This window comes from Acetanaerobacterium elongatum (assembly GCF_900103835.1).
Lineage (GTDB): Bacteria > Bacillota > Clostridia > Oscillospirales > Ruminococcaceae > Acetanaerobacterium > Acetanaerobacterium elongatum.
On sequence record NZ_FNID01000003.1, the window covers coordinates 57,408 to 112,398 of the forward strand.

Below are 54,991 nucleotides of genomic sequence, written 5' to 3' on the forward strand. Positions count from 1 at the left end.
ACCGCCGCGCACATGTAATCACCATCGAAGACCCGATTGAATACCTGCACCGCCACCAGAACTCGATGGTAAACCAGCGCGAAATCGGCGAGGATACCCAGTCGTTCGCCGCCGCCCTGCGCGCCGCCCTGCGTGAGGACCCCGACGTGATACTCGTGGGCGAGATGCGCGATATGGAAACGGTAGCGGCAGCGGTTACGGCAGCCGAAACGGGGCACTTAGTACTCTCCACCCTGCACACCAACGGCGCCGCCAACACGGTAGACCGTATTATCGACGTGTTCCCCCCGCACCAGCAGCAGCAGATCCGTGTTCAAACCGCAAGTATTCTGGAGGGGGTTATCACCCAGCAGCTTGTCCCCTTAGCCGACGGCAAGGGGCGCGTGGCGGCCTTGGAGATTATGCTCACCACCGATGCCATCGCCAACCTCATCCGCGAGGGCAAAACCCACCAGATCAACTCCTGCATTCAAACCGGCATCCAGCTTGGCATGCAGTCGATGGATTACCATCTGGCGAAGCTGGTAAAAACAGGCGTCATCTCCAAGGAGATGGCGTTCCTGCGCACCATGGATACGGATAACCTCAAGCGGTATCTGGCCGGGGAATTCTAGGCATACAGTTATCAATTTATAAATATAAAACAGCCTCCGTTTGTTTGCTCAAGCGGAGGCTGTATATTACCACGCCGGTTTGCGTGTTTGGTATGAGACAATTAGCTTTACAATTATTTCGGCTGCACGCGGAGCCAAACCTCCATATACGTCTTGCCGGTTTTACTCCAGTAATAAATCTCAAGCTCATAACCTGAAATCAACGTATAGCTGGCGGTGGGGAACCATTCGCCGTAGATACGCTTGTAAAGGTTCTGGCAGGCCGCGGTAACGCTGCCGTCACCGTCGGTGTATTCCTCCGACCGAAACACCGCCCAGGTAGAGGCGGGAACCACCACCTCGGTGTAGCCGTCGCTGTTACTTTTCTCGGTCTTTTCCACAAACAACATATAAGGGAAGTACGGTGCCTTGAGTTTATCGCTTTCGTAGCTGCAGAGGCCCCCTACCGGGCAACGGCCGGAATCCCCCACGCCGCATACCATGCCGGAAGTCTCGCCCAGTTTATCTACCTCGCCGTTGTCATAGCATTCCTTCCAGAACCTCGGAATCTCAATAAGGTTTCTGTCGCCGGTCATATCAAATATCCGCTCAATGCCGTAAACCGTGAATGCTTCCCGCTCAACAATTCTGTAATCCATCTTCGTTACTCCTTGTATCGTTATTTGAAAGGAGATCTGCGGGTAGGCCTTCAGGTGTACCCCCTCGGTGCGCGCCGCCGAGGGAGGCATGCCGTGTACCGATACAAATGCGCGCGTGAATGCCTCGGGTGATTCGTAGCCGTATTTCAGCGCCAGATCGATCACCTTCACCTCGCTGTTCTGCAGCTCAAACGCGGCAAGCGTCATGCGTCGGCGCCGGATGTACTCCGAAAGTGGCACCCCCGCCAAAAACGAGAACATCCGCGCAAACTGAAACTGCGAGCTGCACACAAGCCTTGCCAGCTGATCGTAATCAATCCTACCTTCAAGGTTTTGTTCGATGTAGTCCATCGCGCCGTTAAACAGTCTTAGCATATCCATAGCAGCACCTCCTTACAATAGGAGTATATCAATTTAAAAGGGAGCTTTCCTGATAATCGGTGTTCAAAGCTGCAAGGTTTCAGGGTTAGGGTGCAAAAATACCGGAAGCTGCCCGGCATCTCGGCTAAACGGTTAGCTTTTATCCGATTTTATTGTACACAAATTTACCTGTTTCATCAAGTAATAGCAGAATATATAACGGCATACTACGCCGAAAGCGAAGGAATTGCTCCCTTCGCTTTCGGCATTTCTATTTGAGGGAAAAGAAGTAGGCGGAAAGTAATTATGCTTCCTGATTGGTATACAGCCTGCCGTCAACAATCCTCACCACCCGCTTGGCATAGGCAGCAACATTCAGGTCGTGGGTAATCATAATAATGGTGTTGCCCATCTCGTTTAGCTTGGTAAAAAGCTGCAGCACCTCCTTGCCGGTGCTGCTGTCCAGCGCACCGGTAGGCTCGTCGGCCAGCAGAATGGCGGGGTCGCCAACCAATGCGCGGGCAATCGCCACCCTTTGCTGCTGCCCGCCCGAAAGCTCGCTCGGCTTGTGGGCAAGACGCTCCGCAAGGCCGAGCAGTTCAATCTGTTCCATGCTCTGCCTCACTGCCTCCCTTCGGGATACCCCGCGCAGCAGCAGCGGCATGATAACATTCTGCAGTACAGAATACTTGGGTATGAGCTGATACCGCTGGAAGATAAACCCGATCTCCCGGTTGCGGAAGGCGGCGAGCTTTTTATCGGGGTAGCTGTGCACCGCGTGGCCGTCAAGGTAGTATTCCCCGCTGTCAGGCTTATCCATGCAGCCGATGATATTCATCAGGGTAGACTTTCCCGAGCCGGACGGGCCCAGGATAGCGACAAAATCGCCCTTCTCCACCGAAAAGCAGATGTCGCTTAGCACCTGAAGCTTCTCCGTACCAACCTGATAGGATTTTGAGATGTTTTTCATGTCTATCATAAACTTCGGGTTCCTCTCTTGCTGTAACGCGTACTATTTTATCCTAATACCCATCGGCTAGGTTATCAGCTCATCAGCCTTACGGAAACCACCTTTTCGGTGCCGTCGCTGCTCTTTTCAAGCACTACCGCAATCACATTATCCTTGGCAAGAGCGGTGAAATCCGATTCCTTGGCGTTTGCTCCCATGCCTGTTGTAATCTTCAGCCCTACCGGTATCTGCAATGTCTTGGTTTCGCCCGTATAGGTAAGCTCTACCGAGAATCCGCCCCCAGTGCCGCCCGGCATACCGCCGCCTTTGCTGCCCCGGCCGGTTTTACCGCCGGAGCTGCCGCTTGCGGTATTATTTTGACCGCCCTGATTATCTAAACCCGGCATCCCGCCGCTCGGGCGCGTCTTCCCGTCGGGCGTCGTCATATCCCCCTGCGGGGCCTGTCCGTCCGGAGGCGTTGGTGCGTCTGCCCCGCCGTTACCGAAGTCGGGCCGATTCTTCCCGTTCCCGCTTTCGCCCGGTTTCATATTGCCGCTCCCCCCGGGCTGCATGTTTCCGCTGGCTCCCACCGGCATTTTCATGGTGCCTACCGCAAGCACAATCTCGTTGCCGTTAATCTCCTGAATCTTGCCATAAACGCGCGTCTGGTTCTCGGCAAGCTGCGAGGCGGTTGCCCCCTTGGTATTCTTTTGATTTTCCGCAGGCTGCGAGCTCTGAGCAGCCCCCTGTTGGGCACAACCGGAGAATAGCAGCAATGCCGTTAAAATAAGCCCTAATAATTTCTTCATGTCAGTGATGTCCTCCTAAAATATTCTTAAAACCTTATTACTCCTGATTCAGCGCCTCAATCGGAATCAGCGAGGCCGCCTTGAACGCGGGGTAAAAGCCGAATACGGTGCCCGTTACCACCGCAAATAACAATGCCAGCAGTGCACCGGTGAGGTTGGGTTCTACCCGCATGCCCGTGTAACGTACGAGCGGCACAAGGGCGAAGCTTGCGGCCACGCCGACAATGCCGCCGAAGGTGCTGATGGCATTTGCCTCAAGCAAAAACTCCATCAGGATATCGCGCTTTGAGGCACCGAGCGCCTTAAGCACACCGATTTCGCGCGTGCGCTCCTTTACCGATACAAACAGTACGTTCATAATTCCAATGCCGCCTACGATAAACACAATGCTTGCCACCGCAATCAGCAGCAGCGAAAGGGTGTTGGCCGACTGGGTAGCCGCCTCCATCTTGCTGCCGGCATCGGTTACCGTAAACGTTGCGCCGTTGTGGCGGTCGCTGAGCACCGACTGGATGTTCTCCATCACCGTGCTCACCTTGCTGATATCGTCGGCCACAACAGTAATCTGTGGCGAGATTGTTCTGCCGATCACATACTTTTCGGCGGTGGAATAAGGCACAAATACCGCCTCGTCAGGGCTGATGCCGGAGGATACCGAGCCCATCTCCTGCAATACGCCCACTACGGTGTAGCTTCTGCCGTCAATCTCAATGGTGCTCTCATACGCCTCCATCAGGCTGTCGAACATATCCAGTGCAACCGAATAACCAATTACGCAGATTTTCTCCGACTTTGTATCGCTTTCTTCGGTAATAAAGTCGCCGATAGCCATCTGCAGGTTGCTGATATCGGCATATTCCGGTTTCACGCCCGCTACGGTATAATCGGTTTCCTCCTCAAGGTTGCCGCCCAGCACCGACTTTTTGGTGTTGGCCGAAATGGTGGCTACCGACACGTCCGGCACGAAAAGCTTAATCTCTTCCAGATCATCCTCCGAAAGTGTAATGCTCATCATGTTACCCATACCGCCGCTGCGAAAGCTGTTTGAGCCGGACTTACCGGTATTCCCGCCGCCAAAGCCGCCGCTGGGCATACCTCCTCCGCCGGGCATTCCGCCGCCGCTGCGTGAACCTCCTCCGTCACTGGGTGGTCCTCCCCCCTCCGGCATACCTCCGCCCATCATAGCACCCATATCAAAGCCGGTGGTAATGCGGTTGGTCACCTCAATGGCGCCCGCACTCAGGTTTTTAAACTGGTCGGCAACGTCCATCTGCCCGCCGCGCCCGATGGCGATTACCAGCACGATGGTTGCTGCGCCTACAATAATGCCAAGCGAGGTAAGCAGCACCTTAAACTTGTTTTCGATGATATTAATCCATACAAGGTGTATCAGCTCGCTCAGCCTCATTTTGCTGTCACCTTGCCTTCGATGAGCACAACATCTCCTTCACTCAAGCCCGAGGTAATCTCCGCATTGGTGCCGTCCGAAAAGCCGGTGGTTACCTCAATCGCCTGAATGTTGCCGCTTGAATCCTTGGTTTTCACATACTGCTTGTCGTTCTCTATATAAATTGCACGGTTTGGAATATACAGCACGTTCTTTTTTTGCTTGGAGATAAAGGTCACATCGCCTGTCATGCCCTCATAAATCTTAGCGGTATCACCCGAAAGTTTTACCGTAACGGTGTAGCTTACCGTAGAGGAGGCCGTGCGCGCGGGGCTGGTGGCCACGCTGTCTACCGTTCCCTCAAAGGTGGTACCCTCAAATGCGTCAAGGCTCACCTGCGCGGAATCACCGATTGCGATGGAGTTGATATCCTCCTGCGCAACGCTAACGGTGGCATAGACGTTCTCGCTGTTCGAGATGGTAAAAAGCGCGTTGTTCTTGGTAATGGTGTCGCCCGGCGCATAGCCCACCGACATCACAAGGCCGGAACAGGGGGAGGTTACCGTGGTGTTCTCAAGCTTTTTCTTAATCTCCTCAATCTGCAGCTCCAGCGTTTTGATTGTAAGCTTTTGGGTGGCAATTTCGTTGTTGGTTTTCGCGGTATCTATCTCATACAGCAGCTTGGCGTTCTCACTTGTGGTAAGGCTCTGCTCTTTTTTGGATTCCGCGGTTAAGGTGTCCAGTGTAATGGAGGCTATCAGCTTTTCATACTTCAGCTTTGCCGTGTCATACTGGTTCTGCGCTTCCTCCAGCTTGGTGGCTATATCGTTATAGCTTGCGGTATACAGGTTATAGGCATTGGTATACGCCTTCACCGCCTCGTCATGCGCCGCCTTTGCCGCCTCGTACGCGGCCTTTTTATCCTCGTTGCTGGTATCAAGGTCATAGGCCGCTTTGGCGTCGGTTTCGGCCTTCTGCGTGGTAACCACCTTGTCATGCAGTGCGGTAAGGTCATAGGTGGTTGAAAGATCGTCAAAATAGTCGTTATACTCGCTGATCTTGCTTTGGGCGTTGCTCATTGTTTCCTTTACCGTGGCCAGCTCGCTGTTTAACGAGTCAACCGTTGCGGTATACTGCTGCGGGGCGGCGGTTTCCAGCGCCTGATTGCTTTTGTAGGTATATTCAGACGCAACCTTCTGCACCTTCTGGTCTACCTGTGCCTGACTGAGCGCAAGCTTGTTCTTTTGAAGCTCAAGCTCGGCCTTAACCAGCTCGGTCTGCAGGCTGTCGGTGGTAAGCGTGGCAAGCACATCGCCCTTATTCACCCGCTGGCCCGCCTTGACGTTGATTGTTTCCACATCCGCAGTAAAATCATATGTAATAGAGGTGGTTTCAAGGGCCGCCGTACCGGTTTCGGTAATGCCCACCGTAATATCGCCCCTGGTAACCGTGGTTTCTTTATACTGGGTTTGATTCTGCTGCTGCGCGCTTTTGCCGCTAAAAACCACAATTGCGGTAACCGCCGCCGCACCCGCGACAACAATCACCGCCGCAGAGATAATCAGCAGCTTCTTGTGTTTGGAGAAAAACGTTGATTTCGTACCGTCCATTATTTGGCCTCCTGCTCCGTTGTAAAGTGCTCTGGTGTATGTTAGCAAAATCATATGATAGTTTTGTGATGGAAAGGTGATAGCTTTTGCTATAAATTATGAATGGTGTTTGTATTTAGCGTAAAAAAATAACTGCTTCCGTGGCAGATTCGCCCGAAAGCAGTTATTTTGTTTTACTTTTTTATTCCGCGTTTTCCTCAGAGGTTGTCTCACCAAACTCCGCGATATCAAGCTCCACCCAGAACACCACACCGTCGGAAACATTCCTTACCCCGTAGCGGTTATGGTGCAGCTCCATGATGGTTTTCACAATCGCAAGCCCAAGGCCGTAGCTCTGGGTATCACGCGTTCTTGCCTTGTTGGCGCGGTAGAAGCTTAAAAAGATGTTCTCGATATCCTCGGGCGGAATACTGGAGCCGGAGTTATACACCGAAACCAGACATTTGCCCTCACTGAGCTTGGTGCTTACCTCAATCCTTCCCCCCTGAGGGGTGTACTTTACGGCATTATCAAACAGGTTAATCAGCACCTGCAATAGCTTTTGATAATCGGCGCGCACAATAAACGGCTCCTCAAAGGCCCGCTCAACCGTAAGATTCTTCTTCTGCGCAATCAGCTTGTGGCTGTTTACCACCTCGTCGAGCACGTCGCTTACGCAGAAGTTATCGGGGTGCAGCTGCTCCATACCGCTTTCAAGCTGTGACAGACGCAACAGCCTGCCTACCAGCGACGACATATGGTTGCCTTCGTCGATAATGATGTCGGCATATTCGCGGCTTAGGTCATCGGCGGCCTCGTCGCGCAACGCCTCGGCATAGCTGATAATCAATGTAAGGGGGGTTTTAAAGTCGTGCGAAACGTTGGCGATAAACTCCTTGCGCATCTTATCAATCTGCTGCTGACGCTCAAGGTCGTTTTGCAGCACCGTGTTTGCCTCGCGCAGGGTTAAGATGTTCGACTCCAGCTGCAGTGACATGTTATTCACGCTTGCAGCCAGCAGTGCGATCTCGTCACCGCCGCGCACCTCGCAGCGCTGAGAGAAATCAAGGTTTGCAAGCCTATCGGCAACCTGCTGCACGCTTTGAATCGGCTTGGTAATGCGCCCAACCATAAAATAGATGAGCACCGTTCCCGCCAGCAGAATAACGATGGAAAGCAGTGCGGTATACTGCACCGCCAGATCGGCTATTGACTTGATGTAGGACTTGGGCGATTCGATATACAGGTACAGGTTATCGTCAAGCTTGGTAAGCACGTAGAGCATCTGCATGCGGTCGTTGCCGTGAATACCGGTTTTCAGTTCGGCGAGTGTCAGGGCCTTCATATCGTCAAGAATCGATTGGCTGAGGATGAACCGCTGCACATTCCATATATCTTCTCCGCCGTGCGCCCATTTTCCGTCGCCCTTGCCGGGCAACTGCGGGATATCAGTCTTATCCCCGGGCTCTTCCTGCGGGCGGCTGCTGTATTCGATGTTGATGCTGCTTTTGTCCTCGCTGAGCGAAAGCAGGTAGGTCATGCTGTTCTTACCCTCAAGGGAGTAGATTTCGTTGTAGATATCCGAAGGACTTTGCTGATAGGTGCTTTTTATCGCACCCGCGGCCTGCCTCAGTTCCGCGAACTTGCTGAACTGGTAGAGCGACTCAAACAACGCCGAGCCCGCGAACAACAGCACTACCACATTTAAGCAGAGGATAACCAGTATAATCAGGAACAGTTTTTTCTTGATTCCCCAAAACACCTTGTTTCGGGGAATTTTGCTCCAAGGCACAGTACCCTTACGGGGTTTAGCCTTGGGTGCTGTGCTCTGTTTCGTTGTTCCACTCAAATTTATACCCCACCTTTCTCAGTGTGATAATCCTTGCCCCAAAGCTACCCAGCTTGGTTCGCAGGCACTTGATGTGGGTATCTACGGTGCGGTCGTCACCCACATAATCGATATCCCACACCCCGGAAAGAATCTGGTCGCGTGAAAGCACAATATTCTTGTTCTTCGCCAGATAGTATAAAAGGTCAAACTCCCGGGGCGTAAGGGTAAGCTGTGTGGTGCCGATGAATGCCGCGCGCTCCCTGTAATGGATGCACAGCTGCCCGAGGGTGATGTCGCTTAAATCTCCCGAGGCGGTGCGCCGCAGCAGGTTTTTTACGCGCGTTACAAGAATCTTGGGGCTGAACGGCTTTGCGATATACTCGTCGGCCCCGCAGTTAAAACCGGTAACCTCGTCATTTTCGGTATCTCTGGCCGTGAGCATCAGCACCGGAATATCCGAATGCTGCCTAACCTCGCGGCACACCTCAAAGCCGTTCTTTCTTGGCATCATCACATCCAGAATAATCAGCGAGGCGTCCTCATGCTGAGAAAATTTATCAATCAGTTCCTGCCCATCGCCCGCCTCGATTACCCGATAGCCCTCGCGCACCAGGTAGCTTGCTACAATATGGCGTATCTTTTCTTCGTCCTCCGCAATCAGTATCTTAGTTTCCATTGTATTTCACTGCCCTTCCGGTTACACGGCCCTGGTTAATCAATTTAAAACTCATCAGAGTAGCCGGGCGCGGTAATATTTGATTATAAAATACCATACAAATGTGTTGGAAAGGTGTTAAGTCTTTAAAAAATCCTCTGTCCTTCTCAGCCATAAAAACCACATACTTCGCTTTTCTAAAATGTACATGCTGTTAAAACGGTGTTTCTCTTGCCGAAAGTTTTTAAATATGATAAAATGTTACATAATCTATCGTTCATTTTGGTTTTTTATAAAGTTATGAGGAGGAAATGTAAATGCCAGAACTCAACTGCCCTAGCTGCGGCTCACCGATTGACCCGAATGGCCAGTTCTGTCCTTCATGCGGCCGGCAGGTATCCCCGCCTGCTGCAGCCGCCCCCCAGTATCAGGTACCGCCCCCACCGCCGCCCCAATACCAGCCGCCGAGGCCGGTATATCAGGCACCGCCCGTTTACCCTGCTGCGCCCCAGAACACCAACATGGCACCTGTTCTTGGCATGGGCAGCTACATAGGCATGATGCTTCTTTCGGGCATTCCGTTTGTTGGGTTCATTATGCTGCTGATATGGGCCTTCAGCTCCAGCGAAAACCCCAACAAAAAGAACTATGCCCGTGCGGTGCTGCTCTTAAGCGTGATTATTTCAGTGCTGGTAACCATCATCTATGTGATTGTCATCGCTCTGGGCTTGTCGATGTATGACGGAGGGAGCTTTAACACCTATCCGTGATAAGGTAACCAGTCCTTTTAGTGCGCCCATATTCACAGTTCAAGTGTAGCATAGCGTTTTTCATTGTCAATAATAAGGTTTTCTGCATAAAGCACAAGGCGGGGGCATATACTGCACCCGCCTTGTGCTTGTATTCGGTTTACTGAACAGATTTAATTTAAAAAAGCATTATGATCAGAATACCAACGAGATTGGCTATAAAGTGTGAAATCGTGCATACATAAACGTTGTTGGTTTTATAGAACAGTGCGCCATAAAATAAGCTGTCGATGAAAACAAACAAAACATCGTAGGCAACTACCAACGGTGCCCCCGGTGAAAGGTGTGCAAGCGCAAATACAAGCGACGTTACCCCAATTGCCCAAACCGGCTTGATGCAGTGCGCAAGCTTACCCTGCATAAACGCCCGGAAGGCTATTTCCTCCCCCAGTGCCAGTATCAGCAGCTGCGGGATAAGCAGCGCGAGCTTATCCATTACCAAAATCGGCTTGGTACGTTCAAGCACATGTGCAAAGAACTCCGGTACCAGGAATTTTGATAAAATAACCGCAGTAATACCCGAAACCACCGGCAGCAGCATCAGCCACCAATACTTTTGGATATGCTTTAACAGCCCTTTGATATTCAACCCGAGCTCTGAAAAAGGGGTTTTGGTTACGAATTTTTCAATGAGCATATAAAGAATTGCAAACGGTACTGCAAGCCCGCTGGGCTTTACGAAGCAAAGTATGGTCATTAAGGCCAATGGTATAATGTTCTTTAACAACTGTCGCGTTTTCAACGATAAAACCCCTGCTGTCATAATATTTTTCTTAACCAAAGAAGTATGACAGGGCTATTATACCAGATATTTCTGCACCGTTCAATCTCTGATAACTGTGTATACTTGCTTGTCAGTGCTTATTGTGCTATTGTAATACTAATCTTAGATAAACCCATTGATGAAGAACTGCATCATATGCTGGTTAATCGAATCTTAGTATAAAGCCAAATCATGTGTGATATTGCATATTTGATTGAAGGAACCGTATAGTAATGATGAGCCGCAACTATCAAAAGGAACTGGATACCGTTATCGCTCGGGAACAGTCGGCTGGTCGCACGCCGACACTGCTGCTGCACGCCTGCTGTGCGCCCTGCTCGAGCTATGTGTTGGAATATCTGGCTCAAGCCTTTGCCATTACGGTGCTGTACTACAACCCCAACATCGCACCCGAGGCGGAATACCAAAAGCGGCTGGACGAGCTTAAACGCTTTATCTCAGCCTTCCCGCTTAAAAACCCCGTAAAGCTGATAGAGGGGCGTTATACCCCCGAGCAGTTTTATGCACTTGCGAAGGGGCTGGAGGACGAAAACGAGGGCGGCGAGCGCTGTGCGCGCTGCTACGAGCTGCGGCTGCGCGAGGCCGCTGAAGCGGCGGCAAAGGGCGGGTTTGATTACTTTACCACCACGCTTTCGATAAGCCCCTACAAAAATGCACAGAAGCTCAACGAAATCGGGGAGCGGCTTGCACAGGAGTATGGGGTACGCCATCTGAGTGCCGACTTTAAGAAAAAGGACGGCTACAAGCGCTCTATCGCCCTTTCTCAGGAATACGGCCTCTACCGGCAGGATTACTGCGGGTGCGTTTACTCCAAAGCCCAAAGCGAGCGGCGGCACAAAGAGAATATATAAAAACCGGCTTACGGAAAGCGGCATTCAATCCGCTTCCAAAGCCGGTCTCATTTTTAGGCTCTATAATAAAAAGCTATTCATCCACTGCCATGCTGGCGCGTGCATTTAGCGTAAGGTCTGCCGTGTTGCCCGCAAGGTATTCGTAATAGCCCTGCGCGCCGATCATCGCGGCATTGTCGCCGCAGAGCGAGAGCGGCGGCATATACAGGGTAAGCCGATGCTTGTCGCATGCCTCGGTAAGTGCCGTGCGCAGCCCCGAATTGGCCGCCACGCCGCCCGCAACCACCACCGCGGTGCTTTGGTTCTGCGCGGCCGCAGTCATCAGGCGCGAGGTTAGGGTTTCCACCACCGCGCTCTGGAACGAGGCCGCCATATCGTTTGTGTTAATCTCCTCGCCCTTCTGCTGGGCGTTGTGCAGCTGGTTGATTACTGCGGTTTTCAGGCCCGAAAAGCTTAGATCAAACTCACTGTCCGCCACCTTGGGGCGGGGCAGCGGGTAGGCTTTCGGGTTGCCCTGCGCCGCCGCTTTGTCGATAAATACACCGCCGGGGTATGGGAAACCCATCGCGCGCGCGGCCTTATCAAACGCCTCGCCCGCGGCGTCGTCCCGCGTGCGCCCGATTACGCGAAAGCGTGTGTAATCCTCCACCATAATGATATGGCTGTGCCCGCCCGAGGCCACCAGGCACAGAAAGGGCGGCTTGAGCTCGGGGTGGGCGATATAGTTTGCCGCGATGTGCCCCTTAATGTGATGCACGGGGACAAGCGGCTTGTTTTCGGCAATGCACAGCCCCTTGGCAAAGTTTACCCCCACCAGCAGCGCCCCGATTAGGCCCGGCGCGTAGGTTACCGCCACCGCGTCAACCTCCTTAAGCGTTATGCCCGCCTGTTCCAAGGCCTGGGCGGTAACGGGTACGATGGCCTCGGTGTGCATGCGCGAGGCTATTTCGGGCACTACGCCGCCGAAGCGGCGGTGTTCTTCTATCTGTGAGGCCACCACCGAGGAACGTACCGTACGGCCGTTTTCCACCACAGCAGCGGCGGTTTCGTCACAGGAGGATTCGATTGCGAGTATAATCATTTAAATAATCCCAGTCTTTCTTTTCTTGGCGGAACAAACCTTCCGCCGGATAGTTACGCCTTTCTGGCACGCTTGAATTCTGAAATTAACAGGCAAAGGCAATAGATGCCGCAAATCAGCAGGATAACGTCCTCTAATGCGTTGAAGAAAAACGACTTTACCCCCGTTAAGCCCCATATCGTCAGCAGGGCAAGCAGCAGCTTGTTTCGGTGCCGGTAAGCGGCATACACCACAATACTCAAACTGACAATCGGGCAGGGCATGATATACACGACCATCTGAGGAAAGGAATGGCCCAAACATAGGGATACCATCGGGTAGATAGCTACCAGGCCCAGCAGCACCCACTGCAGCTTATTAAACGGGGTGAATTTACTGCCCCGGTGCCTGATGCCTTCCCATAAAAACAGCATGCCTACGCCGATATACAGCGGAAAAGCAAAGTAGGTTTGTATCGGCTCGGTTCCAAAGATGAGGAAGAATACAACGGCAATATACAGATTCGTTATGCCCAAAGCGATCTTGGGAAGCCACACCGTTTTATGCAGAAAGGCCGCTGTCAGGCTTATCACTATCAATAACAGTAAGCCTATTTGTATTGGCCATGTTGTCTGATTATACCGGCCTATCACATCCCAGAATGCCTGCGCGTCCATACTCTTATTGTGCCACCCTTTGTCAAAAAGTCATATATTCTTAGAACGCGCTAGTTCTTTTGGCTTCTTTTTATTACTTTCTGCAATAGCGATATTGGAACACAGAATCGCTATCGTAGAACACAATATGGTGATGGCAGAATTCATGGGTTCCCCGTTTATCGCACAATAGATGATATTAACCACCGAAATCAGCACGGCAAGCAGCGAGATGATGATGCCTATCAAAGATGCCTTTGAATATCTTTTCATGTCATTCTCCACTCTGGTTCTAATAATCCACTTACAAGCGGCCAAAAGGTCGTCGGCGATATAGCTCACTCTGCCGCTATCCCATTTGTCGCGGTCAACGCCCAGTGCATCCCTGCCCGCGCCCGTGAGCACCAGTACCGTTTTTGTACCGGCGCGCATACCCGCAAGCATATCGCTCCATCGGTCGCCGATCACAAAGCACTCTGACAGGTTGAGCTTGTACTTTTTTGCCATCTCGGTAATCATCAAGGTACCCGGCTTGCGGCACCGGCAGTTCTCTTCTTGCTGATGCGGGCAGATACAGGTATCATCAAAACCAAACGTGGCAAGCTCTTGTTCAAAATCCTCCATCCTGCATTTTCCCCGTGAAATATCGGGCTGGTTGGTAAAGGCAATCAGCATAAACCCATGGTTTTTTAATAACTCAAGCGCCTGCTGGGTAAACGGGAATCGCTGAAAATCCTTTGGCAGCGTTACATCATTCCCGCCGCCGATGGTTCCGTCTCTATCTATAAATACTGCTTTCATCATTACTTCTTTTCGCTGTTACTAACAGACTAATATGTATAGGTCATAATCAGCGCATCCTCGGTGGGGCCGGTGTAAAAGCCCTTGCGCATGCCTGCAACCTCAAAGTCCTCGGCACGGTACAGCTCAATGGCGGCAAGGTTGGAGCAGCGAACCTCCAGCGTAATAAACGCCATGTCGTTCTCCTTGCCGTAATCCTTCAGCTCCTGCAGCAGCAGGCGGCCGATCCCCTTGCGGCGAAACTCTTCAAAAACGGCGATGTTGGTGATATAGCCCTCATCCACCACATGGTGCATCCCGATATAGCCCACGACCTTCCCGTCTACCAGGGCTACGCGGAACACCGCCATGGGGTTGGAGAGCTCCTCCAGCAGGCCTTCGTAGCTCCACGGCGACGAAAAGCACTGCCGCTCCAGCTCTGCAAGCGTCTCTAGGTGCGCTGCCTCAAACGGTACGATTTCAATAGGTTGTCGATCAATAGTATCTTCCATAAATCCCTCCGAACAGCTCTGCCTTGTGCTGTTCCTCCTCTTCAAGTGCTTTCTGTCTGGCCAGGTCTTCTCTGAACTCATCCATTGCAGTATATACCTTATCCTTTAAGCTGTCGCGTGAAAAACGGTAGAATTCAAGGTTCTGCCCGTACGGGTCAAAGATCGGGTGCCCCAAAACACGAATCTTGTTTGCGTCTTTTGGGAATAAAGCCTCCAGCATGTTCTTGTGGGTGCTGGACATGGTAAAAACGCAGTCGGCCTCCTGCATCATCTCGGCCGTAACCATCTTTGCGCGGTGAGAAGACATGTCTACGCCGATCTCGTTCATCACGATCAAGGCGTTTTCGCTGATACGTGCACCCTTCTTTACATCCAGCCCCGCGCTTGCGCAGCCAAACTGCCCCACCAGCGCGTTTTCAGAGATGTACTTCTGGCACAGGCCCTGTGCCATCGGGCTGCGGCAGGTATTGCCGGTACATACAAACAATATCTTCTTCATATCCATTGGCTGTCCCCTCTTCTTTTCTTCTGTTGTTTGTTATGTTGTCTGGTGCATTGTGTTGTATCTAAGCTGCATTGCGGCCTTATCTGTCTCTACCCTTTTGCAGCATACCAGTTTGCTCCGGTGTGGGCATCTACCAGCAGCGGAACCCGCAGCTTCACCGCATTCTCCATCTCTTCCTGCAATATCCTCGCGGCGGCTTGAGCTTCATTAAGCGGTGCTTCCACAATCAGCTCATCGTGAATCTGCAAAATCAGCCGCGACTGCAGGCCCTCCCGCTTCAGGCGCTCAAATACCTTTACCATGGCGATTTTAATAATATCGGCGGCGGTTCCCTGAATGGGGGTATTCATCGCCACCCGCTCACCGAATGCCTTGATGTTGCGGTTGGCGGCGGTAATCTCGGGCAGGCTGCGGCGGCGGTTAAACATGGTTTTGGCATAGCCGTGCTCGCGCCCGAACTCGATTGCGTCCTCCATATAGGCGCGCACACCGCTGTAGGTGGAAAGATAGCTCTTAATATATTTATCGGCCTCACTTACGCTTACGTTAATATCCTGCGAAAGCGAAAACGCCCCGATGCCGTACACGATGCCGAAGTTTACCGCCTTGGCTCGGCTGCGCATGAGGGGGGTAACCATATCCTCCGGCATACCGAACACCTGCGCGGCGGTTTGGGTGTGGATATCGATGCCCGCCACAAAGGCATTAATCATATTCTCATCGTTTGACATATGCGCCAGCACCCGAAGCTCAATCTGCGAATAGTCGGCATCAATAAGCGTGCAGCCCTCGCCCGCCACAAAAAACTTGCGCATCTCGCTGCCAAGCTTGGTGCGTACCGGGATGTTCTGCAGGTTCGGCTCGGTGGAGCTGATACGCCCGGTGCGGGTTTCGGTCTGGTTAAAGCTGGTGTGCACGGTGCCATCCGCGCGCGCCTGCCGCAAAAGCCCCTCCACATAGGTGGATTTGAGCTTGGTGAGCTTGCGGTATTCCAGAATGTTATCCACAATCTCGTGCTTGCCGCGCAGCTCCTCCAGCACCTCGGCACTGGTGGAAAAGCCGCTCTTGGTTTTTTTGCCCGATGGCAGCGCTAGCCTTACAAACAGCACCTCGCCCAGCTGCTTGGGGGAGTTAATATTAAACGCGCCCCCCGCAAGGGAGTAAATATCCTCCGCCAGCCGCGCGATATCCACGTCCAGCGCCCTGCCAAAGTCGGTAATGCCCTTGATATCTACATGAAAGCCGATGCTCTCCATCGAGGCAAGCACCTTGGCAAGCGGTATCTCGATATTGCATAACAGATTAACCTGTGCGTATTCGTCAATCTTCGCCCACAGCTTTTTGTACAGCCCGTATACCGAGGCAATCCCCACAAGGTCGGGCAGAAAGGGGGTATCAAACGGCGTAACGGCATACTCGGCACACAGGCGGTCAAGCTCATAGCTGGAGGCCAGCGGGTTAATCAAATAAGCGGCAAGTGCAAGGTCACACACCACGTTTTTCAGTTCTATCGTATGCTCAAAAGCCCAGTGATAGACGGGTTTTACATCATGTGTTACCTTTTGCACATCCGATTCAAACACCGTGCGAACAAATGCTTCAAAGTATTGGCCGGCACGGTCGGTCGCCGCAATGGTGCCGTCGGCATACAGGTAGAGGGCGGTAAGCTCGTCACCCTCAAACCGGCACAAAAAGCACAGCGGGTTTGCAGCTTGTATAAGCGTTCCGATATCCTCGGCGGTAGGGTCCAGCAGGATCTTCACGCCCGCGGGCTTCTCCTCCGCTTTGGGTAAAACGGTTGGTACAGCCGTAAGGTTTAACCGCTTAAGCAGCGAGAACAGCTCCAGCCGGTTCATCAGCGCCGCCGCGTGGCTTGGGTCGCCGCCGGCCTTTGTATAAGCGGCGGGCGAGGTTTCAATCGGCACCTCGCAGCAGATGGTGGCCAGAGTATAGCTCATGCGCGCCGACTCCTCGCCGGCCTTGAGCTTTGCTTTTACACCGTCCTTGATATCGGCGGCGGTGTCTAGGCTTTTATAGAGGCTATCAATATCATGGTAGGCCTGTATCAGCGTAAGAGCGGTCTTCTCTCCAATGCCCGCAACGCCGGGGATATTGTCGCTTGCGTCGCCCATCAGCGCCTTGATGTCAATCATCTGCCCCGGGGTAACGCCATACACCTCTTTAATCTTGTCCACATCGTAGATGACGGTTTCCGGCCTGCCCATCTTGGTGGCGGCCAGGCGTACCGTTGTTTTATCCGAAATCAGCTGCAGGCTGTCGCGGTCTCCGGTAACAATTGCGCACTCGTCCCCGCTCTTCTCGCATGCCTTCGCGAGGGTGCCCAGGATGTCGTCGGCCTCATAGCCTTCCTTTTCCACAATACTGTAACCAAGAGAAGTGAGCAGCTCCTTAATGAGCGGCACCTGCGCGCGCAGCTCGTCCGGCATGCCCTTGCGCCCCGCCTTGTAGCCGTCGAACATCTTATGGCGGAAGGTGGGCGCGTGCAGGTCAAACGCCACGGCGGCACCGTCTGGCTTAATGTCGTCGCACACCTTGAGCAGGATATTCATAAAGCCGTAGACGGCATTGGTGTAGGTGCCGTCCTTGGTGGTGAGGAGCTTGATGCCGTAGAATGCGCGGTTGAGGATGCTGTTTCCATCCACTGCCAGCAGCTTCATGAGTTGCCTCCCTAGATTGGTATGCATTTTGAATCTTCCGAAATTTTCGGCTAAATGGGCATAGTTTTCCTAACTATATATTATAGCATAAATATCTGCAGAAAACAGCATTATTTATTTCTTGATATTAATTGTTCTTACATAATTAAGTATAATTTTGAATTATTACTGCTATCGGCAGAAGCTCGGTGTATAATTATGTAATAATAGGCAATACAAGGTTTTACTGATTATGAATAAGTCGTTATTATGTTACCGCCGGACTGCATAGATGAAAACGGCAACCTCACACCTTCAGGAACAGGAAAAACTGCTCGGCATCCTGCAAAGGCTTGCCTGACGGTTGAGAAAGCTAAAGCACATATGGTATAATGCTTGCAGGCACTGAAAAACGGTGCCTGCAAAATTTTTATACATATTATAAAAGATAGCCCGTATACCTGTAGGGAACGGTCTTGACCGTTCCGCCATATAACACAACATGTTATTAGGAAGTAAAGAGATGAAAATCGGTAACGTAACAATAGGCGGCTTTGCGGCGCTTGCCCCCATGGCAGGCGTGGCCGACCGCGCCTTTCGGCAGGTTTGTAAAGAGCACGGCGCAGCCTATGTGGTGGGCGAGATGGCGAGCGCCAAGGGCCTTACCATGAACGACGCCAAAACCGCCGAGCTGCTTACGGTAACCGAGTGCGAACGCCCGATGGCGGTGCAGCTGTTCGGCGACGAGCCGCTTACCATGGCCAAGGCCGCGCAGCTTGCGCTTAGGTATAACCCCGATATCATCGACCTGAACATGGGCTGCCCCGCCCCCAAGATTGCGGGCAACGGCGGCGGGGCAGCACTCATGAAGAACCCCGCGCTTGCGGGCGAGATTATCAAGGCTGTGTGCGAAGCGGTGAACATCCCCGTTACGGTGAAGCTTCGCAAGGGGTGGGATGATAGCCTCATTAACGCCGTAGAGGTTGCGAAGATTGCCCAACAGAACGGCGCGGCGGCACTTACCGTTCATGGGCGCACCCGCGCGCAGATGTACGCCCCGCCGGTGGATGCAGAGATTATCCGCGCGGTAAAAGAGGCGGTATGTATCCCCGTGATTGCCAACGGCGATATTGAAGACGGTGCTTCGGCAAAACTGATGCTTGAACAAACGGGCGCGGATTTTATCATGGTCGGGCGCGGCGCGCTGGGAGCCCCATGGGTGTTTGAGCAGATTAACGCCTACCTTACCGACGGCACCCTGCTGCCCCCGCCGCCGATTGAAACGCGCATGGAGGTTATGGTCAAGCAGTTTGAGCTGATGGTTCGGTATAAGGGTGAATACACCGCCATGCGGGAGGCGCGCAAGCACGCCGCGTGGTATATGAAGGGGCTGCATGGTGCGGCCAGGCTGCGCCAGCTTTCCAGCTCGCTTTGCGTGTTGGATGATGCCAAAAGGCTCGCGGAGCAGGTGATTCTTACACAGCGGGAGGCAGCGTTGTGGGCTGCGGAGACCCCTGCACAGAATATGCAGGATTTTTCGTTATAATCTTTCATATTCTATCTATAAGCAGCGCTTAAAATGCATGTTTTTGTATGCAACTTAACATTTTATGAATTTGCATTCAATAATTCCTTCAAAAACCGCCCAAATCTTATTGACACCTAACCGTTTTAATGCTACACTATACAAAAGTGATTGTATACAATGATACAATCTGTGCATGACTAGGGGGATGAGTAGCATGATCGAGTTGAATCCGAAATCCAATGTTTTGGAGGAAGAGACCTACCGGTACAGCCTGCAGGACGTGGAAGCGCCCAATCTGTACCGTGACGTATACCCTTACTCCGAGGTACCCAAGGTGCCGTTTAACCACCGCCGCGTACCGATGAATATGCCCGAGCATATCTGGATTACTGATACCACCTTCCGCGACGGGCAGCAGTCCCGCGCGCCCTACACCACCAAGCAGATGGTGGATATCTACAAGATGCTGCACCGGCTCGGCGGGCCCAACGGCATCATCCGCCAGACCGAGTTCTTCGTATACAGTGAAAAAGACCGTGAGGCACTCTACCAGTGCATGGAGCTCGGCTACAAGTTCCCCGAGATTACCACCTGGATACGCGCCAGCAAAAGTGACTTTCAGCTGGTAAAAAATATCGGCATCAAGGAGACGGGCATCCTCGTAAGCTGCTCGGATTATCATATCTTCAACAAGCTGGGCATGACGCGCAGGCAGGCGCTTACCCACTACCTTTCGGTGGTGTCTGATGCCATTGAGGCGGGCTTAAAGCCGCGCTGCCACTTCGAGGATATCACCCGTGCCGACTTCTACGGCTTTGTGGTGCCCTTTGTCAACGAGCTGATGGATATGTCGCGCGAGTCGGGCATCCCCATTAAAATCCGCGCGTGCGATACCATGGGCTACGGCGTGCCCTATACGGGCGCCGCACCGCCCAGAAGCGTGCCGGGTGTCATCTACGGCCTGCAGCACTATTCGGGTGTTCCATCACGCCTGCTGGAGTGGCACGGCCACAACGACTTCTACAAGGGCGTGGTGAATGCCTCCACCGCATGGCTGTTCGGCGCCAGCGCCATCAACTGCTCGCTGTTTGGCATTGGTGAACGCACCGGCAACGTGCCGCTTGAGGCGATGGTGATAGAATATGCCTCCCTCAAGGGCTCCATGGACGGGATGGACCCGACCGTGATCACCGAGCTTGCGGAGTATTACGAGAACGAGATCGGCTACCGCATCCCGCCCATGACCCCGTTTGTGGGCGAAAACTTCAACGTCACCCGTGCGGGCATTCACGCCGACGGCCTGCTCAAGGATGAGGAGATCTACAACATCTTCGATACCAAGAAGATTTTAAACCGCGGCGCAACCGTTAGCGTAAGCAACGTTTCCGGCCTTGCGGGCATCGCCTTCTGGATTAACAACTATTACCGCCTGAGCGACGACGAGTGCGTGGATAAGAAAGACCCGCTTGCCGCCAAGATTAAGGAATGGGTGGATAAGGAATACGAGGGCGGCCGCCAAACCGTCATCAGCGATGAAGAGCTTTGCGCGCTGGTGGCGCAATATGCCCCCGATATTGCCAAACACAGAGCTTAAGATTATAATCATTAACGGCAGCAAGCATTAGCCCGCTGCCGTTATATTTCACCTTACCGTAAGAACAAGCTGCCCCCTGTATGTTTTAGGCAGCGGTCTTGGCTGTTTTGCCTTTATGTATTCTTCATAGCTATAACATTTCCGGTATCACACCGGAAAGACTGAAAGGTTTGAACTGGTATGAACCGCATTGAAGCAAGCCTTACCGATAGCTCCTGCCTGCGGGTGCTGGTGTTTAAAGAGATCGAGCGCGGCATTTTAAGCGGCGAGTTCGCCGAGGGGGAGGCGTTGGTGGAACAGCGGCTTTCAGACGAGCTTGGTGTCAGCCGCACGCCGGTACGCGAGGCGCTGCGCCAGCTGGAGCTGGAGGGGCTGATTAAAACGGTACCCAACAAGGGCGCCATCGTCATCGGGGTATCGGAGAAGGATATCGAGGATATCTACACCATTCGCATACGGGTGGAGGGCCTGGCCTCGCGCTGGGCCGCCGAGCACATCACCAGGGCGGAGCTCAAGGCGCTGCACGATGTGGTGGACTTACAGGAGTTCTACGCCGAAAAGGGCGATTACGATCAGGTGTGGCAGCTTGATACCCGCTTTCACGCCATTTTGTATGATGCCTGCCAGAGCCGCCCGATGAAGCATATGCTCTCGGTATTTCACAACTATATCACGCGGGCACGCGAGCTTTCGGTGAAGGCCGAGGGGCGGGCACGGCTTTCGGTCGCCGAGCACCGCGAGCTCTTAGCCGCCATCAACGCGCACGACAGCGACAAGGCCGAGGAGCTTACCGCGCTGCATATCATCAATGCAAAAGAGAATCTGATTAAAAGCCTTCAGATAAAGGAAGCTGAAACCAACAGCTGACTTTACATCCATCAACGCTCAAGAGCCCACAGCACGATGCGTGCAGTTAATCATCTATATCGTTTACCAAATCATTCAGCAACTGGTCTATCCTTTTTGCATTTCGCTCCGCAAGCTTGAATAAACGTACCAGCAATACTTCCTTTTCTTCCAGATCGTTTTCCGTAATCTGAAATAACACGTCCTTATATTCCCATATGATAATTTCATATTCAACGTTCTCGCTGTTTTCCGGGTCCGGATTCGGTTTCTTTAAAATTGCAACCTCTTTAGACTTTCGTTTCGTTATGTAAATATCGCAATCCGTTTGGATTTTATTTCTTAGCTTAAAATACCTGTCTGCAACTTCCCATTGTATTGTATTACTTTTTGTCCCTGCAATAAGCTTATTAACAAAATGATCATTATCCATAATAATGCCTCCGAATATATTGGGTTGATGGCCTTGTGACCATCATCTTAATTATTTTCCAATAACATTCACACTTTATTGTCGAATAAATACTCCTCCACATGGAATAATAACTTCCACAAATTCTGAATTATTATGTCGATTCTTAATTGTATTATATGAAAGACAGCTACAAAAAACAATAGTCTGTTGGAATACATAGAACAAAACGCTCCTGAAATCATAAAATCAGGAGCGTTTTTGGTTGGGCTGGATGGATTCGGACCATCGGGATGCAGGAGTCAAAGTCCTGTGCCTTACCGCTTGGCTACAGCCCAATATACTCCACCTCTGCGCAGAATGCGCGAGGTGTCTATAGAAAAAATCATGCATAAGCCACTGTTTAAACGGCGTCACGCATGAGTTTTTTTAATATGGGGTGGATAATGAGATTCGAACCCATGGCCTCCAGAGCCACAATCTGGCGCTCTAACCAGCTGAGCTATACCCACCACGTATGGCGCGCCTGAAGGGACTTGAACCCCCGACCCTCCGCTTAGAAGGCGGATGCTCTATCCAGCTGAGCTACAGGCACTTATTTAAGCGCGCACTGCCTAGGCTTTCGCCGTGCAAATGAACGTTAATGGAGCGGGTGATGGGAATCGAACCCACGTGTCCAGCTTGGAAGGCTGGCATTCTACCATTGAACAACACCCGCACATTTCAGCGGCGAATTGTATTATACCACACAATCCGCCGCTCAGTCAATACTTTTATGGTTTTCTCGCGGCTGTAAAAATGTTACTGCTATAATGCAAGAATCTCCAGTGCGCCGTCTTGCTTGGTCAGCTTCATGCGTGTGGGGTAGGAGCTCGGGGCGTCGGCAATCATGCCGGCGATCTTATCCTCTACCGACTTGCGTATCACGCGGCGTATCTCTCTGGCACCCGTCTTGCTGCCGAACGAGAGCTCGGCAATGCATGCGCAGGCCTCATCATCAAAGGTAAAGACTATGCCCTTTTCCTTCAGCGGCTCCACCAGCTCGGTGAGCATAAGGGCGGCAATCTTGGCGTAATTCTCCTTGGTAAGGGGCGAGAATACCACAATCTCATCCACGCGGCTGATGAACTCAGGCCGCAGAAATTCGTTCAACGACTTCATCGCCTTATCCTTGGCAAGGTCAAACGCGCTCTTGTTAAAGCCGAGGGTGTTATCCTTAAACTGCGAGCCCGCGTTGGAGGTCATCACAATTACGGTGTTCTCAAAGCTCACCTTACGGCCGTGCGCGTCGGTGATCTTGCCCTCGTCGAGAATCTGCAGCAGGATGTTGAGCACGTCGGGGTGCGCCTTCTCAATCTCGTCAAACAATATTACCGAGTAGGGCTTGCGGCGTACCTTTTCGGTAAGCTGCCCGGCCTCATCATACCCGATATATCCGGGAGGAGCGCCGATAATGCGCGACACCGAGTATTTCTCCATATACTCCGACATATCCAATCGAATCAGCGGGTCGGGTGTATCAAACAGCTCGCTTGCCAGCACCTTCACCAGCTCGGTTTTACCCACCGCCGTGGGGCCTACAAAGATAAACGACGCGGGCCGTCTGCGGGCCGAAACCTGCACCTTGGCGCGTTTTACCGCCGCGGCCACCAGCTCTACCGCCTCGTCCTGCCCGATTACCTTGGCCTTTAGGCGCGCTTCAAGGTTCTTCACCTTTTCAAACTCGTTTTCCTTTATCTTGGAGGAGGGTATCCCCGTCCACAGTTCTATTACCTTGGCAATATCATCGTCGGTTACCGTTACCGAGGTTGCAGCCGGCTCCAGCTGCAGCAGCTGGTCCTTCAGCTGCAGTGTATGCGCCTTCACGGTGGCCAAACGCTCATAATCCACCGCATCCGGCTCCTGCTCAAGCGCGCTTTCCTCCATCTGGCTGTGGTGGTAGTCCTTGCTCAAACGGTCGTACTCCGCCAGCTCCTTGCTGCGCAGGGCCGCACAAGAGCAGGCCTCATCCAACAGGTCGATGGCCTTATCGGGCAGAAAACGGTCGTTGATATACCGCTCGGAAAGCAGCACCACGCTGCGGATCAGCTCATCGGTGATATGCACGCGATGATAGCTTTCGTAGTAACGCTTAATGCCGCGCAGCACATCGATGCTGTCGGCGATGGTAGGTTCTTCGATGGTAACGGGCTGAAAACGGCGTTCCAGCGCCGCATCCTTTTCAATGTTCTTGCGGTATTCGTTAAAGGTGGTGGCGCCGATCACCTGAATCTCGCCGCGTGAAAGCGACGGCTTTAGGATATTCGCGGCGTTCATCGAGCCCTCGGAATCCCCCGCACCCACAAGATTATGCACCTCGTCGATGAACAGGATGATGTTGCCCGCCTGCTTTACCTCTTCCACCAGGCCCTTTACGCGGCTCTCGAACTGGCCGCGAAACTGGGTACCCGCCACCAGCGCCGTTAAATCCAGCAGGAAAATCTCCTTGTCCTGCAGGCGCGGGGGTACGTCGCCGCTCGTTATCCTTAGCGCAATGCCCTCGGCCACGGCGGTTTTACCAACGCCCGGCTCGCCGATGAGGCAAGGGTTGTTCTTGGTGCGGCGGTTTAATATCTGAACCACACGCTCAATCTCTTTATCGCGCCCGATGATATTGTCAATCTTTCCGTCGCGCGCCTTTTGGGTAAGGTCTTCACAATAAGCGGCAAGGTGCTTGCGCTTGCTTTCCTGCTCCTTCTTATCGCGCTTCTGCTTGCGGTCGGCACCCCGCTTGGTGTCGGCATCGGCGTTTTGGTTGCCGCTGCCCGAGGTAAACAGGTTCTGCAAAAACGGGAAGGTGGTGGCACCGCCCGGCTCGAACATCTCCTCGTTCTCGCCGCCCATGAACTCCATAAGCTCCTTGCTTACGCTTTCCATCTCGTCGTCCGAAATACCCATCTGCTCCACCAGGTCGTTTACCGGCTTAATGCCAAGCTCCTTGGCGCAGGTAAGGCACAGGCCCTCGTTAATGGTTTTTTCTCCCTCAATCTTGGTAACAAAAACAACCGCCATTCGTTTTTTACAACGCGAACACATCATACAAGTAAACTCCAATCTTTAAAGCAAAGGCGGCTCAAATATTTTAAATAAGAGCGGCATATCACCCGACCGAATATTGCCCGTTACAGGCAGTCGAATTACGCATCCTTGCAGTTCTTTTCTTCCGTATCCTCTGCCGTGTTTGGGGCAGACCGACCGGCCTTTATTTCTTTATTAATCATAAAAAACGTTGGCACATAGCTGATTAATGCAAAGATCATCAGCGCCGCCGAAAGGGCAATCATCCCAACGCGCACCGCAGGATCAATACCGGGGATGGCGACAATCAACACCATCACCGAATAAAACACCGCGGTAGCCAGCTTGCCGAACCATTGCGAGCCGTTGATTTTTCCGCCTCTAGACATCAGAAATATGCTTGCACCCGCCATAATAACCTCTTTGGCAATAAAGATGGTAAGCAGCAGCGCCATACCCTCTATGCGAATGGCAAGGCAAACCGCAACGGTGGCCTGCGTGAGCTTATCGGCTGCCGGGTCGAGCACCTTGCCTAGGTTTGTAATCATATCAAAGTGGCGTGCGATATAACCGTCACACAGATCGGTGAGCCCCGAAAGCAGCAGTATCAGCGCCGCAAGCAGGTACTCCCATGTGGTATGCGCCGTAAGGTACATCACAGCGAAAACCGGAACCAACAATATTCTTATGTAGGAGAGTATATTGGGTATGCTTAATGCATCCCTTTTGTTGCCCTTCATCTTATAACCATACCTTTCCGAATGTTTGAAAGCACTCTTTCAAACTTCCCTGCGTATATCCCTTTCCCATGATGGATGTGCGCTGCGGCCGGTATAGCAATACTCATTGGGTTTACACCCGCGGTGATTGGGCAGCGAAGCCGGATGAGTATTTCGATGATGCCCAAAACTATACCATATCAGTATTACAGCAGTATAACGAATATGTGAACGCACCATAAATGCATTCTACGGCCGAGTTAATTATGTCTATGATAATAACGACAGAATGGGGTTATAATCTACAAAATAGGTTACAAACCATGTTGCCTCCAGCACGCCTGTATTGATCAACCCGTTTGCGTTGCCGGTTAAGCCGATAAACAGCTTTAGGATAGCGGCAGCCACCATACAGAGCAGCACACCGTTGAGTACGCCGACAATCCCGCCCAAAAAGCGGTTGATACCGCTTAAAACCGGCAGCTCAAATACCTTGCCCACCACCGAGACCAATATATTTACTATAACCATCAAAAGCCCGAATAGTACAAAAAAAGCAACCAGGCTCAGCAGCGAAAGCAAAAGCGGTGCCGCTACGGCATCGCATACCGTGCGGGCAACCGCCTCCGCGGTACCAGAAAGCGTTTGCGATATCTGCTCGTTTGTCTTAATTGCGGCGGCGTTAAACAGCGCCGTTACAAAGCCCGGCAGAACATCGCCGATATTCTCCACTTTATTTATAATCTCACCCGTTGGCACAAGTGTCAATACCTTTTTCAAGATACTGTCATACAGCGGCTGGGCAATCACCTTTTCATAAAAGAACTGGGCTACCCTGCCGCAGTAGTAGCCCGAAACAGCTGCAGCCGCGATAAAGCCGAGGAAGGAAAGCACCGTATGTACAAACCCCCGCCGCCAGGCCATAAACACACTGATTAAAATAATCAGCACAAAAATGCCGTCCAAAACGTTTGAAACCGTCATGATTACCCCACATCCTTTCTTCCGTGCTGCACTCCCCTATGCCTTAGCACTTTATTATACGTGTTGATTATTAACCTTTTTCCTGCAACCGCTACGCTACCTTTGAAACCTCACGGGTCATCAGCACATAAACATCGCTGCCGCTTGCCATAACCGCCTCGCCGTTTTGGCACGGGATGGTTTTGGTGCACTGCCCCTGTTCATTATATATGTAGAGGTTCATGTCGGTCAGCACATAGGTGCTTGCCCCGTCGGTATAGATATCACGCGGCTGCTCCTTGAGCACAAACGAAAAGTTCACGTTGCACTGCGCGCCGAGCGAAACGACGGTAACCTGCCGGTCGCGATTATAATCCCCCAGCACCAGGCCTGTTGTGTTTCCCGCCGCAGAGTACAGCGAAAGTGTTTTGCCGCCGTAGCTGTAGTTTCCCTTCGCAGCCCCCGTGTGGTCATACACCGCCGCCAGATTATCACCGATTACCAGCACCTCGTTTGCGGTGCATTTTAGCGCCACCAGCAGTGTTTCGGGCAGCTCCACCTTGCCAAGGTCCTTCTTCTCGGCCACCGAGAACAGGTTTACGGCAGAAAGTATTGCGCCGTCCTTGGCGGTAATGGTGCCGACGGCAAGCTTCTGGGCATCGGGCGAAAGCGAGAGCGCCAGCACCTGATTCTCTGCCGAATACCAGGTAAACAGCGATTTAAAGGCATTGTCAAATACATCAACCCGCGCCGCGCGCCGCTCCTCCTGCTGCGCTACCACCATCTGCCCGCCGGGTGCTACCTCGGCGGTGTAGATAAACCCTTCCAGCTCCTTCTTGGTAAGCAGGCCGCCCTTGCCGAGGATTTTAATGGTCTTATCCCCGCGGGCATACATAATGCCGCGATTGCCGCTCACCTTGAGCACGGGGTTTGCAAACCCGCTCTGCATGGTGCCGGAGCAGCGCCCCGCGCGGGAGTAAATCTGCACGTTGCTGTCGGTAAGCACCGCCGCCGAGCCGCCCATATTATAGAGCGCCGTTCCGGTTTCCCCCACAAGGGATACCGGAAAGCTGCCGGTTTTGCCCACCGTACCGAAGGCCTCCTGAATCAGCCCCGCGAGGTCGAAGCCCCTGAACAGCTCCCGGGAGTAGACGGCGACTATGGTAAGTGCGCACACCACCGCCAAAACAATCAGCCGCTTAAGCATCCTTATGCGGGAGCGTTTTTTGCGCTCCTGCTTGATATCGGTAAGTACAGCCATGGGTTTAAGCCCGCCTTTCCGGCTTGATAATAGCTGTCAGCCTTCTATGCCGTCATAGAATACCCGGTTTAGGTACAGCCCGTAGGGCGGGGCGGTTGGCCCTGCCTTGGAACGGTCACCCGAGAGGATGATCTCCTTTATGTCCTGCGCGGTAAGCCCCTTTTCCCCCGCCCACAGCAGGGTACCGGCAACGATGCGCACCATGTTGTATAAAAAGCCGTCGCCGCTGATGCTTATCGTTACAAGGTCGCCCTCACGCGTAACCGAGCAGGCGTACACCGTGCGTACCTTGTCCTTTACCGAGGAGCCCGCGCTGCACAGCGCCGAAAAATCATAGGTTCCTATAAAGCCCTGCGCGGCGGCATCCATGGCCTGTTCATCCAGCCGGTGTTTATAGTAATAGGCACGCTCCTGTAAAAACGGGTTGCGCGCGGCACCGTTATCGATTTTGTAAAGATACTCCTTGCCCGTACAGCTGTAACGTGCGTGAAAACCCTTAGCAACCTCTTTGCAGCCGTACACCGCAATGTCATTGGGCAGGTGCGCGTTTAACGCCGGAACGATACGGCAGCAAGCAATGCCCTTTTCGGTTTTAAAGCTCACGCAGAACATGTTGGCGTGCACCATCGCATCGGTGCGGGAGCAGCCCTTAATCGGCAGGCGCTCGCCAAACACCGCCTCAATCGCGTCCTGCAACCGCTGCGCCACCGATATACCGTTTTTCTGCACCTGAAAGCCGCAGTAGCTTGTACCCACAAACCGAATTGTCAGCAGAAGGTTTCGCATACGGCCGCTCCTTTATTGTTCTCGTCGTCTATGTAGGGGCAAACCGTGTTCGCCCGCAATCCAAGTTATCGTTACATCGTTTCCGCTAAAGGCCATAGGTCTTTCCTGCACCAAAATCTTTGGTGCGCGCATATAAACAAACATCAAGGGGGCTAACCCCCTGCATCCTTAACCCTATCGCCTGATGAATGCTACACGATGGCAGGCAGCATCAGGTTCAGCACAATAATTACCGCAAAGCACAGAACAAAAAACAACAGGCTGTAAGCATCCACGGCGGTAAACCTCAGCTGCTTCATACGGGTTCTGCCCTCACCCCCGCGGTAGCAGCGGCATTCCATGGCAAGCGCCAGCTCGTCCGCACGGCGGAAGGCCGAAACAAACAGCGGAATAAGAATCGGAATCAGTGCCTTTGCACGCTTAATCAGCCCGCCGGTTTCCATATCGGCACCCCTGGCCTTCTGCGCGCTCATAATCTTGTCGGTCTCCTCGATCAGCGTGGGGATGAACCGCAGCGCGATAGTCATCATCATCGCCAGCTCATGCACCGGCAGCTTGATCTTCTTTAAGGGGGCCATCAGCTGCTCCAGACCGTCGGTTAACACAATGGGCGAGGTGGTGTAGGTGAGCAGCGAGGTGCCCGCAATCAGGCAGAGAATGCGCGCCGCCATCACAGCAGCGAGCAGCAGCCCCTCCTGTGTTATTTTAAAGATCCACCATCTTAACAATACCGTACCGTCGATGAAAAAAATGTTTAATATGGCGGTGAACAGAATTATCGGCAGCACCGGCTTTAAGCTTTTAAACATCAGCCTTAACGGTATTTTGGCGGCACCGTAGCCGACCGCCAGCACCAGCAGGCCCACAGCAAGCCCGATAGGGTGGTTGATGATAAACAGCATTACCACATAAGCGGTGGTAAGGATAATCTTCATGCGCGGGTCGATGCGGTGCACCACGCTTTTGCCGGGGTAGTACTGCCCGAGGGTAATGTCCTTAAGCATGCTGCACACCCCCTTTATTCAATTCAGCCTTCAGGCGCAGAATCTCGTTTTTGCCGTCCTCCACCGTGTAGATGTTGCGCCGCACAGGGTAGCCCCTTTCGGCAAGGCCCAAGAATACCTTGGTAATCTGCGGCACCTCCAGCCCCAAGCCGGTAAGCTCCTGCGCGTGAGAGAATACGTTATCCACCGTATCAAAAAACTTAATCTGCGCGTCGGCCAGCACCAGCACCTTGTCGGCGTAGCGGGCGATATCCTCCATGCTGTGCGAAACCAGCAGCACGGTGTTGCCCGTAACCTTGTGGTAGTTTCTAATCTGGGTTAGAATCTTCTCGCGGCCCTTCGGGTCGAGCCCCGCGGTGGGTTCGTCCAGAATCAGCACCTCCGGCCTCATGGCGATTACCCCCGCTATGGCGGCGCGGCGCTTCTGCCCGCCCGAAAGGTCAAACGGCGAGCGCTCTAAGTGCTTTTCCTTCAGGCCTACAAACTCGGCGGCCTCGGCTACCCGCTGCTTGATTTCCTCCTCCGAAAGCCCCATGTTGCGGGGGCCGAAGGCGATATCCTTGGCCACCGTTTCTTCAAATAGCTGGTACTCGGGGTACTGGAACACCAGCCCCACCTTAAAGCGGCACTGTCTTAAACGGGCCTTGTCAGCCCACAGGTCTTCTTCGTCGATAAATATCTTGCCGGAGGTAGGCTTGAGCAGCCCGTTAAAATGCTGAATAAGGGTAGACTTGCCCGATCCGGTATGGCCGATTACCCCGATAAAATCTCCCTTTTCAATCTCTATGTTGATGTCGTTGACCGCCGCCTTTTCAAACGGCGAGCCTTGGTTATAAACGTGGGTAAGCCCCACGGTTCTGATTACTGGCATGTGTTTTTATAGCTCCGTTCCGCCACGCTGGGGCGGCTTATTTTATGGGGAAACCCCACTCTCTATTTCAATGCGTCCAGTTCCCTGGCAATGGCCTCGACGCACTCATCTTCAAACAAAATGCCGTCCGGCAGGTTCATGCCGTTTTCCTTTAGCATGGCGGAAAGCTCGGTTACCTGCGGCACGTCCAGCCCGATCTCCTTGAGCTGCCCGATGTGCATAAACACCTCGCGCGGGGTTCCGTCCAGCACCACCAGCCCCGCGTCCATCACCACCACACGGTCGGCGCGCGCGGCCTCGTCCATATAATGCGTAATCAGCACGATGGTAATACCAAAGTCGCGGTTGAGCCGGCGGATGGTTTTTAAAACCTCGCGGCGCCCGCTCGGGTCGAGCATCGCGGTAGGCTCGTCGAGCACAATGCACCTCGGCCGCATGGCAATAATACCCGCGATGGCCACGCGCTGCTTCTGCCCGCCCGAAAGCTGGTAGGGCGCGCGCTCACGGTAATCGTACATGCCTACACTTTTTAAAGCCTCATCCACCCGCTCGCGAATCTCCGCAGGGGGTACGCCGAGGTTTTCCAGCGCAAATGCCACATCCTCCTCCACCACGGTAGCGACAATCTGATTGTCGGGGTTTTGGAACACCATCCCCACCCGCTGGCGGATATCGTAGATACGCTCCTCCAGGGCGGTGTCGATGCCGTCTATGTAGACCTTGCCGCCGCTGGGCAGAAGGATAGCGTTAAAGTGCTTGGCAAGCGTGCTTTTGCCCGAGCCGTTATGCCCGAGCACCGCCACAAACTCGCCGGCGGAAATGTTTAAGGTGATACCCTCAAGCACCTTGACATCGGGGTAACCCTCGCCGCCCTCGTATGAAAAGTTTAAATCCTCTGTTTGAATTAAAGCTGCCATTAACCCTGCCTCATCCTTTTACATGCTGCTATTTTTGGCGGAACGGTCAAGACCGTTCCCTACGGTCTGCCCTCTAAAGCTGCCAGATTGCGGTGCTGCCGCAGGGAAGATTGAAGCCCGACTGCGTAACCGGCAGGCCGATTTCGTCGGCGGTTACCCTGCCGCCGTGTTTCTTAGCCACCGCCGCCCCCAGCACATAGGCCATTACCGAGGGGGAAAGCCCCGTGGTGTAGGAGTTTAGCAGAAAGAACAGCGGATTGTCGGATAAAAGCTGTGCACAGAGGGTAACCAGCGGGTAGATCTGCTCCTCGAGCTTCCACACCTCTCCGCCCGGGCCGCGCCCGTAGGAGGGAGGGTCCATGATAATCGCGTCGTAACGGGTGCCGCGGCGAATCTCGCGTTCCACAAACTTCTTGCAGTCGTCCACAATCCAGCGAACCGGCTTTTCTTCCAAACCGGAGGCACGCGCGTTATCTCTGGCCCAAGATACCATACCCTTCGCCGCGTCTACATGGCACACACTTGCCCCCGCCGCTGCGGCGGCAAGGGTTGCGCCGCCCGTATAGGCAAACAGGTTTAAAAGTGTTATCGGTCTTCCTGCTGAACTAATCTTCTCCTGAATATAGTCCCAGTTTACCGCCTGCTCGGGGAACAGGCCGGTGTGCTTAAAACCCGTGGGGCGAACCACAAAGCGCAGGCCTTTATAGCCTATCTGCCACTGGTCACTGAATTTTTTTAGGTTCTTCCACTCTCCGCCGCCGCTCTGCGAACGCAGATACCGCGCGTGGGGGGTGTTCCACAGCGGATGGGTTTTTTCGGTCTGCCAGATAATCTGCGGGTCGGGCCGAACGAGGATAATCTCCCCCCAGCGTTCCAGCTTTTCGCCGTCAGAGGTATCCAGCACCTCGTAATCCTTCCAGCCGTCGGCTATTCTCATGCGTGTTCTCCTTTTTTTCAGAGGCGACAATACCCCACAGATTATAATTATAGTGTGCAGGGGCGATTATCCATCGCCCGCGGCATGTCCATTTTTAGGCTAACGGAACGGTCAAGACCGTTCCCTACAATTAATTATAAGGTTTTCACCATATCGGCAATCTCGTTGGCACAGCGGTTGATTAAGTCTAAGTCCTTGCCCTCCACCATCACGCGGATGAGCGGCTCGGTGCCCGAGGCGCGAACCAGAATGCGCCCGTTCTGTGCAAGCCGGTCTTCCCACGACTTGATGAGGGCGTTAATATCCTTATCCACCGCCAGCTTCACCTTCGCGGTTTTGCCCGCCTCCACGTTTACCATTACCTGCGGGTAAACCGTCATAATCGAGGCAAGCTCCTTTAAGCTCTTGCCGGTCTTCTTCATCATGGTTAGCAGCTGCACCGCCGAAAGCTGGCCGTCGCCGGTGGTGGCAAAATGCTTTAATATCAGGTGGCCGGATTGCTCGCCGCCTAAGGCATAGCCCTCCTCCAGCATCTTCTCCAGCACAAAGCGGTCGCCCACCTTGGTGCAGGCAATGTTGATACCGCTCTCCTCCGCACAGCGGATAAGCCCGAGATTCGACATCACCGTTACCACCAGCGTGTTCCCGTCAAGGGTACCCTGCTGCTTCATAAACATCGCAAATGCCGCCATCAGCATGTCGCCGTCTACAATGTTGCCGTCGGCGTCGCAGGCTAAGATACGGTCGCTGTCGCCGTCAAAGGCAAGCCCCAGGTCGTAGCTGCCGTTTTTCACCCGCTCGGCCAGTGCGTGGATATGCATCGAGCCGCAGTTACGGTTAATGTTCACGCCGTCGGGCTTATTGGCAATAATCTCGGCACTGGCCTTCAGTGCCGGAAAAATCTTGTGTGCCGTGGCACTGGCGCTGCCGTTGGCGCAGTCAATCAGCACATGAATGCCCTCAAAGGTGGTGTCGGTGGTAGAAACAATGTGTTTCACATAATCCTCCACCGCGCTTTCGCACGGATGCGAAACACCCACCGCGTCACCCATAGCGAGCTTAACCTCTACCGAATCGTCCAGTACGATGGCCTCTATCTCCTCTTCGTATTGGTCTGGTATTTTATAACCGCTTGTATTGAATATCTTAATGCCGTTGTACTCGGCGGGGTTGTGCGAGGCCGAGATCATAATACCCGCGTCCGCCTGATACAGCCCCACCAGATAGGCTACCGCCGGGGTAGGCACCACGCCTAGCAGGTGTACATCCGCCCCCACCGAGCACAGCCCCGCGGTGAGCGCCGCTTCCAGCATCTCGCCCGAAAGGCGGGTATCGCGCCCGATTAAGATCTTCGGGCGGTGGTGGGTGTGCTGGGTTAACACATAGGCCGCCGCACGGCCGATCTTTAAGCTTAATTCACAGGTCAGCTCCGTGTTGGCAAGGCCGCGCACGCCGTCTGTTCCGAACAATCTACCCATGTAGTCTACTCCTTCGCCTATCTAATTAGTATGAGCATTTTTTAGTCCAGCGTCTGCTGTCCGTCCTGCTCCAGCCCCAGATGCTTATACGCAAGCGAGGTCACGCACCGCCCGCGCGGGGTGCGGCTTAAAAAGCCGATCTGCATCAGGTAGGGCTCGTAAACATCCTCCAGCGTAACGGCCTCTTCGCCGATAGCCGCCGCCAGGGTCTCCAACCCCACGGGGCCGCCGCCGTAGTTTTTAATAATCGTGCGCAGCATGGTGCGGTCAATGGCGTCTAAGCCCAGCTTATCAACCTCTAGGCGGTTCAGCGCGTCGGCGGCAATATCGCTGGTAATCACCCCGTCGCCCACCACCTGCGCAAAGTCGCGCACACGCTTAAGCATGCGGTTGGCAATACGCGGGGTGCCGCGGGAGCGTTTTGCAAGCTCCCATGCGCCGTCCTCCTCGCAGGGGATATCCAGAATGCGCGAGCTTCGTTTGATAATCTGGCACAGCTCCTCTATAGTATACATCTCAAGGCGCATGATTACTCCAAAACGGTCGCGCAACGGTGCGGTAAGCTGCCCCGCGCGCGTGGTGGCGCCTATAAGGGTGAAGTGCGGCAGGTCGATGCGTATCGAGCGTGCCGAGGGGCCCTTGCCGATGATGATATCCAGCGCGTAATCCTCCATTGCAGGGTAGAGCACCTCCTCCACGCTGCGGGAGAGGCGGTGAATTTCGTCTATAAACAATATGTCGTTCTGGTTTAAATTAGTCAGCAGCGCCGCAAGATCGCCCGGTTTTTCTATGGCGGGGCCGGAGGTAATGCGGATGCTCACGCCCATCTCGTTGGCGATAATGCCCGAAAGGGTGGTTTTGCCCAACCCCGGAGGGCCGTAGAGCAGCACATGGTCAAGCGCCTCGTTTCTGCCCTTTGCCGCCTCGATAAACACCGAGAGGTTCTCCTTCGCCTTCTTCTGCCCGATATACTCGCTAAGCGTTTTGGGGCGCAGCGAGCCCTCTATATCGGAATCCTCGGGCACATAGTCGGGGGCGATGATTCGGTTTTCAAAGTCCATTTCCATCTCGCTCATCTCCTCGCCGCCCTTTCATCTGTTTTATATATCCCAGTCTTATAGGGAGATTATTAATCGCCTGCTGAGCTTAATGACCTTTTATGGTATGGATCGCCCTAGCTCATTCTTCTCTCTGTTGATTCGCGTTGCAAAACTTCGGGCGAACACAGTTTGCCCACAGGGATGTGGAAAATTGAAGGACGGAACAACACGCGGGCGTTTTCTGCCAACCTGCCCTCTGATTTCTGCCCTCTTGCAGGGGCGGCGTCCCCGACGCCCCGCTTCGTTCTTCAATGGTGTAGCAAACCGGCCTTGACCGTTCCGCTTGTATAAATACAAATTGTATAACTTGCTACATGTGTGCCGATAAGTATTTTAGCGCCTGCCGTATCAGTTCTGCGGAGGGCAGCTCGGGTGAAAGCCCGCTTACCGCCTTGGCGGCATCCGCCTGTGAATAGCCCAGCACCACCAGCGCACTCACCGCCTCGCCCGCGTTGCCGCCAATAGCCGCCGAAACACCCGAAAAAGCTTCGCCGGAAAGGGTGGTTGGCATATCGGCAGTTTTAAGCTTATCCTTTAACTCTAATACAATGCGCTGGGCAAGCTTTGCGCCCACACCCTGCGCCTTGGTAATGGTCTTGGTATCGTTTGCCGCCACACACAGGGCAAACCGCTCGGGGGTAAGGTCGCTGAGTATGGCCAGCGCCACCTTGGGCCCCACACCGGATACCGACAGCAGCATCTTAAAGCAGTTTAGCTCCCCCATCTCGGCAAAGCCGAACAGGTCGAGCACATCCTCCCGCACATGCAGGTAGGTGTAAAGGGTAACCTCGCTGCCCGTCTCCCCCAGCTTTGCAAGGGTGTTGGTGGTGGTGATGCATTTAAACCCCACGCCGCCGCATTCCACCACGGCAAGATAGGGCTCCTTATGAATCAGCTTTCCCCGAACACTGTAAAGCATGGCGCCGCCCCCTTTTCTATCTTATATTATACAGGCTGCCCAGTCGGGAGCCGCTGGAATGTGCATGACAAATGGCTATCGCAAGTGCGTCGGCCACGTCATCCGGCTTCGGTACGCTTTCCAGCCCAAGCAGGATGCGCGTCATCTCCATCACCTGTGATTTTACCGCCTTGCCGTAGCCCACCACGCTCTGCTTTACCTGCAGAGGGGTGTATTCAAACACCGGCACGCCGCAGTTTACCGCCGCAAGCAATATCACCCCGCGCGCCTCGCCCACCGCGATCGCGGTTTTTTGGTTGGTGGTAAAAAACAGCTCCTCAATGGCCATGGCCTCGGGCTTATAGGTATTCATAAGGTTGGTTACCCCGTCGTAGATGGTCTTCAGCCGAAGCTCAAACGGCACACCCGCCGGAGTGGTTACCGCACAGTGCTCGATGGTTTTAAACCGGTTGGCGGTATAGTCCACCACACCGCAGCCCACAATGGCATAGCCGGGGTCGATTCCTAATATAATCATCTTTTTCCTCAAATAAGCGCTGCTTGGGTGATCACGTTATAACGCCAACCGTTATAACGTCATTGCTCATGGCCGCAGGCCGAGCAATAAAATAATGTATAATAGCCGCTTGCGGTTATTATACCACAATTAAACAGACTGGTGCAACAAAATAACCTAATGCGTGCCTATGTGTAACCCTATACGCTTTTAGCTTTCTATTGACAAAACTGCCCGCATCGCCTATGATAACTGTATTAGTCTATATAATACAGTTCAAAACATTGTAGCTTAGAATATTATAAGAAATTATGATTAGTTGTGTTAAATATGTAAATTTTTCTGGTTTCCTATTGACTTAACGCCGTTGATTGGCAATACTAAGCTAGTGGAAGTGTGTAATGCACGCATTCCATTAATATTTATCCGGGCAGATTACCGGTTTTGAAGTATCTTCGGTACTTGTGTCGTTTAAGAATACAGGACCCCAAAAATTATAAAAGAGGATATGCAGTAATGAGTAAATGTGTAATCAACATGCTATCAAGGGCAGACTCTGTTCAGGGGCACGGTGTTCTTTCTGCCTACTGTGAGCAGGTTGCTCTCGTTTCTGAGGGTCTTAGCGATGATTTTTGCGTTGTAGAAAACAGCCTGCGGCGCAGCAATATTCTGCATATACACACGGTAAACCTCCGCTTCTGGGCACGCTGCTTTTTTAAGCGGCCTTCCATTGCTTCGGTGGGGTATGTGCACTTTATACCCGAAACACTGGATAAGAGCATCAAGCTGCCGCCCGTTATCAAAGACATCTTCTACTGGTATGTGGTGCGTTTTTACAAGCGCATGGATTACCTTGTTACCGTAAACCCCTGCTTTATCGATAAGCTGGTGGATCTGGGCATTGAGCGCAGTAAGATTACTTATATCCCAAACTTCGTTTCTGATAAGCGCTTTTACGCCGTAAGCGCCGACGCTAAAAAGGAGCTTCGCAAAAAGTACCATCTGAACTCCGAGGGCTTTGTGGTGCTGAGTGTGGGGCAGCTGCAAAAACGCAAGGGCGTATTTGAATTTATCGAGCTTGCCAAGGAAATGCCCGAGGTAACCTTTTTGTGGGCGGGCGGTTTTTCGTTCGGCAAGATGAGCGACGGGTATGAAGAGATTCAAAAGATACTGGACAACCCTCCGGCCAATGTGATCTTCATGGGCTTGGTTCCGCGCGAACAGATGAACGAGGTTTACAACCTTGCCGATGTACTGTTCCAGCCGTCGTTTGACGAGCTGTTCCCCATGACCACCCTGGAATCGATGTGTGTCGGTTTACCGCTGCTGTTACGCGACCTTGATTTATACAAAGACATTCTATTTGATTATTATCTAAGGGGCAACACCACTGCCGAGTTTAAGCAGTTGCTTACGGAGCTGATGGACCCCGAAAACTACAAGAAGGCCTCCGCACTCTCTAAAGAAGGGCACCGTTTTTACAGCCGTGAATCGGTGCTTGCGATGTGGCAGGCCTACTACGAGGGGGTATACGAGGATTGCAGGCAGATCTCACTCCAGACTTTCCGAATGAAGCTGAAGCGCCGGTTCACCTGAAAAAGCGCAAAGCCTTAAAAATAGCCTATAACGCAGCGTCCATCCTGGGGCTGCTGCTCGCCGTTGCCGTTTGCATCTATTTTTACCGAATGGGTATCTTCACCAAGCCCGATGCAATGCAGCAGTATATGGCCAAGCAGGGCGCATGGGCACCGCTGGTATTTATTCTTATACAGATTATTCAGGTTGTCATCCCCATCATCCCCGGCGGGGTAAGCCTTGCCGCCGGAGTAGTCATCTTTGGCCCGTGGTTTGGGTTTGCCTATAACTATATCGGCATCTGTATCGGCTCTATTTTTAATTTTTTGCTATCGCGCCACTTCGGGCGGCCGTTTGTGGAAGCGGTAATCAGCGAGCGCCTGTTTAAAAAGTACATAGGCTGGCTGGATAAGGGCAAGCGGTTTGACACCCTGTTTGCCTGGGCAATCTTTCTTCCGGTTGCGCCTGATGACTTTTTATGTATGCTGGCGGGAATCTCCAATATGTCGTTTAAAAAGTATGTGCTGATTATTCTTTTGTGCAAGCCGCTTTCAATCCTTTTATACAGCATCGGGCTTACAACTCTGCTGCAGTATATTGCAAAGATGCTCGGCGGCTGAAGCCTATCACTAAAGCCTTTTAGTGCGTTCGCTTATTGCGGATGCACTTTTATTTTGCGGCAGTTTTCTTGATATTTTAAACATACTCTGCCCTATCAGCTTATTAAATTTACACAAAAATTACACGAAGCGTGGTGTTGCGTTAAAATAGGGTTGCTTTTGCACACAGGATGTACTATAATGCTTTTTGTTCCACCTCTTTTGTAGCTGTGGGGCGGACAAGCTGAATATCAGGACGATTAGCTCAGTTGGTAGAGCATCCGCGTCACATGCGGGAGGTCGCGGGTTCGAGTCCCTCATCGTCCACCAGGGGTGCTGTCTTCGCAATAGTGGGGGCGGCATTTTTTTGCGTAAAAAAGCTTGATAATTTTGGCTTTTAAACTATTATTATTTGTGGTAGAATATAGAGGTTATGATTGGAAGCCTGAAGTCAGGCCGTTTGAAAGGAAAGACTGCCATGCAATACACCTTTTCAGATAAAATCGCCACGTTGCAGCCGTCGGCGATCCGCGAGATATTAAAGTTCACCGCCGACCCGCAGGTGATCCCCTTCGCCGCGGGCAACCCGGCCCCCGAGGCCTTCCCCACGGCGCTGGTGGGCGAGATTACGAGCGAGATCTTCGCCGAGCGTCCCATCGCGGCCTTGCAGTACAGCATTACCGAGGGCTACCCGCAGCTGCGCACCATGCTCAAGGACATGCTCAAATCCCGCTACCATGCAGGCCGCGACAGTGACGAGCTGATTATCGTTTCGGGCGCGCAGCAGGGCGTGGAGCTTGCCACCAAGGTGCTGTGCAACGAGGGCGACACCGTCATCTGCGAAAAACCAAGCTTCATCGGCTCGTTAAACTCGTTTAAATCCTACAATACTCATCTGGTGGGCATTGAACTTCAGGACGACGGCATTGATCTTACCGCGCTGGAGGATGCTCTTAAGGCCAATAAAAACGTGCGGTTTATCTACCTCATCCCCAACTTCCAGAACCCCAGCGGCAAAACCATGAGCCTTGAAAAGCGCAAGGCAGCCTATGCGCTCGCCAAGCGGTACGGCACCATGATTCTGGAGGATAACCCCTACGGTGACCTGCGGTTTGAGGGCGAGGATATCCCCTCCATCAAATCGTTTGATGAGGACGGTATCGTAATCTATCTCGGCAGCTTTTCCAAGGTGCTTTCACCCGGCCTTCGCGTAGGTTATGTCTGCGCGCCGGGGCCGATTGTGCAGAAGATGGTGGTGGCAAAGCAGGCCTCCGACGTGCACACCGGCATCCTTTCGCAGATGATCTGCGCCGAGTTTCTAACCCGGGTGGATTATAACGCACATATCGCGCACCTGCAGCAGATCTACCGCAAGAAGTGCGCGCTGATGCTCGGCGGCATGGACGCGGGCTTTGGCGGCAAGGTGGATTACACACGCCCGCAGGGCGGCCTGTTTTTGTGGTGCACCCTGCCGAAAGGCAGCGACATGATGGGCTTCTGCACCGAGGCAGTTCACCGCAAGGTGGCGGTGGTGCCCGGCAGCGCGTTTATGACAAGCGACAAGGATGAAACCACGTCCTTCCGCATGAACTTCTCCACCCCCACCGACGAGCAGATTGAAAAGGGTGTAGACATCCTCTCCAAGCTGATTCGCGAGAGATTCTGATATAAGATTTACACACATGAATATATAATAGAAAGGCACGAACAACCATGCCAGAGATTGAAGCTACCGCAAAGCCCGAAAAAAAGAAGATCATCTTCAGCGGCATACAGCCCACGGGCGTGTTTACGCTGGGCAACTATATCGGCGCCATCCGCAACTGGGTGAACCTGCAGGAGGAATACAACTGCATTTACTCGGTGGTGGATATGCATGCCATCACCGTTCGGCAGGACCCTGCCACCCTTCGCCAGCAGACGCTTTCCTCCTACGCACTGCTGCTTGCCTGCGGTATCGACCCGCAGAAGAGCCTTGTGTTCATTCAAAGCCACGTTCCCGCCCATGCGCAGCTTTCGTGGGCGCTGGGGTGTAGCGCACAGTTCGGCGAGCTTTCGCGTATGACGCAGTTTAAGGATAAAAGCCTGAAGCACGCCGATGATGTAAACGTCGGCCTGTTCACCTACCCGGTGCTGATGGCCGCCGATATCCTGCTCTACCAGACCAATCTGGTGCCGGTAGGTATCGACCAGAAGCAGCACCTGGAGCTTGCGCGCGATATTGCTATCCGCTTTAACGGGCGCTACGGCAACACCTTCGCCGTCCCAGAGCCGTATATCCCCAAGATGGGCGCCAAGGTAATGTCGCTGCAGGAGCCCACCAAGAAGATGAGCAAATCCGACGAGAACGCCAAGGCCTTTATCTCGATACTGGACAGCGCCGACACCATTATTAAAAAGTGCAAAAGCGCCGTTACCGACAGCGAGGCCCGCGTTTGCTATGCCGAGGGCAAGGACGGCATTAACAACCTTATGACCATCTACTCGGTGGTAACAGGCAAGAGCCTTGAGGAGATCACCGGCGAGTTCGACGGCAAGGGCTACGGCGACTTCAAGCTTGCGGTTGGCGAAGCGGTAGCCGAGCATCTGCGCCCTGTGCGAGAGGGGCATGAGCGCCTGATGAAGGATAAGGCTTACCTGGAGCAGTGCTACACCGAAGGCGCCGAAAAAGCCGCACACTTTGCAAAGCGCACCCTTGAAAAAACCTATCAGAAGCTCGGGTTTGTAAAGGGCGTGCTGTAAGTTTATAGATAATCATCAATATACAGCCTGCATCCAAAGGGATGCGGGCTGTTTTTCATGTAGGGGCGAACTGTGTTCGCCCGCGTTCTCTGTGTTCTACGTTGGGGGGTGCACGGGTGATTATCAATCGCCCGCAGAATTCATCCGACCATGGTGGGGCGTAGGGGCGCGCATCGCGCGTCCGCGGTCTCATCGTGCGCTGTACTCCGATAGCTCCATTAACGACTCCGGCAGATGGTCAATCCCTTGAAACTCCGGCACCGAAATAGAGTGGATAGTCTGTCGAATCTCGGGCGCTACATGGGTAACACACATCTGGTTTTCACCGCCGATGCTCCGGCAGTCGTCCTCAATCAGCACGTCTGGTCGTATCTGCTCCACCAGCTCGTGGTACTGCTGCCCTCTTGCCCGAAAGTACAGGCGGCTGCCCGCAAAACCATATCGCTCCAGCAGCGCCTGAACCCCTTGAACCGCCTTCCGCGATTTCCGTGAGGTGATATACTGTATATCCGCCCCCTGCTCCTGCCACAAGCGGATAAGACTGACGCAGCAGCCGATAGGCACATATCGCGAAACGCTGAAATGCTCAAGGGCATTCCGCGGGCCGAGCACCGTACCCTCAGTAAAGATGAGGACCTTTACCCCCACGCTTTCTTCGCTTAGTTGGATATAGGGCATTACCGCTTCTCCTTCGTCGCTATATATTGACAATCGTAAATGTACTGCTAAAACCCTTCGGCAAAGCGCAGGTCTACCAGCTCCACCGGTACACCCGAAAGTGCTGCAAGTTCATCCATACTCAGCAGCTCGGGGCGGGTATTCTGCGCCTCCGCCTCATCAATCAGCAGGGCGGCACAGAAGATATCGGCCTCTCGCTCAAACCTCGGGCAGTAAAAGAAGGTGTCGCGCAGCAGCTCCAGCACGTTATAATCGGTATGCAGCAGCGCGTGTGCCAGCTCATGCGCACAAATTACCCGTAAGGCATCCTCATCCAAGGCATTGTTCAGGTATATAAATTTATATCCGTCTATATATTGGTAAAACCCTTCCACCGTCTTGGGAAGCTCGGTGTAAACAACATGTACCCTAAGCTCCTCACACAGCTTAAACGGGTCGCGGGTATAATATTTTTGAACCAGCGACCGGGCAAGTTCGATAATCCTATCCATCTGCTACCTTTCCGCGGGCAAAACGCTGTTCTATCCCGTTCGGAATACAACAGATCAGCCGCCCTTTTCGCCGCGCCTGTTTTGGTTATATTCGGCGGCCAGCTGTGCACCAAGCTCCAGCGCCGCGATAATCTTCTCCGCCCCTTCGGCGTCAATGGGTTTGCCGTGGAACATCAGCGCCTGCTGGCCTAACAGCCTCTCGCGCATCTGGGTAATCATATCCTCCAGCCGCAGCACCGCGCCGTCTTCATTCCGCGTGCCACACAGCAGATAGTTGGCATCCACCTCAAAAACCTCGCACATCCGTATCAGTATGCTGCTGTCCGGCTCACGTCTGCCCTGCTCGTACATACCCACCGCACTGGCCGAAACCCCCAGCCGTATGCCCAGCTGTGCCTGTGTCAGACCTCGTTTTAAACGGAGTGCCTTCAATTTTTGTGCAAACATATATTCTCACCTCACGGCTACTATAGCACAGGTTCCATAAAAATGCAATAGATCAAAAAATATAAATTTGTTTTTGCCTCATGTAATCCCTTCAAAATGCGATTATTAAAGGATATACAGGTGCTTTGTTCTTGAATTAAGGTAATTCCATCCATCTTGACATCACACATTTTGTGTGATACCCTAGAAATTGAAAAGAACATATGTTCTATACTAACCGATAGACTGGAGGTGCAGGGGAATGAACTGCACATTATTCGAGCTGGGGCACCAGTATCTTTACGAGAGCAACAAGGTAAACGCCAGAATCCGCCAGCTTCGCGCCCAGCTGAAAACCGCGCCGCTCGGTGAGCTGCGGGGGTTGGAGGAACGCATCGACCTGTTGTACCGCGAGCATTCCGACCTGCGCAAAACCGGGTATTACTTAATCAACTATTACGATAGGGGGCACGCAGATGTACAAAAGCTTTCAGGCTGATTTCAACGACAGTGTCGCCGCCTCCATCTCGTTTTCCGCTTATCAGCAAAACCGCGGCATCACCAACGATGAGCTGCGCTGGTGGCTGCGCGAGGCGGTACTCAATGAGGTGGAAAAGGGGCTTACCGGGCGGCAGTATGAGCTGCTGACGCTTTACTACTTCCGCGGCTACACCATGCCGCAGCTGGCTGAGCGTTTCGGCATCAATAAATCCACCGTATCGCGCGGGCTTGCGGGGGCCAGAAACCGCATTAAAAAGCGTGTTCTGCGCAGACTAAAGGCCGAAAAGAACGGCCTGCCGCTGCTTTAATATCACTAAGCCGGCTGCACGCCCTCAGCAAAACTCGGCAAGTGCAGCTTTCTCCTTGCGCGTTAGCTTGTTTACAACATATCGGTAGGAATGATTAATCATCTCCCAAACCTGCTCGTCGGCAACACCCTTATCAAGGTAAACGGTATTCATGTACGGCTTTAGCCTGTCTGGGCAATGGTAGCCGGGGATTACAATGCCGGGGTACTGCCGGCGGTAAAAGTCGGCGAGCATCGGCTCACAGCTTAGCGATATCTTATGGTTTTCCGGCATAGGGTAAAGCTGCATAAACAGCTTGCCGCATACCTTATAGCAGGCCGGGATCGGCCCGAACGGATAATCCTCATACGCGCCCGGCTTCGCAAGACAATAGCGGATGATATCTTCATTACTCAACCTAGGTACCCCCTGTTTATAAAGCAAAACCCTCCGTTACCCTCGGGTAACGGAGGGAGCTTTTATTGGGTATTCACACCGCCTGCCGCTATCAGCAGCAGCCTTACTTCGCTATCAGCGACGTAACGTTTTGCAACAGTCCGGGAACGGTTACGAGCACTAAAAAGATTACCGTGAGCAGCAGCATAAGGATAACCGGGGCGCTCTTGAACAGCCCAGAGAGCTTCTCGCCCCTTGTAAGTATCGTGCAGCCGTTGCCAAGGCTCAGCTTATGCCTATAGTTTACCAGTGTTACAATAATCAGCACGATACCCGCAATCAGCACCGCCATTACCAGCAGGCCGATGATTGCGACCAAACCCAGTCTTTCGGGAGAATAGAGGCTGCTGATGGTAATACCAAGAAAGTTGATAATAAGATGCATCAGCATGCACGGGATAACCGAGCCGGACTTAATGAACACCATACCCAGCACAATACCCAGCGCGGTGGCATAGAGCATCTGTGCAACACTGCCGTGGGCAAACCCGAACAGCACCGCCGAAACCAGCACCGCAAACCAGTTGCCAAAGGGCTTGAGTGTGGAAACCAGCCCGCCTCTGAACAGCAGCTCCTCAAAGATCGGCGCCGCTAAAACAGCCCATACATAGTTCAGCGCAATACCCAGCGTCCCCTTGGGCATATTCAAAATGGGGTTGCTGTTAAGTACCTGCTGCAGCGAACCGGAGGCGACAATCATTACAACGGTTGCAATCAGGTTTACACCAATGGTTACCGTATAGCCCATCGGCACTGCCGCCGCAAACTCCTTGCCCGACATCCGGCTTTTGGCAAAGAGCGCCTTGAACCGGCCCTCTTTAAACATCCCCAGCGCCCATAAGGCTATGGGGGTTGCGACAAAGTAAACACCCACCGCAGAAAGAGCCAGATCAACAATCTGCAGCATACTGTCCGAAATTCCCGCAGCCTGCAGGCGTTTCGTCACAATCACATCAATCAGCAAAAAGATTAGCCTTAAGCCCACCCAGATTGAAACCGCGGTTCCTACCCTTGCTGCCGCCTGTGCAAGCTCAAAGCGCTTCTGCTCTTTATCGGTACCCTGTCCGCTCAATAGAATGTCCTCCATAATAGTAACTATTCCTTTCTCGCAAGTTCAAAAGATATATCTTTCAAACTTCTCCCCTTAATTATTACTAGATGCTGTAACGATAGATGAGCCGCCTGCCCACAACGGTAAGCGCCGCTATCAATAAAACCGCTGCCGCACCCAGTGCAAGGTTCGCGGTAAGCCGGGTGCTCTGCGGAATGGTTTCATACAAATCTATACCCTTTGGCAGCAGCATGAATAACGCCGAAACCGCTAAAATCGGCGCCGCCATCATCTTCGCGCCGTAGCGTAACAGCACATAGGCAAATATCCTGCCAAGCGCAGCAAACAGTAAAAACGATGCTGTCAAAACAAGCGCAAGCCCCGCTATCATGAGTGCTTTCTGCTGCATCTTTTCTGTTATAACGCCTGTCTGCGAGAATGAAAAAAGTAAAACAACGCCTGCACTTAAAAGCGATATCAGCGCGGAAGCAACCGTATATGCCAGTGTTAAAACAAACGAGCTGCGCAGGTACGCCTTGCGCGTCATACCCAGCCCTACAGCGCCGGTATACCCTACAGTATACATCATCAGGCAGCAGAATAAAACCACCCATATGTTAAGAATCATGCCCCCGAGCGGTACAATAATGAATGCCGTGGCGGCTTCCTGCTTATCAGGCAGTATCAGACCGGTAATCAATATCGCCAAAAAGCCCAGCAGCATAAGCCCGAGGCACACCAGCATGGTAATCACGGTTCCACGGTTTACTGAAAGTACTTTTTTAAAATCTTTTATCATAAAAGCCCCAGCCTTTCCTTATACATTCAGCTTGCGAATCTGGGGATATGCAATACCGTACAATGCAAGGCCCAGTACTGCGGCACCGCCCAGCAGCATTGCAACAACGGTATTGCTGAAGGTTAGCGTCAAACTGTTTTCGGTAAACACAGCAACCGAAAACCCGCCGCACGCGCCGCCCAGAATTACCAGCACTATGGCTGCGATATAAAACACCTTTCGCCCGAACCGTCCCATTAAAATTCCAAGCAGGGTGCCGACTCCTAAGGCAAGCATGCTCAGGCAGATTGCCGGCAGCAGCACCTGTGTTGAAAGCGCAAGCCTTCCAAGCTCAACCGCCGCATCGCGCCTGATGAAATAGAATAAGGCCGAGGTTAACAGCAGCGAGCCTTCGGTACAAACCGTGAATGAAATAAAAGACGAAATAATGTTGCTGAAATAGAATACTCGCCGGGTGCTGCCCATGCTGATATAGGTGGGCAGGTAAATCAGTACGCGTGTCATACTTAAGGTAAGGTAGCCTGCCGGCATGGCGATTAAAACCATCAGCAGCATAAACGACTGCCCGCTCTCAAACGTACTGCCGCTTAGTGATAAAACGGTAAATATCACCGGTACTATCAGGCAGAGCATTAACGCTTGCCTAAGCATATCGCAAAAATCAGTTTTTAGCTGCTTTATAAATAAATTCATTCTTAATCACCCCTTAAGCCAGCGCCGGAGCGGCAGCATTTGCGGTGCTTTCATACTGCTCGGTAAGGTAAACAAAAATCTTCTGCAGGCTTACGGGCGAAACATCTACATCATACTGCTCAAACTGTTCGTTGCCGTTCAGCCTTACGCACACGGTAAGACTCTTGCCTAAGCCCTCGCGGTGTACTACCTGCAGCCCTTTGATGGCCTCGCTTACGGTGTCTTCCCTGCCGCTTACATAGGCATACTGCGCGCGCAGCTCCTCGGTGTTTCGCTTAAGCATAATCCTGCCCGCATCCACCAGCACCACCTCTTCAAACACATTGCTGGCTTCATCAATAATGTGGGTGGAGATGATATAGGTACGGGGGTTTTCCATATAATCATCCAGCAGCAGCTGATAAAACTTCTCACGCATCATCACGTCCAGGCCCGCCACCGGTTCATCCAAAAAGGTAATAGGCGCGCGAGAGGCAAGCGCTATGATGATGCTCACCATCGAAAGCATACCTTTTGAAAGCTTGTTGATCGGCTTTTTGATGTCGAGCTTGAACTCCACCAGCAGCCTTTTGGCATATTCCTCATCCCAGTTGGGGTAGAAGATTCTCGCAATGCGGAAAAGCTCCTTTACCTTGCGGGTATCCGGCCCAAAGGCGGTAGAGGCGCTTAGCTCGCGCGAGAAGCAGATCTTCTCCATTACCTCGCTGTTTTCCCACACCGGCAGCCCATAGGAGGAAACACTGCCCTCGTCGGCAAAGTTCTGCCCCGCAAGAATACCCAGCAGCGTGGTTTTACCCGCGCCGTTTCTGCCAATCAGCCCGTAAATCTTGTTTTCATCCAGTGTTAAATCCACGCCGTTTAGGGCGGTTGTTTTTCCAAAACGCTTTATAACCCCGTTGCACTCTAAAACTGTAGCCATTGTAAACTTTCCTTTCATCTCTCTAAAACTCATAGAGCCCCGCTAAAAACATTGCTTATACCAATCTCATAAGATAGCGCTACTGCCCTGAATGCTGCACCCGCTTAATCATCTCAACCAGTTCCTCGGTGTCAATATTCAGCTGCCTGGCCTCTCGCACCAGCGAAACCACATACTTTTCGTAAAAGCCTTCCTTGCGCTTTACAATAATCTGGCGTTTACCGCCTTCGGTTACAAACATACCGATCCCCCTCTTCTTAAAAAGAATTCCCTCGTCAACCAGAATGTTTACGCCCTTTGCCGCCGTTGCGGGGTTAATCTTATACAATGCCGCCAGCTGGTTGGTGGAAGGTATCGCTTCGCCCTCTGCGAGTATATCTCTCAGGATATCGTCTTCGATCTTTCTTGCGATTTGAATGTATATCGATTGTTCCGTATTCAGATTAGTGTTCAATCCATTAGCACCTCCTGATGCCCACCTCATTAGTCAAGTGGTTCATTACTTATGTAACTAACTATATATCCTCTTCCACGGTTTGTCAATAGGCTTTCAGAATTATTTTTTCTTTTGCTTGCAATTTCAAATAAATATGCTATATTATAGATACAGTTAAATAACTGCTAATTGGGAGTAGTTTTAAATCTCAAATCAACAAGCATGGGCCTTTGGGCTCTGGTTTGAGGTCCGTAAGGTAACAAGACTTTTAGCGTGTTTCGGGCTTTCCCCGCTTCACGTTAAGGTCTTTTTTTATTATCCTCCATTTGAAATGTTAATGGACAGTAATCACGGAATAATAAAGGTATGTTCCCCTTGGCTGATTCAACAAACGGTTACATAATCAAAGGAGAGTTATTATGTTCGAACAGAAATCCGTTCAGCAGGCCTGCGAGGTGCTGCAAACCAACCCCGCAACCGGCCTTTCGGCAGACGAGGTGCAAAAGCGCCTAACCCAAAACGGGCCGAATGAGTTTGCCGAAAAAAAGCCAAAGTCCAAGCTGATGATGTTTTTAAGCCAGCTTAATGACCCGATGATCTTCATCCTGTTTGCGGCAGCGGCAATCTCTATTTTTTTGCGGGAGTTCAGCGACGCGTGCATCATCCTCGCGGTGGTGCTGCTAAACGCCTTTGTGGGCATGACACAGGAGGCCAAGGCCGAGCAGGCCTTACAGGCGCTTAAAAAGCTCTCGAGCCCATCCGCGCTGGTGAGGCGCGGGGGAAAGCTATTGGATATCCCTGCGCGGGAGCTGGTGCCGGGCGATGTGGTAATACTGGATGCCGGGCGCGTGGTGCCCACCGATCTTCGGCTGCTTACCGCGGTAAACCTCAAGGTGGATGAATCGGCGCTCACCGGTGAATCGGTGCCCAGCGAGAAAAACGCCGAGTTTACCGCCGAGGGCGAGATCGGCATCGGCGACCGTATAAACATGGCCTACTCCTCCACCAGTATAACCTACGGGCGCGGCGAGGGCGTTGTTACCGCCACCGGCATGAATACCGAGATCGGCCGCATCGCCCAGATGATCAGCAGCAATAAGGATGAGATGACCCCGCTGCAAAAGCGCCTGGCCGACCTTGGCAAGCTGCTGGGTATTCTGGCGGTGGTTATCTGTGCGCTGATGTTCGGCATCGCGGTGCTGCAGCAGCGCGATATCCCCGAGATGCTGCTTACCGCCATCTCGCTTGCGGTGGCGGCTATACCTGAAGGCCTGCCCGCGGTGGTAACCATTGTGCTCGCCTTAGGCGTTTCACGCATGGTAAAGGTAAACACCATCGTGCGCCGCCTGCCCTCGGTTGAAACGTTGGGCGCGGTGAGCGTGGTATGCTCGGATAAAACCGGCACCCTTACCCAAAACCGCATGACGGTGGAGCAGGTGTACTCCGGCGGCGCACTCAAGCCCGCCTCGCAACTTACCCCCGATGGTGCCGACCGGCTGCTGCTGGAGGGTTTTATCCTGTGCAACGATGCCTCCGTCAAGGGCAGCGCGCGCATCGGCGACCCTACCGAGATCGCACTTCTGGATATGGGCGACCCCCTGGGGCTTGCGCGTGAGGAGCTGGAGAAGCAGTTTTCGCGTATCAACGAGCTGGCGTTTGATTCCGACCGAAAGATGATGACCACCGTGCACCGCGCGCCCGACGGCAAGCTTGTGGCCTACACCAAGGGCGGCATGGATGTGCTGCTGGCCCGCTGCGACGGAATTATTGAAAACAGCCAGAAGCGCACGCTTGCCGACAGCGACCGCAAGGCGATAGAAGAGGCCGCGCGCAGGATGGCCGAAAAGGCCTTGCGCGTGCTGGCCCTTGCCGTAAAATACAACGACGACAGCGCCACAGAGCAAGGTCTTGCGTTTGTGGGGCTGGTTGGCATGATCGACCCGCCGCGCCCCGAGGCGAAAGACGCCGTTCAAATGTTCAGAAATGCGTCGATACGCACGGTGATGATTACCGGCGACCACAAAGACACCGCCTTTGCCATCGCGCGGGACTTAGGTATTGCGCACAACAGCGGCGAGTGCATCACCGGCAGTGAACTGAACGCCCTTACGCAGGAGCAGCTCAACGAGCGTGTGGAGCACCTGCGCGTGTTCGCCCGTGTATCGCCCGAGCATAAGGTGATGATTGTAAAGGCGTTCCAGTCACAGGGCTACATTGTTTCGATGACCGGCGACGGTGTAAACGATGCGCCCTCGCTCAAGGCTGCGGATATCGGCGTGGCGATGGGCATTACGGGCACCGACGTTGCCAAGGGAGCCGCGGACATGGTGCTAACCGACGACAACTTTGCCACCATCGAAAAGGCGGTGGAGGAAGGCCGCAACATCTACGGCAACATCAAAAAGACGGTGCTGTTTTTGCTTTCGTCCAACTTCGGCGAGGTAATGGCCATGTTCACCTCCATTGCGCTGGGGCTGGCCTCGCCGCTTAAGGCAATTCATATCCTGTGGGTAAACCTGATTACCGACTCGCTGCCCGGCCTCGCCCTTGGGGTAGACAGCAAGGATAAGGAGATTATGAAGGCGCCGCCCCGCAACCCCGGCGAAAGCCTGTTCGCGCACGGCGGCTTTGCCCTTACGCTGTTTTACGGTGCCGTAATCGCCGCCATCACCCTCTGCGCGTTTTTGTTCCTGCCCGTGAGCTTGCTGCTGCAAAACGGCACCGCCGTTACCCTTGAAAGCATTAAGGGTATATTTGCCGCTGATAATATCCTAACCCGCTCGCAAACCTACGCATTTGTGGTATTGGGTATATCGCAGCTGTTCCACGCCATCGGTATGCGCAACCTTGATAAATCAATCTTCCGCATGAACCACCTGAGCAACCGCTTGATGATTCTGGCCTTCTTTGCGGGGCTACTGCTGCAGATTGCCGTTACCGAGCTGCCGTTCTTAACCGTGCTGTTCGGCACCACACCGCTTTCACTGCTCGAATGGGTGAACCTGCTGCTGATTTCGATGGTACCGCTGGTGTTCCATGAGATGATTGTACTCATACGCTTTATTGCAAGAAAGGCAAAGGCTGCAAAATAATTCTAACGTAAAATCCACTCGTGCTGCATAATCACACATATATCTGGGGATACGTTGTAGGGGCGCGCATTGCGCGCCCGCGGTTTCAACACAGACTGGATAATATCCGCGGGAGGCCAATGGCCGCCCCTGCAAAACCGCGAATTTTCTCTCTTCATCCGCTTAATTGTCCCTTGAATGGTTCTTCCCGCTATTGACAATACTAATACTGATTAGAATTGTGATGACGCAGGAAGAAAACTTGTTTTCTCTTGCGTTTTGGGAGGGACAGCTTTCGGATGATGAAAAGGGCAGGAGTACGCAGGCTAAAGGTATTCTCTATCGCCTTTGGGGTATCGGTGGTTATTTTATCGCTGATATTCATTCCCATCATGCTTGAAGTCAGCCCGCTGCGGGATTATACTCCCTCCTCGAGCATCCCCAGCAGCGCGGCGCCGATTGCCTATACCCCTGTGGTATCCGATAACCTCACTGCGCTTGTTATCATCACCGAGGCCGGCAAGGCGCGCTACTTTTTGCTGGTACGCTTTAATCCTGTCAAGGGCCAGCTGCCCGTAACCTCGCTGCCCTACAATATGCAGGTAAGGGCGGGCGGAAAAAACAACACCCTTCAGGGCTACGATGCCTACGGCGGCACGCTTGAGGTAAAACGGATTGTGGAGGATGTGTTGGATATCAACATCAGCCGAACCGCCAGGCTTAGCACCGAGAATTTCATCAAGGCTGTGAACACGCTGGGCACAGTGAAATATACCATCCCGTATACGCTCATCTATAAAAATGTAAACGCCAACATCTATATCAACATTCCCAAAGGCAATCAGGTGCTGGACGGCCACGCGGTGTACGATCTGTTCCGCTACCCGAGCTATACCGAGGGCGAGGCGCACCGCTACAAGGTACAGAGCGATGTGCTCGCGGCACTTATAAACCAGCGCCTGAACGACTGGCTGATTGCACACAGCGACAGTGTGTTTAAAACCCTTATCAATCTTGCCGAAACCGATATCTCGCACAGCGACTACGCCAAAAGCCTGCCCATGCTGCGGTATTTCGCCACCCAGCTCTACGAGCCTGCGGTGCCGGTATTCCCCGCCGGCCAGTTTAAAAGCGAAGGCTTTTTGCTTTCGCAGAAATCGCTCGATGCACTGAAGGGGTACTATGGCGGCGCAGAAGCAACCTCGTTGGGTGCCTCCTCGGTCGAAACGGAATCTGAAAATCCGGTTAACCCCTGAGGTTTAAAACCCTTCGGCCAGAAAAATGCAGGATTTATTCTTTTGAATTTCATTTTTAAAACCTGCCTTTGCAATTAGTATAAAAATATTGATACAGTTTTAACAGATTGGTTATTGATTTCTTTACGAAAACAATCTATAATGTTAGTTGTGGGAAATTTGAATGTTCCGTTAGTTTTCGGCTTTTATCTCGCTAAAGGCAAAAAGTGCAGAAAGATTCAGCCTGTTTATGGTTTTTGCTCCTCGGGGGCCGGAAACTTCGGGTGTGCAATCTGTTTGCAATTTTACGAAAGTTTAACATTCATTTTTTCATTTCACAGTTTTAAAAACTACTCAAACCGGTCTTTGAAGAGAAGCACCAAAATTATGTACAAACCTATCTCAAAAAGATTGGTACCCACGGCTTGCCTCGGCGAGCCCTCGCATCCGGCGGTAGTTTTTACAATACTATAGAACTTGCATCTGAGTTCTGAAGTCCCATGTTTTGAAAGGAGAAAACAGGATGACTAACAACAAACACGTTCTGAGCTGGATTGAAGAGATGAAGGCTCTGGTAAAGCCCGCCAATGTGGTATGGATTGACGGCAGCGAGGAACAGCTCAAGCAGATTCGCGCCGAAAGCGAAGCAAAGGGTGAGATGATAAAGCTCAACGAAGAGAAGCTGCCCGGCTGCTACCTGCACAGAACCGCTATTAACGACGTTGCCCGCGTAGAGCATCGTACCTTCATCTGCTCCAGGAAGCAGGAGGACGCAGGCCCCACCAACAACTGGATGGACCCCAAGGAGGCCTACGAGAAGCTCGGCAAGCTGTTTGACGGCGTGATGAAAGACCGCACCATGTACGTTATCCCTTACTGCATGGGCCCCATCGGTTCACCCCTTGCCAAGATCGGCATCGAGCTTACCGACTCTACCTATGTTGTACTCAACATGGACATCATGACCAGAATGGGCAAGCCCGCGCTTGATATGCTGGGCGATTCCAACGACTTTGTACGCGGCCTGCACTCCAAGGCGGATATCGACGAAGAGAACCGCTACATCTGCCACTTCCCCGAGGATAACGCAATCTGGTCGATCAACTCCGGCTACGGCGGCAACGTGCTGCTGGGCAAAAAGTGCTTTGCGCTTAGAATCGCCTCCTATCAAGGCAAGAACGAGGGCTGGATGGCTGAACATATGCTTATCCTGGGCCTTGAAAACCCCAAGGGCGAAGTAAAATATATCGCTGCCGCGTTCCCCTCTGCCTGCGGCAAAACCAACCTTGCCATGCTCATCCCCCCCGAGGTTTACCAGAAGAAGGGCTACAAGGTTTGGACGGTTGGCGACGATATCGCGTGGATCCGCATCGGCGCCGATGGCAGACTGTGGGCTATCAACCCCGAGAACGGCTTCTTCGGCGTAGCCCCCGGCACCAACATGAAGTCCAACCCCAACGCGCTGCTCTCCACCAAGAAGGGCACCATCTTCACCAATGTAGTGCATAACCTTGAAGACAACACCGTTTGGTGGGAGGGCTTAGATAAGAACCCGCCCAAGAACGCCATCAACTGGAAGGGCGAGAAGTGGGACAGCGCCTCCGGCGAAAAGGGTGCTCATCCCAACAGCCGCTTCACCGCTCCCGCCAAGAACTGCCCCTGCATCAGCAGCGAGTTTGAGTCCAAGCAGGGCGTTCCGCTTAGCGCTATCGTATTCGGCGGCCGCCGCGCCAAAACTGCTCCGCTGGTGTACCAGTCCTTAAGCTGGCAGCACGGCGTGTTTGTAGGCTCGATCATGGCTTCCGAGACCACCGCTGCCGCTACCGGCGCAGTAGGCGTTGTTCGCCGCGACCCGATGGCGATGCTGCCCTTCTGCGGCTACCATATGGGCGACTACTTCAAGCATTGGCTTGAGATCGGCGAGAAGCTGGGCGACAAGGCCCCCAAGATCTTTAACGTAAACTGGTTCAGAACCGACGACGAAGGCCACTTCATCTGGCCGGGCTACGGCGATAACATGCGCGTGCTCGAGTGGATTATCAACCGCTGCGAGGGCAAGGCCGACGCGGTAGAGACCCCCATCGGCTACGAGCCCAAGGCAGAGGACATCAACCTCGAGGGCCTCGATATCAACCTTGACACCCTCAAGGGCCTGCTGGGCGTAGACGTAAACCTGTGGAAGGAAGAAGCCAAGGGCATCCACGAGTTCTACGGCAAGTTCGGCGACAAGCTGCCCGCAGCCCTGAAGACAGAGCTTGCGAACCTTGAGAAGAGATTGGGTTAATCTCTGCACTGTAACCTTTTCGATATCCTCTACATCCTGAAAAGGCAGAAGTAGTAAACAATCAAAACCACCAGTTAAACTGGTGGTATGCACCAGCCCTAAAAGGGCATATTACTGGCACAGCGTCTCAAGACGCACTGAATGGTTCCGCCAACCGCATTACTATTACGGGCAGCCGCTAAAGCGGCTGTTCGTTTTTCATGCCTTTGTTTCCTTGCTACCCGTGAACGGGTCTATGTATTCTTTGAATGATATTTGATCTGAAGCTATGTCTTCTTGTAATTGGTTTTTGATATATTCTTCAATTACTTTTGCATTTCTTCCTACTGTATCAACATAATATCCTCTGCACCAGAAATGCCTGTTCCCATACTTATACTTCAAATTTGCATGCCTATCAAATATCATTAAAGA

The 54,991-nt window shown here is 52.8% G+C and carries 53 protein-coding genes and 5 tRNA genes (1 of these 58 running past the window's edge); 16 read left to right on the forward strand and 42 right to left on the reverse strand.

What is annotated here, in order from left to right; translation table 11 throughout:
- A protein-coding gene (locus BLR50_RS01505) for a type IV pilus twitching motility protein PilT (RefSeq protein ID WP_092637786.1) crosses the window boundary here: on the forward strand, positions 1 to 614 show its 3' portion. The gene continues 448 nt to the left of window position 1, outside the view; the window shows 614 of its 1,062 coding nt (coding positions 449-1,062); its start codon lies beyond the left edge, outside the window; the stop codon is at positions 612 to 614.
- A 113-nt stretch (positions 615 to 727) separates the two neighbouring features.
- Here BLR50_RS01505 and BLR50_RS01510 read toward each other — a convergent pair whose 3' ends face one another.
- The 7 genes from BLR50_RS01510 to BLR50_RS01540 all read right to left on the reverse strand — a co-directional run bounded on the left by BLR50_RS01510 (position 728) and on the right by BLR50_RS01540 (position 8,853).
- Positions 728 to 1,633, reverse strand: coding sequence for an AraC family transcriptional regulator (locus tag BLR50_RS01510; RefSeq protein WP_092637788.1), 906 nt, complete (start codon positions 1,631 to 1,633; stop codon positions 728 to 730).
- A 283-nt stretch (positions 1,634 to 1,916) separates the two neighbouring features.
- Positions 1,917 to 2,591 (reverse strand): ABC transporter ATP-binding protein, encoded by a 675-nt coding sequence (locus tag BLR50_RS01515; RefSeq protein WP_092637790.1) that lies wholly within the window; start codon positions 2,589 to 2,591, stop codon positions 1,917 to 1,919.
- 65 nt (positions 2,592 to 2,656) lie between these two features.
- Positions 2,657 to 3,370: a hypothetical protein gene (locus tag BLR50_RS01520; protein ID WP_092637792.1), complete on the reverse strand. Its 714-nt coding sequence runs from the start codon at positions 3,368 to 3,370 to the stop codon at positions 2,657 to 2,659.
- A gap of 37 nt (positions 3,371 to 3,407) precedes the next feature.
- Entirely contained in the window at positions 3,408 to 4,778 is a 1,371-nt protein-coding gene (locus BLR50_RS01525; protein WP_092637794.1) for an ABC transporter permease, read from the reverse strand.
- Positions 4,775 to 6,367, reverse strand: coding sequence for an efflux RND transporter periplasmic adaptor subunit (locus BLR50_RS01530; RefSeq protein WP_162840284.1), 1,593 nt, complete (start codon positions 6,365 to 6,367; stop codon positions 4,775 to 4,777). The genes BLR50_RS01525 and BLR50_RS01530 overlap by 4 nt, the downstream gene beginning before the upstream one ends.
- 181 nt (positions 6,368 to 6,548) lie before the next feature.
- Positions 6,549 to 8,195 carry a sensor histidine kinase gene (locus BLR50_RS01535; RefSeq protein ID WP_092637798.1) on the reverse strand — a complete coding sequence of 549 codons (1,647 nt, stop codon included), beginning with the start codon at positions 8,193 to 8,195 and terminating at the stop codon, positions 6,549 to 6,551.
- Positions 8,155 to 8,853 carry a response regulator transcription factor gene (locus tag BLR50_RS01540; protein WP_092637800.1) on the reverse strand — a complete coding sequence of 233 codons (699 nt, stop codon included), beginning with the start codon at positions 8,851 to 8,853 and terminating at the stop codon, positions 8,155 to 8,157. Before BLR50_RS01540 ends, BLR50_RS01535 begins: the two co-directional genes overlap by 41 nt.
- Positions 8,854 to 9,149: 296 nt before the next feature.
- On the opposite strand from BLR50_RS01540, the gene BLR50_RS01545 reads away from it, so the two are divergent.
- Complete coding sequence (locus BLR50_RS01545) at positions 9,150 to 9,602, forward strand: zinc ribbon domain-containing protein (RefSeq protein ID WP_092637802.1); 453 nt, start codon at positions 9,150 to 9,152, stop codon at positions 9,600 to 9,602.
- Between the two features lie 157 nt (positions 9,603 to 9,759).
- Here the strand turns inward: BLR50_RS01545 and BLR50_RS01550 are convergent, their stop codons facing one another.
- Positions 9,760 to 10,383: a CPBP family intramembrane glutamic endopeptidase gene (locus tag BLR50_RS01550; protein ID WP_162840285.1), complete on the reverse strand. Its 624-nt coding sequence runs from the start codon at positions 10,381 to 10,383 to the stop codon at positions 9,760 to 9,762.
- Between the two features lie 254 nt (positions 10,384 to 10,637).
- Here BLR50_RS01550 and BLR50_RS01555 point away from each other — a divergent pair, with 254 nt between their 5' ends.
- On the forward strand, positions 10,638 to 11,276 hold the full coding sequence (locus tag BLR50_RS01555) for an epoxyqueuosine reductase QueH (protein WP_092637807.1): 639 nt from the start codon (positions 10,638 to 10,640) through the stop codon (positions 11,274 to 11,276).
- A 73-nt stretch (positions 11,277 to 11,349) separates the two neighbouring features.
- Here the strand turns inward: BLR50_RS01555 and tsaD are convergent, their stop codons facing one another.
- The 6 genes from tsaD to polA all read right to left on the reverse strand — a co-directional run bounded on the left by tsaD (position 11,350) and on the right by polA (position 17,467).
- A complete protein-coding gene (tsaD, locus tag BLR50_RS01560) occupies positions 11,350 to 12,357 on the reverse strand; it encodes a tRNA (adenosine(37)-N6)-threonylcarbamoyltransferase complex transferase subunit TsaD (RefSeq protein WP_092637809.1) in 1,008 nt (335 codons plus the stop codon).
- Positions 12,358 to 12,410: 53 nt separating this feature from the next.
- Positions 12,411 to 13,013 (reverse strand): DUF6064 family protein, encoded by a 603-nt coding sequence (locus BLR50_RS01565; protein ID WP_092637811.1) that lies wholly within the window; start codon positions 13,011 to 13,013, stop codon positions 12,411 to 12,413.
- 30 nt (positions 13,014 to 13,043) lie between these two features.
- Positions 13,044 to 13,796: an HAD-IIIA family hydrolase gene (locus BLR50_RS01570; RefSeq protein ID WP_205408647.1), complete on the reverse strand. Its 753-nt coding sequence runs from the start codon at positions 13,794 to 13,796 to the stop codon at positions 13,044 to 13,046.
- Between the two features lie 26 nt (positions 13,797 to 13,822).
- Positions 13,823 to 14,284 (reverse strand): ribosomal protein S18-alanine N-acetyltransferase, encoded by a 462-nt coding sequence (rimI, locus tag BLR50_RS01575; RefSeq protein WP_092637815.1) that lies wholly within the window; start codon positions 14,282 to 14,284, stop codon positions 13,823 to 13,825.
- The gene (locus tag BLR50_RS01580; RefSeq protein WP_162840286.1) at positions 14,268 to 14,783 is read right to left on the reverse strand and encodes a low molecular weight protein arginine phosphatase; all 516 of its coding nucleotides are present in this window, start codon (positions 14,781 to 14,783) and stop codon (positions 14,268 to 14,270) included. Before BLR50_RS01580 ends, rimI begins: the two co-directional genes overlap by 17 nt.
- Positions 14,784 to 14,878: 95 nt before the next feature.
- Positions 14,879 to 17,467: a DNA polymerase I gene (polA, locus tag BLR50_RS01585; RefSeq protein ID WP_092637819.1), complete on the reverse strand. Its 2,589-nt coding sequence runs from the start codon at positions 17,465 to 17,467 to the stop codon at positions 14,879 to 14,881.
- A 502-nt stretch (positions 17,468 to 17,969) separates the two neighbouring features.
- On the opposite strand from polA, the gene dusB reads away from it, so the two are divergent.
- From dusB to BLR50_RS01600, 3 genes are all read left to right on the forward strand, one after another.
- Positions 17,970 to 18,992, forward strand: coding sequence for a tRNA dihydrouridine synthase DusB (dusB, locus tag BLR50_RS01590; protein WP_092637821.1), 1,023 nt, complete (start codon positions 17,970 to 17,972; stop codon positions 18,990 to 18,992).
- 196 nt (positions 18,993 to 19,188) lie between these two features.
- The gene (locus BLR50_RS01595) at positions 19,189 to 20,568 is read left to right on the forward strand and encodes a 2-isopropylmalate synthase (protein WP_092637823.1); all 1,380 of its coding nucleotides are present in this window, start codon (positions 19,189 to 19,191) and stop codon (positions 20,566 to 20,568) included.
- A gap of 180 nt (positions 20,569 to 20,748) precedes the next feature.
- Positions 20,749 to 21,435, forward strand: a complete 687-nt coding sequence (locus tag BLR50_RS01600) for a GntR family transcriptional regulator (protein WP_092637825.1) — start codon at positions 20,749 to 20,751, stop codon at positions 21,433 to 21,435.
- A gap of 46 nt (positions 21,436 to 21,481) precedes the next feature.
- Here the strand turns inward: BLR50_RS01600 and BLR50_RS01605 are convergent, their stop codons facing one another.
- From BLR50_RS01605 to ruvC, 18 genes are all read right to left on the reverse strand, one after another.
- Positions 21,482 to 21,847: a hypothetical protein gene (locus tag BLR50_RS01605; protein WP_092637827.1), complete on the reverse strand. Its 366-nt coding sequence runs from the start codon at positions 21,845 to 21,847 to the stop codon at positions 21,482 to 21,484.
- Positions 21,848 to 22,088: 241 nt separating this feature from the next.
- Positions 22,089 to 22,164, reverse strand: a tRNA-Gln gene (locus tag BLR50_RS01610).
- A gap of 97 nt (positions 22,165 to 22,261) precedes the next feature.
- Positions 22,262 to 22,338 (reverse strand) — tRNA-His (locus BLR50_RS01615).
- 6 nt (positions 22,339 to 22,344) lie between these two features.
- Positions 22,345 to 22,421: transfer RNA gene (locus tag BLR50_RS01620), tRNA-Arg, on the reverse strand.
- A 49-nt stretch (positions 22,422 to 22,470) separates the two neighbouring features.
- Positions 22,471 to 22,544: transfer RNA gene (locus BLR50_RS01625), tRNA-Gly, on the reverse strand.
- A gap of 89 nt (positions 22,545 to 22,633) precedes the next feature.
- Positions 22,634 to 24,904, reverse strand: coding sequence for an ATP-dependent Clp protease ATP-binding subunit (locus BLR50_RS01630; protein ID WP_092637829.1), 2,271 nt, complete (start codon positions 24,902 to 24,904; stop codon positions 22,634 to 22,636).
- A 98-nt stretch (positions 24,905 to 25,002) separates the two neighbouring features.
- Complete coding sequence (locus BLR50_RS01635) at positions 25,003 to 25,623, reverse strand: CDP-alcohol phosphatidyltransferase family protein (RefSeq protein ID WP_092637831.1); 621 nt, start codon at positions 25,621 to 25,623, stop codon at positions 25,003 to 25,005.
- 249 nt (positions 25,624 to 25,872) lie between these two features.
- Positions 25,873 to 26,586, reverse strand: a complete 714-nt coding sequence (locus BLR50_RS01640; RefSeq protein ID WP_092637833.1) for a CvpA family protein — start codon at positions 26,584 to 26,586, stop codon at positions 25,873 to 25,875.
- Between the two features lie 91 nt (positions 26,587 to 26,677).
- Positions 26,678 to 27,826: a DUF5711 family protein gene (locus BLR50_RS01645; RefSeq protein ID WP_092637835.1), complete on the reverse strand. Its 1,149-nt coding sequence runs from the start codon at positions 27,824 to 27,826 to the stop codon at positions 26,678 to 26,680.
- Positions 27,827 to 27,862: 36 nt separating this feature from the next.
- Complete coding sequence (gene truA / locus BLR50_RS01650) at positions 27,863 to 28,612, reverse strand: tRNA pseudouridine(38-40) synthase TruA (protein WP_092637837.1); 750 nt, start codon at positions 28,610 to 28,612, stop codon at positions 27,863 to 27,865.
- Between the two features lie 191 nt (positions 28,613 to 28,803).
- On the reverse strand, positions 28,804 to 29,616 hold the full coding sequence (locus BLR50_RS01655) for an energy-coupling factor transporter transmembrane component T family protein (RefSeq protein WP_092637839.1): 813 nt from the start codon (positions 29,614 to 29,616) through the stop codon (positions 28,804 to 28,806).
- Positions 29,609 to 30,487 (reverse strand): energy-coupling factor transporter ATPase, encoded by an 879-nt coding sequence (locus BLR50_RS01660; RefSeq protein WP_092637841.1) that lies wholly within the window; start codon positions 30,485 to 30,487, stop codon positions 29,609 to 29,611. The genes BLR50_RS01655 and BLR50_RS01660 overlap by 8 nt, the downstream gene beginning before the upstream one ends.
- 62 nt (positions 30,488 to 30,549) lie before the next feature.
- Positions 30,550 to 31,404: an energy-coupling factor transporter ATPase gene (locus BLR50_RS01665; protein ID WP_092637843.1), complete on the reverse strand. Its 855-nt coding sequence runs from the start codon at positions 31,402 to 31,404 to the stop codon at positions 30,550 to 30,552.
- A gap of 73 nt (positions 31,405 to 31,477) precedes the next feature.
- On the reverse strand, positions 31,478 to 32,341 hold the full coding sequence (locus BLR50_RS01670; protein WP_092637846.1) for a class I SAM-dependent methyltransferase: 864 nt from the start codon (positions 32,339 to 32,341) through the stop codon (positions 31,478 to 31,480).
- Positions 32,342 to 32,475: 134 nt separating this feature from the next.
- A complete protein-coding gene (gene glmM, locus BLR50_RS01675; protein ID WP_092637847.1) occupies positions 32,476 to 33,819 on the reverse strand; it encodes a phosphoglucosamine mutase in 1,344 nt (447 codons plus the stop codon).
- Between the two features lie 41 nt (positions 33,820 to 33,860).
- A complete protein-coding gene (ruvB, locus tag BLR50_RS01680) occupies positions 33,861 to 34,886 on the reverse strand; it encodes a Holliday junction branch migration DNA helicase RuvB (RefSeq protein WP_423230272.1) in 1,026 nt (341 codons plus the stop codon).
- 343 nt (positions 34,887 to 35,229) lie between these two features.
- On the reverse strand, positions 35,230 to 35,838 hold the full coding sequence (gene ruvA, locus BLR50_RS01685; protein ID WP_092637852.1) for a Holliday junction branch migration protein RuvA: 609 nt from the start codon (positions 35,836 to 35,838) through the stop codon (positions 35,230 to 35,232).
- 16 nt (positions 35,839 to 35,854) lie between these two features.
- A complete protein-coding gene (gene ruvC, locus BLR50_RS01690; RefSeq protein ID WP_092637854.1) occupies positions 35,855 to 36,355 on the reverse strand; it encodes a crossover junction endodeoxyribonuclease RuvC in 501 nt (166 codons plus the stop codon).
- A gap of 495 nt (positions 36,356 to 36,850) precedes the next feature.
- Between ruvC and BLR50_RS01695 the strand changes: the two genes are divergently transcribed.
- The 5 genes from BLR50_RS01695 to trpS all read left to right on the forward strand — a co-directional run bounded on the left by BLR50_RS01695 (position 36,851) and on the right by trpS (position 41,250).
- Positions 36,851 to 37,930, forward strand: a complete 1,080-nt coding sequence (locus tag BLR50_RS01695) for a glycosyltransferase family 4 protein (protein WP_092637856.1) — start codon at positions 36,851 to 36,853, stop codon at positions 37,928 to 37,930.
- Positions 37,873 to 38,529: a TVP38/TMEM64 family protein gene (locus tag BLR50_RS01700; protein WP_242871662.1), complete on the forward strand. Its 657-nt coding sequence runs from the start codon at positions 37,873 to 37,875 to the stop codon at positions 38,527 to 38,529. The genes BLR50_RS01695 and BLR50_RS01700 overlap by 58 nt, the downstream gene beginning before the upstream one ends.
- 233 nt (positions 38,530 to 38,762) lie before the next feature.
- Positions 38,763 to 38,838: transfer RNA gene (locus BLR50_RS01705), tRNA-Val, on the forward strand.
- Between the two features lie 148 nt (positions 38,839 to 38,986).
- Positions 38,987 to 40,174, forward strand: coding sequence for an aminotransferase-like domain-containing protein (locus BLR50_RS01710; protein ID WP_092637860.1), 1,188 nt, complete (start codon positions 38,987 to 38,989; stop codon positions 40,172 to 40,174).
- Positions 40,175 to 40,221: 47 nt separating this feature from the next.
- Positions 40,222 to 41,250, forward strand: a complete 1,029-nt coding sequence (gene trpS, locus BLR50_RS01715) for a tryptophan--tRNA ligase (protein ID WP_092637863.1) — start codon at positions 40,222 to 40,224, stop codon at positions 41,248 to 41,250.
- 189 nt (positions 41,251 to 41,439) lie between these two features.
- Here trpS and BLR50_RS01720 read toward each other — a convergent pair whose 3' ends face one another.
- Genes BLR50_RS01720 through BLR50_RS01730 form a run of 3 tightly spaced genes read right to left on the reverse strand, consistent with a single transcriptional unit; the run spans position 41,440 to position 42,866 of the window.
- A complete protein-coding gene (locus BLR50_RS01720) occupies positions 41,440 to 41,928 on the reverse strand; it encodes a hypothetical protein (RefSeq protein ID WP_092637865.1) in 489 nt (162 codons plus the stop codon).
- 47 nt (positions 41,929 to 41,975) lie between these two features.
- A complete protein-coding gene (locus tag BLR50_RS01725) occupies positions 41,976 to 42,419 on the reverse strand; it encodes an ImmA/IrrE family metallo-endopeptidase (protein ID WP_092637867.1) in 444 nt (147 codons plus the stop codon).
- Between the two features lie 54 nt (positions 42,420 to 42,473).
- Positions 42,474 to 42,866: a helix-turn-helix domain-containing protein gene (locus BLR50_RS01730; protein ID WP_092637869.1), complete on the reverse strand. Its 393-nt coding sequence runs from the start codon at positions 42,864 to 42,866 to the stop codon at positions 42,474 to 42,476.
- A 241-nt stretch (positions 42,867 to 43,107) separates the two neighbouring features.
- Between BLR50_RS01730 and BLR50_RS01735 the strand changes: the two genes are divergently transcribed.
- Complete coding sequence (locus tag BLR50_RS01735) at positions 43,108 to 43,344, forward strand: hypothetical protein (protein WP_092637871.1); 237 nt, start codon at positions 43,108 to 43,110, stop codon at positions 43,342 to 43,344.
- On the forward strand, positions 43,322 to 43,654 hold the full coding sequence (locus BLR50_RS01740; RefSeq protein ID WP_092637873.1) for a sigma factor-like helix-turn-helix DNA-binding protein: 333 nt from the start codon (positions 43,322 to 43,324) through the stop codon (positions 43,652 to 43,654). The genes BLR50_RS01735 and BLR50_RS01740 overlap by 23 nt, the downstream gene beginning before the upstream one ends.
- A 24-nt stretch (positions 43,655 to 43,678) precedes the next feature.
- Here BLR50_RS01740 and BLR50_RS01745 read toward each other — a convergent pair whose 3' ends face one another.
- From BLR50_RS01745 to BLR50_RS01770, 6 genes are all read right to left on the reverse strand, one after another.
- The gene (locus BLR50_RS01745; RefSeq protein ID WP_162840287.1) at positions 43,679 to 44,050 is read right to left on the reverse strand and encodes an MmcQ/YjbR family DNA-binding protein; all 372 of its coding nucleotides are present in this window, start codon (positions 44,048 to 44,050) and stop codon (positions 43,679 to 43,681) included.
- Between the two features lie 103 nt (positions 44,051 to 44,153).
- A complete protein-coding gene (locus BLR50_RS01750; protein WP_092637877.1) occupies positions 44,154 to 45,176 on the reverse strand; it encodes a CPBP family intramembrane glutamic endopeptidase in 1,023 nt (340 codons plus the stop codon).
- Between the two features lie 67 nt (positions 45,177 to 45,243).
- The gene (locus BLR50_RS01755; RefSeq protein ID WP_092637879.1) at positions 45,244 to 45,939 is read right to left on the reverse strand and encodes a hypothetical protein; all 696 of its coding nucleotides are present in this window, start codon (positions 45,937 to 45,939) and stop codon (positions 45,244 to 45,246) included.
- An 18-nt stretch (positions 45,940 to 45,957) separates the two neighbouring features.
- Positions 45,958 to 46,632 (reverse strand): hypothetical protein, encoded by a 675-nt coding sequence (locus BLR50_RS01760; RefSeq protein ID WP_092637881.1) that lies wholly within the window; start codon positions 46,630 to 46,632, stop codon positions 45,958 to 45,960.
- A gap of 13 nt (positions 46,633 to 46,645) precedes the next feature.
- Complete coding sequence (locus BLR50_RS01765) at positions 46,646 to 47,551, reverse strand: ABC transporter ATP-binding protein (RefSeq protein ID WP_242871663.1); 906 nt, start codon at positions 47,549 to 47,551, stop codon at positions 46,646 to 46,648.
- Between the two features lie 79 nt (positions 47,552 to 47,630).
- Positions 47,631 to 48,005, reverse strand: coding sequence for a GntR family transcriptional regulator (locus BLR50_RS01770; RefSeq protein ID WP_242871664.1), 375 nt, complete (start codon positions 48,003 to 48,005; stop codon positions 47,631 to 47,633).
- Between the two features lie 401 nt (positions 48,006 to 48,406).
- Between BLR50_RS01770 and BLR50_RS01775 the strand changes: the two genes are divergently transcribed.
- The 3 genes from BLR50_RS01775 (at position 48,407) to BLR50_RS01785 (ending at position 54,577) form a co-directional block, all read left to right on the forward strand.
- Positions 48,407 to 51,079: a cation-translocating P-type ATPase gene (locus BLR50_RS01775; RefSeq protein ID WP_092637885.1), complete on the forward strand. Its 2,673-nt coding sequence runs from the start codon at positions 48,407 to 48,409 to the stop codon at positions 51,077 to 51,079.
- Between the two features lie 278 nt (positions 51,080 to 51,357).
- The gene (locus tag BLR50_RS01780; RefSeq protein WP_092637887.1) at positions 51,358 to 52,314 is read left to right on the forward strand and encodes an LCP family protein; all 957 of its coding nucleotides are present in this window, start codon (positions 51,358 to 51,360) and stop codon (positions 52,312 to 52,314) included.
- A 502-nt stretch (positions 52,315 to 52,816) separates the two neighbouring features.
- Positions 52,817 to 54,577, forward strand: a complete 1,761-nt coding sequence (locus tag BLR50_RS01785) for a phosphoenolpyruvate carboxykinase (GTP) (RefSeq protein WP_092637889.1) — start codon at positions 52,817 to 52,819, stop codon at positions 54,575 to 54,577.
- Between the two features lie 198 nt (positions 54,578 to 54,775).
- On the opposite strand, the gene BLR50_RS01790 is transcribed toward BLR50_RS01785, so the two are convergent.
- Positions 54,776 to 54,991 (reverse strand): transposase (locus BLR50_RS01790; RefSeq protein ID WP_205408648.1); only part of this gene is annotated, 216 nt, incomplete at its 5' end.

Bases quoted from the DNA above. Each gene is read 5' to 3' on its own strand.
- BLR50_RS01510 (WP_092637788.1), bottom strand. From the start codon at position 1,633: ATGGATATGCTAAGACTGTTTAACGGCGCGATGGACTACATCGAACAA.
- BLR50_RS01515 (WP_092637790.1), bottom strand. From the start codon at position 2,591: ATGATAGACATGAAAAACATCTCAAAATCCTATCAGGTTGGTACGGAG.
- BLR50_RS01520 (WP_092637792.1), bottom strand. From the start codon at position 3,370: ATGAAGAAATTATTAGGGCTTATTTTAACGGCATTGCTGCTATTCTCC.
- BLR50_RS01525 (WP_092637794.1), bottom strand. From the start codon at position 4,778: ATGAGGCTGAGCGAGCTGATACACCTTGTATGGATTAATATCATCGAA.
- BLR50_RS01530 (WP_162840284.1), bottom strand. From the start codon at position 6,367: ATGGACGGTACGAAATCAACGTTTTTCTCCAAACACAAGAAGCTGCTG.
- BLR50_RS01540 (WP_092637800.1), bottom strand. From the start codon at position 8,853: ATGGAAACTAAGATACTGATTGCGGAGGACGAAGAAAAGATACGCCAT.
- BLR50_RS01545 (WP_092637802.1), top strand. From the start codon at position 9,150: ATGCCAGAACTCAACTGCCCTAGCTGCGGCTCACCGATTGACCCGAAT.
- BLR50_RS01555 (WP_092637807.1), top strand. From the start codon at position 10,638: ATGATGAGCCGCAACTATCAAAAGGAACTGGATACCGTTATCGCTCGG.
- tsaD (WP_092637809.1), bottom strand. From the start codon at position 12,357: ATGATTATACTCGCAATCGAATCCTCCTGTGACGAAACCGCCGCTGCT.
- BLR50_RS01565 (WP_092637811.1), bottom strand. From the start codon at position 13,013: ATGGACGCGCAGGCATTCTGGGATGTGATAGGCCGGTATAATCAGACA.
- BLR50_RS01570 (WP_205408647.1), bottom strand. From the start codon at position 13,796: ATGATGAAAGCAGTATTTATAGATAGAGACGGAACCATCGGCGGCGGG.
- rimI (WP_092637815.1), bottom strand. From the start codon at position 14,284: ATGGAAGATACTATTGATCGACAACCTATTGAAATCGTACCGTTTGAG.
- BLR50_RS01580 (WP_162840286.1), bottom strand. From the start codon at position 14,783: ATGAAGAAGATATTGTTTGTATGTACCGGCAATACCTGCCGCAGCCCG.
- polA (WP_092637819.1), bottom strand. From the start codon at position 17,467: ATGAAGCTGCTGGCAGTGGATGGAAACAGCATCCTCAACCGCGCATTC.
- dusB (WP_092637821.1), top strand. From the start codon at position 17,970: ATGAAAATCGGTAACGTAACAATAGGCGGCTTTGCGGCGCTTGCCCCC.
- BLR50_RS01595 (WP_092637823.1), top strand. From the start codon at position 19,189: ATGATCGAGTTGAATCCGAAATCCAATGTTTTGGAGGAAGAGACCTAC.
- BLR50_RS01600 (WP_092637825.1), top strand. From the start codon at position 20,749: ATGAACCGCATTGAAGCAAGCCTTACCGATAGCTCCTGCCTGCGGGTG.
- BLR50_RS01605 (WP_092637827.1), bottom strand. From the start codon at position 21,847: ATGGATAATGATCATTTTGTTAATAAGCTTATTGCAGGGACAAAAAGT.
- BLR50_RS01630 (WP_092637829.1), bottom strand. From the start codon at position 24,904: ATGATGTGTTCGCGTTGTAAAAAACGAATGGCGGTTGTTTTTGTTACC.
- BLR50_RS01635 (WP_092637831.1), bottom strand. From the start codon at position 25,623: ATGAAGGGCAACAAAAGGGATGCATTAAGCATACCCAATATACTCTCC.
- BLR50_RS01640 (WP_092637833.1), bottom strand. From the start codon at position 26,586: ATGACGGTTTCAAACGTTTTGGACGGCATTTTTGTGCTGATTATTTTA.
- BLR50_RS01645 (WP_092637835.1), bottom strand. From the start codon at position 27,826: ATGGCTGTACTTACCGATATCAAGCAGGAGCGCAAAAAACGCTCCCGC.
- truA (WP_092637837.1), bottom strand. From the start codon at position 28,612: ATGCGAAACCTTCTGCTGACAATTCGGTTTGTGGGTACAAGCTACTGC.
- BLR50_RS01655 (WP_092637839.1), bottom strand. From the start codon at position 29,616: ATGCTTAAGGACATTACCCTCGGGCAGTACTACCCCGGCAAAAGCGTG.
- BLR50_RS01660 (WP_092637841.1), bottom strand. From the start codon at position 30,487: ATGCCAGTAATCAGAACCGTGGGGCTTACCCACGTTTATAACCAAGGC.
- BLR50_RS01665 (WP_092637843.1), bottom strand. From the start codon at position 31,404: ATGGCAGCTTTAATTCAAACAGAGGATTTAAACTTTTCATACGAGGGC.
- BLR50_RS01670 (WP_092637846.1), bottom strand. From the start codon at position 32,341: ATGAGAATAGCCGACGGCTGGAAGGATTACGAGGTGCTGGATACCTCT.
- glmM (WP_092637847.1), bottom strand. From the start codon at position 33,819: ATGGGTAGATTGTTCGGAACAGACGGCGTGCGCGGCCTTGCCAACACG.
- ruvB (WP_423230272.1), bottom strand. From the start codon at position 34,886: ATGGAAATGGACTTTGAAAACCGAATCATCGCCCCCGACTATGTGCCC.
- ruvA (WP_092637852.1), bottom strand. From the start codon at position 35,838: ATGCTTTACAGTGTTCGGGGAAAGCTGATTCATAAGGAGCCCTATCTT.
- ruvC (WP_092637854.1), bottom strand. From the start codon at position 36,355: ATGATTATATTAGGAATCGACCCCGGCTATGCCATTGTGGGCTGCGGT.
- BLR50_RS01695 (WP_092637856.1), top strand. From the start codon at position 36,851: ATGAGTAAATGTGTAATCAACATGCTATCAAGGGCAGACTCTGTTCAG.
- BLR50_RS01710 (WP_092637860.1), top strand. From the start codon at position 38,987: ATGCAATACACCTTTTCAGATAAAATCGCCACGTTGCAGCCGTCGGCG.
- trpS (WP_092637863.1), top strand. From the start codon at position 40,222: ATGCCAGAGATTGAAGCTACCGCAAAGCCCGAAAAAAAGAAGATCATC.
- BLR50_RS01720 (WP_092637865.1), bottom strand. From the start codon at position 41,928: ATGCCCTATATCCAACTAAGCGAAGAAAGCGTGGGGGTAAAGGTCCTC.
- BLR50_RS01725 (WP_092637867.1), bottom strand. From the start codon at position 42,419: ATGGATAGGATTATCGAACTTGCCCGGTCGCTGGTTCAAAAATATTAT.
- BLR50_RS01730 (WP_092637869.1), bottom strand. From the start codon at position 42,866: ATGTTTGCACAAAAATTGAAGGCACTCCGTTTAAAACGAGGTCTGACA.
- BLR50_RS01735 (WP_092637871.1), top strand. From the start codon at position 43,108: ATGAACTGCACATTATTCGAGCTGGGGCACCAGTATCTTTACGAGAGC.
- BLR50_RS01740 (WP_092637873.1), top strand. From the start codon at position 43,322: ATGTACAAAAGCTTTCAGGCTGATTTCAACGACAGTGTCGCCGCCTCC.
- BLR50_RS01750 (WP_092637877.1), bottom strand. From the start codon at position 45,176: ATGGAGGACATTCTATTGAGCGGACAGGGTACCGATAAAGAGCAGAAG.
- BLR50_RS01755 (WP_092637879.1), bottom strand. From the start codon at position 45,939: ATGATAAAAGATTTTAAAAAAGTACTTTCAGTAAACCGTGGAACCGTG.
- BLR50_RS01760 (WP_092637881.1), bottom strand. From the start codon at position 46,632: ATGAATTTATTTATAAAGCAGCTAAAAACTGATTTTTGCGATATGCTT.
- BLR50_RS01765 (WP_242871663.1), bottom strand. From the start codon at position 47,551: ATGGCTACAGTTTTAGAGTGCAACGGGGTTATAAAGCGTTTTGGAAAA.
- BLR50_RS01775 (WP_092637885.1), top strand. From the start codon at position 48,407: ATGTTCGAACAGAAATCCGTTCAGCAGGCCTGCGAGGTGCTGCAAACC.
- BLR50_RS01780 (WP_092637887.1), top strand. From the start codon at position 51,358: ATGATGAAAAGGGCAGGAGTACGCAGGCTAAAGGTATTCTCTATCGCC.
- BLR50_RS01785 (WP_092637889.1), top strand. From the start codon at position 52,817: ATGACTAACAACAAACACGTTCTGAGCTGGATTGAAGAGATGAAGGCT.